The sequence below is a fragment of the Roseivivax marinus genome (assembly GCF_900109705.1).
Classification (GTDB): Bacteria; Pseudomonadota; Alphaproteobacteria; order Rhodobacterales; family Rhodobacteraceae; genus Roseivivax; species Roseivivax marinus.
In genome coordinates, this window is sequence record NZ_FOAI01000007.1 from 165,645 (window position 1) to 221,622 (window position 55,978).

At 67.7% G+C, this 55,978-nt stretch carries 52 protein-coding genes and 1 pseudogene (2 of these 53 only partly in view); 36 read left to right on the plus strand and 17 right to left on the minus strand.

What is annotated here, in order from left to right:
- Window positions 1–20, plus strand: the 3' portion of a protein-coding gene (locus BMX29_RS10835) for an NAD-dependent epimerase/dehydratase family protein (RefSeq protein WP_092812623.1). The gene continues 838 nt to the left of window position 1, outside the view; only the last 20 of its 858 coding nucleotides appear in the window; the start codon falls outside the window, past its left edge; the stop codon is at window positions 18–20.
- Entirely contained in the window at window positions 17–649 is a 633-nt protein-coding gene (locus BMX29_RS10840; RefSeq protein WP_092812626.1) for a sugar transferase, read from the plus strand. The genes BMX29_RS10835 and BMX29_RS10840 overlap by 4 nt, the downstream gene beginning before the upstream one ends.
- On the opposite strand, the gene BMX29_RS10845 is transcribed toward BMX29_RS10840, so the two are convergent.
- Window positions 631–1,308 carry a YjbF family lipoprotein gene (locus BMX29_RS10845; protein WP_175471175.1) on the minus strand — a complete coding sequence of 226 codons (678 nt, stop codon included), beginning with the start codon at window positions 1,306–1,308 and terminating at the stop codon, window positions 631–633. The two genes, BMX29_RS10840 and BMX29_RS10845, sit on opposite strands and share 19 nt — an antisense overlap.
- Before the next feature lie 2 nt (window positions 1,309–1,310).
- The gene (locus BMX29_RS10850) at window positions 1,311–3,455 is read right to left on the minus strand and encodes a YjbH domain-containing protein (protein ID WP_092812632.1); all 2,145 of its coding nucleotides are present in this window, start codon (window positions 3,453–3,455) and stop codon (window positions 1,311–1,313) included.
- 243 nt (window positions 3,456–3,698) lie between these two features.
- On the opposite strand from BMX29_RS10850, the pseudogene BMX29_RS18810 reads away from it, so the two are divergent.
- Window positions 3,699–3,791, plus strand: a pseudogene (locus tag BMX29_RS18810) (chemotaxis protein MotB); the annotation flags it as partial.
- 202 nt (window positions 3,792–3,993) lie between these two features.
- On the opposite strand, the gene flgN reads toward BMX29_RS18810, so the two are convergent.
- Both flgN and BMX29_RS19815 read right to left on the minus strand, forming a co-directional pair.
- Complete coding sequence (gene flgN, locus BMX29_RS18815; protein WP_139196979.1) at window positions 3,994–4,350, minus strand: flagellar export chaperone FlgN; 357 nt, start codon at window positions 4,348–4,350, stop codon at window positions 3,994–3,996.
- A complete protein-coding gene (locus tag BMX29_RS19815) occupies window positions 4,295–4,642 on the minus strand; it encodes a rod-binding protein (protein ID WP_342342387.1) in 348 nt (115 codons plus the stop codon). Before BMX29_RS19815 ends, flgN begins: the two co-directional genes overlap by 56 nt.
- Before the next feature lie 808 nt (window positions 4,643–5,450).
- On the opposite strand from BMX29_RS19815, the gene BMX29_RS10865 reads away from it, so the two are divergent.
- Both BMX29_RS10865 and BMX29_RS10870 read left to right on the plus strand, forming a co-directional pair.
- Window positions 5,451–7,136 carry a flagellar hook-length control protein FliK gene (locus BMX29_RS10865; protein WP_139196981.1) on the plus strand — a complete coding sequence of 562 codons (1,686 nt, stop codon included), beginning with the start codon at window positions 5,451–5,453 and terminating at the stop codon, window positions 7,134–7,136.
- Between the two features lie 10 nt (window positions 7,137–7,146).
- Window positions 7,147–7,830, plus strand: coding sequence for a flagellar hook capping FlgD N-terminal domain-containing protein (locus tag BMX29_RS10870; protein WP_092812641.1), 684 nt, complete (start codon window positions 7,147–7,149; stop codon window positions 7,828–7,830).
- Window positions 7,831–7,841: 11 nt separating this feature from the next.
- Here the strand turns inward: BMX29_RS10870 and ubiB are convergent, their stop codons facing one another.
- Window positions 7,842–9,374: a 2-polyprenylphenol 6-hydroxylase gene (gene ubiB / locus BMX29_RS10875; protein ID WP_092812644.1), complete on the minus strand. Its 1,533-nt coding sequence runs from the start codon at window positions 9,372–9,374 to the stop codon at window positions 7,842–7,844.
- A 3-nt stretch (window positions 9,375–9,377) separates the two neighbouring features.
- Entirely contained in the window at window positions 9,378–10,130 is a 753-nt protein-coding gene (gene ubiE, locus BMX29_RS10880; protein ID WP_043845058.1) for a bifunctional demethylmenaquinone methyltransferase/2-methoxy-6-polyprenyl-1,4-benzoquinol methylase UbiE, read from the minus strand.
- A 101-nt stretch (window positions 10,131–10,231) separates the two neighbouring features.
- Here ubiE and mutM point away from each other — a divergent pair, with 101 nt between their 5' ends.
- The 16 genes from mutM (at window position 10,232) to BMX29_RS10960 (ending at window position 26,839) form a co-directional block, all read left to right on the plus strand.
- Entirely contained in the window at window positions 10,232–11,083 is an 852-nt protein-coding gene (gene mutM / locus BMX29_RS10885; protein ID WP_043845056.1) for a bifunctional DNA-formamidopyrimidine glycosylase/DNA-(apurinic or apyrimidinic site) lyase, read from the plus strand.
- A 66-nt stretch (window positions 11,084–11,149) separates the two neighbouring features.
- The gene (locus BMX29_RS10890) at window positions 11,150–11,926 is read left to right on the plus strand and encodes an enoyl-CoA hydratase (RefSeq protein WP_043845054.1); all 777 of its coding nucleotides are present in this window, start codon (window positions 11,150–11,152) and stop codon (window positions 11,924–11,926) included.
- A gap of 170 nt (window positions 11,927–12,096) precedes the next feature.
- Window positions 12,097–12,363, plus strand: coding sequence for a 30S ribosomal protein S20 (gene rpsT / locus BMX29_RS10895; protein WP_092812647.1), 267 nt, complete (start codon window positions 12,097–12,099; stop codon window positions 12,361–12,363).
- A 484-nt stretch (window positions 12,364–12,847) separates the two neighbouring features.
- Complete coding sequence (gene dnaA, locus BMX29_RS10900) at window positions 12,848–14,242, plus strand: chromosomal replication initiator protein DnaA (protein WP_043845052.1); 1,395 nt, start codon at window positions 12,848–12,850, stop codon at window positions 14,240–14,242.
- Between the two features lie 186 nt (window positions 14,243–14,428).
- On the plus strand, window positions 14,429–15,547 hold the full coding sequence (gene dnaN, locus BMX29_RS10905; protein WP_092812650.1) for a DNA polymerase III subunit beta: 1,119 nt from the start codon (window positions 14,429–14,431) through the stop codon (window positions 15,545–15,547).
- A gap of 106 nt (window positions 15,548–15,653) precedes the next feature.
- Window positions 15,654–16,754, plus strand: coding sequence for a DNA replication/repair protein RecF (recF, locus tag BMX29_RS10910; RefSeq protein ID WP_092812653.1), 1,101 nt, complete (start codon window positions 15,654–15,656; stop codon window positions 16,752–16,754).
- A complete protein-coding gene (locus BMX29_RS10915) occupies window positions 16,751–17,371 on the plus strand; it encodes a LysE family translocator (protein WP_092812656.1) in 621 nt (206 codons plus the stop codon). The genes recF and BMX29_RS10915 overlap by 4 nt, the downstream gene beginning before the upstream one ends.
- Before the next feature lie 125 nt (window positions 17,372–17,496).
- Window positions 17,497–19,914 carry a DNA topoisomerase (ATP-hydrolyzing) subunit B gene (gene gyrB, locus BMX29_RS10920; protein WP_043845046.1) on the plus strand — a complete coding sequence of 806 codons (2,418 nt, stop codon included), beginning with the start codon at window positions 17,497–17,499 and terminating at the stop codon, window positions 19,912–19,914.
- Between the two features lie 77 nt (window positions 19,915–19,991).
- A complete protein-coding gene (locus BMX29_RS10925; protein ID WP_139196983.1) occupies window positions 19,992–20,930 on the plus strand; it encodes a LysR family transcriptional regulator in 939 nt (312 codons plus the stop codon).
- Window positions 20,931–21,048: 118 nt separating this feature from the next.
- On the plus strand, window positions 21,049–22,104 hold the full coding sequence (gene dctP, locus BMX29_RS10930; RefSeq protein WP_175471176.1) for a TRAP transporter substrate-binding protein DctP: 1,056 nt from the start codon (window positions 21,049–21,051) through the stop codon (window positions 22,102–22,104).
- 19 nt (window positions 22,105–22,123) lie between these two features.
- Window positions 22,124–22,651, plus strand: coding sequence for a TRAP transporter small permease subunit (locus BMX29_RS10935; protein ID WP_092812665.1), 528 nt, complete (start codon window positions 22,124–22,126; stop codon window positions 22,649–22,651).
- Window positions 22,648–23,955, plus strand: coding sequence for a TRAP transporter large permease (locus BMX29_RS10940; protein WP_092812668.1), 1,308 nt, complete (start codon window positions 22,648–22,650; stop codon window positions 23,953–23,955). Before BMX29_RS10935 ends, BMX29_RS10940 begins: the two co-directional genes overlap by 4 nt.
- 2 nt (window positions 23,956–23,957) lie before the next feature.
- Window positions 23,958–24,605, plus strand: a complete 648-nt coding sequence (locus BMX29_RS10945) for a glutathione S-transferase family protein (protein WP_092812671.1) — start codon at window positions 23,958–23,960, stop codon at window positions 24,603–24,605.
- Window positions 24,602–25,168 carry a carboxymuconolactone decarboxylase family protein gene (locus BMX29_RS10950; RefSeq protein WP_092812674.1) on the plus strand — a complete coding sequence of 189 codons (567 nt, stop codon included), beginning with the start codon at window positions 24,602–24,604 and terminating at the stop codon, window positions 25,166–25,168. The genes BMX29_RS10945 and BMX29_RS10950 overlap by 4 nt, the downstream gene beginning before the upstream one ends.
- A complete protein-coding gene (locus tag BMX29_RS10955) occupies window positions 25,161–26,039 on the plus strand; it encodes an amidohydrolase family protein (protein ID WP_092812677.1) in 879 nt (292 codons plus the stop codon). The genes BMX29_RS10950 and BMX29_RS10955 overlap by 8 nt, the downstream gene beginning before the upstream one ends.
- Window positions 26,039–26,839 (plus strand): SDR family NAD(P)-dependent oxidoreductase, encoded by an 801-nt coding sequence (locus BMX29_RS10960; protein WP_092812680.1) that lies wholly within the window; start codon window positions 26,039–26,041, stop codon window positions 26,837–26,839. Before BMX29_RS10955 ends, BMX29_RS10960 begins: the two co-directional genes overlap by 1 nt.
- Before the next feature lie 40 nt (window positions 26,840–26,879).
- Here BMX29_RS10960 and BMX29_RS10965 read toward each other — a convergent pair whose 3' ends face one another.
- Complete coding sequence (locus tag BMX29_RS10965) at window positions 26,880–27,287, minus strand: PaaI family thioesterase (protein WP_043845037.1); 408 nt, start codon at window positions 27,285–27,287, stop codon at window positions 26,880–26,882.
- Between the two features lie 170 nt (window positions 27,288–27,457).
- Between BMX29_RS10965 and BMX29_RS10970 the strand changes: the two genes are divergently transcribed.
- The 3 genes from BMX29_RS10970 (at window position 27,458) to BMX29_RS10980 (ending at window position 30,509) form a co-directional block, all read left to right on the plus strand.
- Entirely contained in the window at window positions 27,458–27,907 is a 450-nt protein-coding gene (locus BMX29_RS10970; protein ID WP_092812781.1) for a tripartite tricarboxylate transporter TctB family protein, read from the plus strand.
- Entirely contained in the window at window positions 27,907–29,433 is a 1,527-nt protein-coding gene (locus BMX29_RS10975) for a tripartite tricarboxylate transporter permease (protein ID WP_043845036.1), read from the plus strand. The genes BMX29_RS10970 and BMX29_RS10975 overlap by 1 nt, the downstream gene beginning before the upstream one ends.
- A gap of 119 nt (window positions 29,434–29,552) precedes the next feature.
- The gene (locus BMX29_RS10980) at window positions 29,553–30,509 is read left to right on the plus strand and encodes a Bug family tripartite tricarboxylate transporter substrate binding protein (protein ID WP_092812683.1); all 957 of its coding nucleotides are present in this window, start codon (window positions 29,553–29,555) and stop codon (window positions 30,507–30,509) included.
- A gap of 76 nt (window positions 30,510–30,585) precedes the next feature.
- Here BMX29_RS10980 and BMX29_RS10985 read toward each other — a convergent pair whose 3' ends face one another.
- Window positions 30,586–31,578, minus strand: a complete 993-nt coding sequence (locus BMX29_RS10985) for a D-2-hydroxyacid dehydrogenase family protein (protein ID WP_092812686.1) — start codon at window positions 31,576–31,578, stop codon at window positions 30,586–30,588.
- Entirely contained in the window at window positions 31,568–32,695 is a 1,128-nt protein-coding gene (locus tag BMX29_RS10990) for an AbrB family transcriptional regulator (protein ID WP_092812689.1), read from the minus strand. Before BMX29_RS10990 ends, BMX29_RS10985 begins: the two co-directional genes overlap by 11 nt.
- A gap of 178 nt (window positions 32,696–32,873) precedes the next feature.
- Between BMX29_RS10990 and BMX29_RS10995 the strand changes: the two genes are divergently transcribed.
- Window positions 32,874–33,821 (plus strand): LysR substrate-binding domain-containing protein, encoded by a 948-nt coding sequence (locus BMX29_RS10995; protein ID WP_092812692.1) that lies wholly within the window; start codon window positions 32,874–32,876, stop codon window positions 33,819–33,821.
- A 3-nt stretch (window positions 33,822–33,824) separates the two neighbouring features.
- Here BMX29_RS10995 and BMX29_RS11000 read toward each other — a convergent pair whose 3' ends face one another.
- The 3 genes from BMX29_RS11000 to BMX29_RS11010 all read right to left on the minus strand — a co-directional run bounded on the left by BMX29_RS11000 (window position 33,825) and on the right by BMX29_RS11010 (window position 36,950).
- Window positions 33,825–34,640: an enoyl-CoA hydratase/isomerase family protein gene (locus BMX29_RS11000; protein ID WP_092812695.1), complete on the minus strand. Its 816-nt coding sequence runs from the start codon at window positions 34,638–34,640 to the stop codon at window positions 33,825–33,827.
- Window positions 34,637–36,025 (minus strand): MmgE/PrpD family protein, encoded by a 1,389-nt coding sequence (locus tag BMX29_RS11005; protein ID WP_092812697.1) that lies wholly within the window; start codon window positions 36,023–36,025, stop codon window positions 34,637–34,639. The genes BMX29_RS11000 and BMX29_RS11005 overlap by 4 nt, the downstream gene beginning before the upstream one ends.
- Before the next feature lie 127 nt (window positions 36,026–36,152).
- Window positions 36,153–36,950 (minus strand): SDR family NAD(P)-dependent oxidoreductase, encoded by a 798-nt coding sequence (locus BMX29_RS11010; protein WP_092812700.1) that lies wholly within the window; start codon window positions 36,948–36,950, stop codon window positions 36,153–36,155.
- Window positions 36,951–37,363: 413 nt separating this feature from the next.
- Between BMX29_RS11010 and BMX29_RS11015 the strand changes: the two genes are divergently transcribed.
- The 6 genes from BMX29_RS11015 to BMX29_RS11040 all read left to right on the plus strand — a co-directional run bounded on the left by BMX29_RS11015 (window position 37,364) and on the right by BMX29_RS11040 (window position 46,159).
- Entirely contained in the window at window positions 37,364–38,527 is a 1,164-nt protein-coding gene (locus tag BMX29_RS11015; RefSeq protein ID WP_092812703.1) for a PrpF domain-containing protein, read from the plus strand.
- 45 nt (window positions 38,528–38,572) lie between these two features.
- The gene (locus BMX29_RS11020; RefSeq protein ID WP_092812706.1) at window positions 38,573–39,718 is read left to right on the plus strand and encodes an acyl-CoA dehydrogenase family protein; all 1,146 of its coding nucleotides are present in this window, start codon (window positions 38,573–38,575) and stop codon (window positions 39,716–39,718) included.
- A 13-nt stretch (window positions 39,719–39,731) separates the two neighbouring features.
- Window positions 39,732–41,864 carry an acetate--CoA ligase family protein gene (locus BMX29_RS11025; RefSeq protein ID WP_092812709.1) on the plus strand — a complete coding sequence of 711 codons (2,133 nt, stop codon included), beginning with the start codon at window positions 39,732–39,734 and terminating at the stop codon, window positions 41,862–41,864.
- The gene (locus BMX29_RS11030) at window positions 41,861–43,945 is read left to right on the plus strand and encodes an acetate--CoA ligase family protein (protein WP_092812711.1); all 2,085 of its coding nucleotides are present in this window, start codon (window positions 41,861–41,863) and stop codon (window positions 43,943–43,945) included. The genes BMX29_RS11025 and BMX29_RS11030 overlap by 4 nt, the downstream gene beginning before the upstream one ends.
- Before the next feature lie 244 nt (window positions 43,946–44,189).
- Complete coding sequence (locus tag BMX29_RS11035) at window positions 44,190–44,957, plus strand: SDR family NAD(P)-dependent oxidoreductase (RefSeq protein ID WP_092812714.1); 768 nt, start codon at window positions 44,190–44,192, stop codon at window positions 44,955–44,957.
- 17 nt (window positions 44,958–44,974) lie between these two features.
- Complete coding sequence (locus tag BMX29_RS11040; RefSeq protein ID WP_092812717.1) at window positions 44,975–46,159, plus strand: acetyl-CoA C-acyltransferase; 1,185 nt, start codon at window positions 44,975–44,977, stop codon at window positions 46,157–46,159.
- A 3-nt stretch (window positions 46,160–46,162) separates the two neighbouring features.
- Here BMX29_RS11040 and BMX29_RS11045 read toward each other — a convergent pair whose 3' ends face one another.
- The 5 genes from BMX29_RS11045 to BMX29_RS11065 form a co-directional block, all read right to left on the minus strand.
- The gene (locus tag BMX29_RS11045; protein ID WP_342342388.1) at window positions 46,163–47,410 is read right to left on the minus strand and encodes an MFS transporter; all 1,248 of its coding nucleotides are present in this window, start codon (window positions 47,408–47,410) and stop codon (window positions 46,163–46,165) included.
- Between the two features lie 153 nt (window positions 47,411–47,563).
- Window positions 47,564–48,130 (minus strand): PqiC family protein, encoded by a 567-nt coding sequence (locus BMX29_RS11050; RefSeq protein ID WP_092812719.1) that lies wholly within the window; start codon window positions 48,128–48,130, stop codon window positions 47,564–47,566.
- Window positions 48,131–48,135: 5 nt separating this feature from the next.
- Complete coding sequence (locus tag BMX29_RS11055; protein WP_175471177.1) at window positions 48,136–50,991, minus strand: MlaD family protein; 2,856 nt, start codon at window positions 50,989–50,991, stop codon at window positions 48,136–48,138.
- Window positions 50,988–51,641, minus strand: a complete 654-nt coding sequence (locus tag BMX29_RS11060; protein ID WP_092812787.1) for a paraquat-inducible protein A — start codon at window positions 51,639–51,641, stop codon at window positions 50,988–50,990. The genes BMX29_RS11055 and BMX29_RS11060 overlap by 4 nt, the downstream gene beginning before the upstream one ends.
- Entirely contained in the window at window positions 51,602–52,279 is a 678-nt protein-coding gene (locus BMX29_RS11065) for a paraquat-inducible protein A (RefSeq protein ID WP_081749780.1), read from the minus strand. Before BMX29_RS11065 ends, BMX29_RS11060 begins: the two co-directional genes overlap by 40 nt.
- Before the next feature lie 289 nt (window positions 52,280–52,568).
- On the opposite strand from BMX29_RS11065, the gene BMX29_RS11070 reads away from it, so the two are divergent.
- The 5 genes from BMX29_RS11070 to BMX29_RS11090 all read left to right on the plus strand — a co-directional run.
- Window positions 52,569–53,726, plus strand: a complete 1,158-nt coding sequence (locus BMX29_RS11070; protein WP_092812725.1) for an LLM class flavin-dependent oxidoreductase — start codon at window positions 52,569–52,571, stop codon at window positions 53,724–53,726.
- A complete protein-coding gene (locus BMX29_RS11075) occupies window positions 53,723–54,619 on the plus strand; it encodes an aldo/keto reductase (RefSeq protein WP_175471174.1) in 897 nt (298 codons plus the stop codon). The genes BMX29_RS11070 and BMX29_RS11075 overlap by 4 nt, the downstream gene beginning before the upstream one ends.
- Window positions 54,620–54,632: 13 nt before the next feature.
- On the plus strand, window positions 54,633–55,139 hold the full coding sequence (locus BMX29_RS11080; RefSeq protein ID WP_092812793.1) for a flavin reductase family protein: 507 nt from the start codon (window positions 54,633–54,635) through the stop codon (window positions 55,137–55,139).
- 76 nt (window positions 55,140–55,215) lie between these two features.
- The gene (locus tag BMX29_RS11085) at window positions 55,216–55,803 is read left to right on the plus strand and encodes a TRAP transporter small permease (RefSeq protein ID WP_092812728.1); all 588 of its coding nucleotides are present in this window, start codon (window positions 55,216–55,218) and stop codon (window positions 55,801–55,803) included.
- Window positions 55,803–55,978 carry the 5' end (the start) of a TRAP transporter large permease gene (locus tag BMX29_RS11090; RefSeq protein ID WP_092812730.1) on the plus strand. It continues 1,300 nt past the right edge of the window, so 176 of the gene's 1,476 nt are visible here — the first part of the coding sequence; it begins with the start codon at window positions 55,803–55,805; its stop codon lies beyond the right edge, outside the window. Before BMX29_RS11085 ends, BMX29_RS11090 begins: the two co-directional genes overlap by 1 nt.

Sequence of the window (55,978 nt, forward strand, 5' to 3'; positions counted from 1 at the left end):
CTACGGAGCAGACCTCATGAGTGCCGCCAAGCGGGTTTTCGACATCGCCGGTGCCCTGTTCCTCGGCCTGCTGCTGTCGCCCCTGATCGTCGGGATCGCGCTGTCCATCCTGCTGCGGGACGGTCGCCCGATCCTCTACCGCGCCGAGCGCATGAAGACGCCGGAGCAGGGCTTTCTGCTGTGGAAGTTCCGTACCATGCGGACGGACAAGGCGGATCGCGGCGTGTCCGGCGGCGACAAGGCCAGCCGGATCACCGCGACCGGGCGCGTCCTGCGGCAAACCCGGTTGGACGAGCTGCCGCAGCTCTGGAACATCCTGCGCGGCGACATCAGCTTTGTCGGTCCACGGCCGCCCCTGCGCCGCTACGTCGAGCTGTTTCCCGACCTCTATGCCGAGGTTCTGCAGGTCCGGCCGGGTGTCACGGGACTTGCCACGCTGGCCTATCACGGTACCGAAGAGCGCCTGCTTCAGGCCTGCCGCACTCCCGAGGAAACCGAGGCCGTGTATTGCCGCCGCTGCGTGCCCCGAAAGGCCCGGCTCGACGGCATCTACGCGCAGAACCGGTCGTTCTGCTACGACCTACGGCTGATGGTGGCGACGGTCTGGCGCAAGCTGCCGCTCGGGCGCCGTCAGCGCAGCGTGCGGTAGGTCAGCGTCTCGGTCAGCTGGCCGAACCACTGCTCGCCCGACAGCACGTAGCCATCCGAAGACACCACGTACCTGGACACGTGATCTGGGCCGGTCTCGCTGACGCAATGCACCTCGACGGCCGTTGCGTTGCCGTTGATCTCGCCCGCCACGTAGTCGGTGGCGCCGCGTGGAAGCACATTGCAGGTATAGTTGTAGACGATGGTGTCGTTGTCGCCCGACAGGAACCGCATGACGTAGGGTGCGGTGCCTTGCTGACGCGCGCGGATCAGCGGCAGGAGCGCGTCCTCGTCCGAGGACATCAGGTCGCCGCCGAGGCCGCGGCTCTGCACCGCGAAACCGTTGCGAAAGACGACGTTCTGCCCGCCGGCGCTGGCCCACGTCACGTAGTCGCCGTTCTGGCCGATGGGTGCGATCAGGGCCTGCCCGCCGCGATTGCCGACCTCGAGAAAGCGGATCGGGCCCGGCACCGTGGCAAGGCTCTGGCGGATCTGCGCCTCGCTCAAGGGCGGCGGGTTTGCGTTGGACAGCTTGGCCCGCAGCTCACCGAACACGTCGAGCGCGTTCACCGATTCCTTCTCGGTCGAGCAGGCGGCCAGCAGGCCAGCGGCCGCCAGCGCCGCGATGGCGCGCCGGCGGAGGGTCTTGGTCGGGCGCATTGTCATCTCCAGAACCGTCCCCAGGTCTTTGCCATCTCGGGCTGGTGGTCGCTGCGGACGCGGCCGTAGAGGCGTCCGCCCACGCCAAGCTTGGCGCCGCCGTCACGCGTGATCGGCGAGATCGTGATGTTCTCGGCGCGGCGCGAGGGCGAGCCCAGCGCCCAGTTGAGCGGGATCGAAATACGGATGCCCTTGTCGAACGAGCCCTCGCCGAACTCGTCGGCGCTGACGTCGGTCTTGGTGGCGTAGGCCCCCACGCGCCAGCCGTTGGCGAACTCGCGGTTGACCGAAAGCGTCGCGCCGACATCGCCGGCAAGGTAGCTGCCCACGTCAAGCTGCGTGTGGAAGCCGTAGCCAAGGTCGTAATAGGCCGAGACGTGGCCGTTGAACTCGGGGATCTCGCCCGAGGGCGTCATGTTCGACTGGATGCCGAAGCCCTGGTCGAAATCGCGGCGCCGGACGTAGTTCAGCTCTGCACCGAGGCCGAGACGGCTGTCCACGGGCTTCCACAGAAGCTCGCCCGAGACGCCGGCATACATGCGCTCGAGGTAGCCAGCGGTCACGCGGCTGTAGAGGTCCTTTCCGGGCCGCCCGTAATGGGCCAGTGTCAGCCGGTCGAGCGAGGTGTCCGATTCCCGCGCATAGAGCGGCGCCGCCGTGCGCACGGCCGGCAGCTGGGTGTCGGCGCTGTAGGTGGCCTCGTCGATGGTGCCACCGAGGCGCTGCGACACGGCGCCCGCAAGCTCCAGTCCCGGGGCAATCTCGAGCGAGGCCGACAGGCGCGCGCCGTAGTCGGTGCGCAGCGGGTCGTCGGGATCGAAGGCCGAGTAGCGGAAGTAGGGCGCCAGCGACCAATTGAACTTGGGATACTGGTCGGCAAAGACCGGCGGTGTGCGGCCGATCGCATCGACCACCGCAACGCGGTCATAGATCGCGTCCGCCGCGTCGAATTCCAGCCGCTCGAGATCGCCGCGGCGGATCACCACGGCCGAGGAGGGCACGCCCCCCGTGGTCGGCACGATCACGAACTCCGAGATCGAATCCGGCAGCGCCCGCGACATCAGGCGCGCCGTGCGCCCGATCGCCTGCGGCGCGGCGTTGTAGCGACGGTTGATGATCCGCGCGGTGGCCCGGTCGGCCTCCAGCGACAGACCTTCCAGCGTGATGCCCTGATCGTCGAGCGCCTCGCCGAGGGCCTCACGCACCTGCATCTGACGGGCGGGCTGGGTGGTCCAGCCCAGGTCGGCGGCCTGATCGGCGCGCCGCGGCGACACCGGCACCGGCGCGGTCTCGTTGCCGCCCGGAACCGGAGCGGTGCGCGGGTTCGTCAGGACGGTGAACTGCGCGCCGATCTCGCTGCCATAGGCATAGTAGAGCGACAGCTGGTTGCCGTTGCGGAAGACGTAGTCGCCGCCGACGCTCCACGGCGATTTCCGGTCGAAGCCGGTCGCGCGCGTGGTCTCGAGTTCGTAGTCGTCCGAGGAGTATTCGACCTTCATGCGCAAGTTGTCGGTCATGTCCCACGACAGGCCGCCGAAGGCCGCCGCGTCGCCTCGGAAGAATCGTTCGTAGTCGGCTGTGCCGCCGCGACCGACGTCGTTGGACGGGCGCGTGCCGGTGCTGCCGAAGGACTGGTAGCTGCCGAGCCGGCCCCAGCCGACGCCGCCGGTCACGCGGACGCCGGGGAAGATCTCCTTCGTGGCGACGACGTATTCCGCGCCGTAGAGACCGGTGCCGATGAAGTCCTGCAGACCCACCGAAAGGTCGGGCAGGTAGGTGCCTTCCTTCAGCAGCTGAAAGCGCAAATCGAAGCTGCGGTCGTAGTAGTCGCCGTCGCGATTGCCGGGCAGGTTCGAATTCTCGAGCAGGCTGTAACGGAAGCTGCCGATGACGCGCGGTAGGACCTGAAAGCTCAGCGTCGCGCGCGTCGTGGTGCCGAAATGCGAAACGGTCGCGCCGAAGCTCGCATCCGGCGCCATCTCGGCCGTGGGCATGTCCACGAGGCCCGGCAGGCCGTAGGCGTTGAAGCTCGGCACACGCTCCTGCGGATATTGCAGCAGTGGCGGCGACAGCTGCTCCTGCCCCTGTGCCGAGGCGGTGCCCGCCGAGATGGAACAGACCACGAGCGCCATCGCCGTCGTCTGCATGATCCCTCTTGCCCTCATCGCGTGCCCTCGTCCGCCCGTTCCGGTGTCGACTGCCCTTCTATCGGGGATTGACCGAAGCTGTCCATGCGTCCCGGAAAGACCGTGTTAACCGTGCACTCATTTTGCCGCGCGGATCCGGCGCCCGCGCCGCAGTTTGAGCCCATTTCCGCGATCAATAGGCCCCGTGAGGCCGGGGCGCGTCCCCGGCACTGGGTGAACGTGACGAGTGGGAGCTTGGGGCCAATGGCAGGCAACGCAGACGGTGCGCCGATCATCATCAAGAAGAAGAAGATCGTCGGTGGCGATGGCCATCACGGCGGCGCCTGGAAGGTCGCCATGGTTCAGACCTTTCGGTTCGGTCACATTTTGCGACGGTGTACAAGCCGCCATGCGGCGGCACTCCAAGGCCGTTCTGACCGTGGCGGACGTGGCTCTTCGCCGACCCGCTTTGTCCTTGCGGACGGGGTGCATACTGCGCGGCGCGAGTTAACACCCGGCTAATGCTCTCGTGGAAAATCTCGACGATTTTATGAGTTTGTTAGGAGCGTTTTTCCAGTCTTCCGGGGGCAATCCTGTCAAGTCGTGAGCTTTGTCCACGCACGTCATAGGTTACGGGGCCGCCTCTGAGTGCGCGAAGTGCCTCGAGACGTGCCGATACCGAGCGGATGCCAGTCAGAGCCTCGTCGAACAGGGTACGATTCGCGCTAATCTTTTTCCTAGTGATCTCGAGTTCCGCGGCCTTCACATTCTCATCGGTCCCGATCGCATGCAGCAACTCACTCTTACGGGCCAGCAGTCTTTCTATCTCGTCAAAATCTCCGTCGATGAGGGCGTCGCGTTCACGGTCGAGTAGGTCCTCGAGTTCCTTGACGCGATGCGTGCAGAGATTGGTCATGGGAGTTCTCCATAAGACTTCTCAAAATATGCTCAGTTAAACCGATGCCCCCATGCTCGGTTAGCGTGCGAGCATGCGCGTCACGAAGCATCGACGCGAACTGTTCCTCGCCCGCTCCACCCCCAAATGATGCTCTCGGTTCGCCGAATTTTGCGGCCCTGAGCATCTCGGAAAGAAAATGAGTTTCGAGGGCTTCGGCCGCTAACTTGCGAGTATTCTGAAGCTTGAGATGTGTTTCGCGGGGCGCGAGGGTGAAATTCGACTTGAGGTGGCTCATGACCAAAGGATGCATGTCTGCGGTAAAAAATCAGTAAGGAAAGAGAGCTATACCTGCCAAAGAGGTGACTTCTGAGGGAGTTCTTGATGGTTGACTACCTATCTGTAAGGGCAGGCTCGCTAAGCACAGCAATGAAGGTAAGCGATGCGGAGAACGCTCGACCTTCCGAGTTTGATAAAATCTTCCAGGGTGGAAATGCTCCAAAGGATAAGCAGTCTGGACACGCGAACGATGACGCCAATCTTTTTGGTTCCCACGAGGGAGGCCCGAAGGAACCTTCCAATCGAGATGACAATGAAACCGCAAGGCCAAACTCTCATATTTTCCGAGTTTGGTCGAACTCGAATTGTTCAATTAGGAGGGGCGGGGGGCATTTACCTATCTCAGGAAATAGAGGTCAGGAAGTACATGACGCCGACCGCGAAAATATTACCTCCGAATTAAGTGCGCTATCGCTCCATCTCGAGGGGGAAGTGGGGGGAGGAGATCACTCTATGCAATTCGCTGAGGGCGTGGGGGTGGTAATTGAGAAAGAGGGTAAATTTTATCTTGTTGCAGCTTCGCTGGAGCGAGGTGCAAGTAGGTTAAGAAGATCTGTGCCGGTCGATATTGGGGAAGGCTTCGCTTCATATCCTTCGATCAAAGGTGAGGGCCCTGATCGTGTCTCATCGCCTTTTTCGGAGTGCGATGCTTTGCATTCCAACTTGGGGGCTTGGTCCGACACCGTACCCTCCAGTCGTGATTTCCCATCCGGCGTGCCAACCTCTAAATGTGTGAACGTTCCTTCTGTCTCGAACGCTAGCGCAATTGGGGGGGAGCTTTCGTGGTATCACGTTTAGAGAATGGATTTCCTGATGAGCATCAGGAAAAAGTGTATAAGTTGCTTGGTGGTTGGGCTCCAGTTATTGGTTCAGCTTCATCGCTCCGGATCGACGGAGTCGATATGAGGGAATGCACTTTCCCCATTTCTGATGATATTTCCCTTAGTGGTCGAGATGCTCGTCCGCTCGGAGAAAAGCTGGAGAATAGATCCGGTTTAAAACCTGTTCACGGTGGATGGCATGAGAGTAGCGGTGAAGACCTTGGTCGATTGGGTCAGGAGCCGCCCGTGAACCATGCGCTTGTGCATTCTCCTCACGCCGCAGATCGTCAAAACCTTGAAATACCCGGGGTGGGGTTAAGCGAAATCGAGCGTCTTTTCCGTCTTGGAAAAATAGAGAGTGAAGGGATCAGGATAAGCTTCTACCGTGGGGGTGAGGCTAAATTAGTTAGCCAGTTGAGAGACACGAAGGTGCAGTGGAGCGAGGCAGCGGGTGCACCTAACAGTGTCACTTCAACTGGATTTATGGAGCGTTCCGAGACTGGATTGGCTCGAGCCGCCAGCGTGCTGGAAGCGGAGCGGGAAGTGTCCGATTTGGACAGACATAGCGCCGTTGTGCTCGAAGAGGGTGCGCAGAAATTTAGGGTTGGCCGAGAGACAGGTGTCTACAGTACTGAAGGTTTGCGTGGTGTCATTGTCAATTCAGTCGCTAGCAATCCTGTAAATATTGGTGATCTGAAGTTGCAGGTTTCTAAAGAGGGGGGTGCGGTTCTGCATCCTGCGCATTCGAGCGATGCTACTGCTGCAGAGTTCGGGGGGCAGGCTTCTTGGGTCAAGGTCCGTCGCCAAGTACCGGGTGATAGGTTTGAAGTTCACGCTGACAGTTCGGATGGCCACAGCGAAATAAACATCGGCGACCGTGCTGGGAAAGCTGTTCCAAATATGCAATTCCACTATGAGAGAAGCCTTCAGGGGGTAGGGGAACGCCACCCGGTCATCGTTTCACCCAAGGTCTCCTCATCCCAAGAAGGCCGGCAGAATGCATCTGCGAGCGTCTCCAGTTCAAGGAGCGACGCAGATTCCACTGAACTGCCGGACAATCAGTTCGACGGATTGGTCAACCAGAAGGCCTTGATTGTCGAAAGCAAAGGGCAAAGTGATCTCAATTCGGCGGACCTGGGCTTGGATCGGTATCCACGCGAAGATGCAATTCACAGTCATGTTTCGTCGAAGCCGGGCGACGCGCCCCACCAAGTTGTCCCCGGGGGTGCGCCGCGCGGGCATGGCATGGCTCCGTCCCAGACGGGACTTGTGATTCAGCAGCTGGTGGACGTGGCCGGGAATCTGAGGGAAGGGCCGGTCGAGGTCACTCTTCGACCGGAAGAGCTTGGACAGGTACGGCTCAAGCTTTCGGGGGGTGACGGAACCCTGGTTGTCCAGATTATTGCCGATCGGCCGGATACGCTGGATTTGCTGCGCCGGCATTCGGACGTGCTCCAACGCGAACTTCACGATGCGGGCTTCGGGGCACTCGATCTGGACTTCGGCGAGCGGGCCGAGCGCGACATGGACAGGGTCCGGTCCTCGAAAGACCACGACGCGGATGGTCAATCGCCGGAGGATGGAGACACGAGAGGCGAAGCGACCTCCGGACAGCCCATGTCGTCAGCGTTGAACCTTTATCTTTGAGGAACTTGCAATGGTTTCAGTGAACCCGAACGGGACCGCCTCGACAGTTGCACCTTCGAGTGCTGCCCCCATGCCGGACGTTGCTGGCCGCGGCAGTGCGCTGGCGTCGGATTTCGATACGTTCCTGAGAATGCTCACGGTTCAGGCCCGGAATCAGGACCCGCTGAACCCGCTGGACGCGACCGACTACGCCACCCAGCTTGCGACGTTCTCCAACGTGGAACAGCAAGTGATGACAAACGATCTGCTCGCCGACATCTCGTCTGCGGTCTCGGGATCCAGGCTCGATACATTGCGATCATGGGTTGGAGCCCAGGTCCTGTCGGAGGCGCCAGCCCGATACGACGGTGGGGACGTTGCGATAAGAACCGTACCGTCCGAGGTCGCCACAAGCGCCGACCTGGTGGTGTCTGACGCGGCGGGACAGGAAATCTTCCGCGGCTTGGTCGATCCGACTGCGGCGACCGTGACCTGGGACGGGACCAGAACCGATGGCACGGTGGCGGGAACGGGGCCGTTCTCCTTCGCTGTCGAGGGGTTTGCCGGGACCGACGCGCTCCCGTCGCAGCCGGCAGCGGTCTACGGGCGTGTTGCGGAGGCTCGATTCGACGAGGGCGGCCGTACTGTGCTGACGCTCGAAAGTGGCGCTGAGGTCAGAGAAGATGACGTAATGGGGATGCGGATCGGAAAGTGATTTCGGGCTCTTTAGAAGAGGCCGACGATGCCCGCGCCCAAGGCTCCGCCGATGCACAGGCCGAGGGTCGTCCAGCCCAGCCGCCAGCGCCACCACGATCCGGTGTCCCGGGTCTGGGTTCGCGATTGCATGATCAGCAAGTCCTCGACGATGCTTGGCAGTCGCGGGCCGAAGCGCGACAGCACCTTGGCGGTCTCGCGCAGGTCGTGCAGCACCGCCTTGGGGCCGATGGAATTGCGAATGTAGTCCTCGACCACCGGCTGCGCGACGCTCCAGATGTTCATGCGCGGATTGAGGGATCTGGCGACGCCCTCGACCACCACCATCGTGCGTTGCAACAGGATCAGCTCGGTGCGTGTCTCCATCCCGAAACGCTCGGTTACCTCGAACAGGTAGGCAAGGAGGCGGGCCATCGAGATCCGGGTGGCGTCCATGCCGAAGATCGGCTCTCCCACGGCTCGCAGCGCTCGGGCGAACTCGTCCCTGTCACGGTCGGCGGGGACATAGCCCGCTTCGAAATGCACTTCTGCCACACGCTCGTAGTCGCGACGGATGAAACCGTAGAGAATCTCGGCGTAGACCCGGCGGGTATACTCGTCGATATGGCCCATGATGCCGAAGTCGATCGCGATGATGTCTCCGTTCGCGGCGACCTTCAGGTTCCCCTGGTGCATGTCGGCGTGGAAGAATCCGTCGCGCAGGGCGTGCTTCAAGAAGAGTTGCAGCACCCTCTCGGACAGTTCGGCCCGATCATGGCCCGCGGCGTCGAGCGCGGCATTGTCGCCCATCGGAACGCCCTCGGCCCAGTCCAGGGTCATGACCCGGCGGGCCGAGCTGAACCAGCGCACCTCGGGCACGCGGAACCCCTCGTCGTCGGCGGTATTCGACGCGAACTGAGAGGCGGACGCGGCTTCGAGGCGCAGGTCCAGCTCGCCCATGACGACGCCCTCGAAGTGCTGGATGACATCCAGCGGCCGGAGGCGACGCGACGACGGGGACAACAATTCGATGGAATTCGCGGCCAGGTAAAATGCGTCGATGTCCTTGCGGAAGGCGCGTTCGACACCCGGACGCAGGACCTTCACCGCCACCGTCTCGCCGGTTTCGGCCAGCGTGGCGCGGTGCACCTGCGCGATCGACGCGGCCGCGATCGGTTCGCTGAATTCCGAGAACAGTTCGTCCGCGGGCATCTCGAGCTCTCGCGACACGGCGGCGAGGGCCTCCTCGCGCGAGAACGGCGGCAGCTTGTCCTGAAGCACCCGCAGTTGGTTGGCGAGGTCGTTGCCCACCAGGTCCGGCCGCGTGGAGAGGATCTGGCCGAACTTGATGTAGGCCGGGCCGAGCGCAGACAGCGCCCGGGTCACCGACGGCATCGACATGTCACCCTCGTGCCCCAGCGGTTTGAACGGCCAGCCGAGCACGCGGGCCGCCATGCGCAGCGGCCGCGGCGCGTCGAAAGCATCGAGCACCACGCGCATGGCGCCGGTGCGTTCGAGCGTGGCGCCGGTGCGGACAAGCCGCCAGATGTTGTGAGGTCCGCGCAAGTCTCAGATCTTCCAGGCCGAATGCAGGCAGGCGATGCCCATGGACAGGTTGCGGTAGCGGGCCTGTTCGAAGCCCACGCCCTCGATCATGCCTAGGAACGTCTCCTGATCCGGAAAGCGACGGATCGATTCGACGAGATACTGGTAGCTGTCGCGGTCGCCCGCCAGCGCCTGGCCCATCGCCGGAATCAGGTTGAACGAATAGCGGTCGTAGGCCCATGCCAGCGCCGGGTTAGGCACCTGGCTGAACTCCAGCACCATTAGCCGGCCGCCCGGCCGCAACACGCGGAACGCCTCGGCCAGTGCCACTTCGGGGCGGGTGACGTTCCGGATGCCGAAACTGATCGTGTAGACGTCGAAGCTGTTGTCGGGGAAGGGCAGCGCCATCGCGTCGCCAACCACCCAGTCGAGCATCCCCGACATCGCCTCGGCCTCGGCCCGGTGGCGTCCGGCCTCGAGCATGCCGGCGGTCAGGTCCAGCACCGTCGCGTGGCCCGAACCCGCGCGCCTGAGGAAGCGGAACGAGATGTCGCCGGTGCCGCCCGCGACGTCCAGCAGGCGCTGTCCGCGCCGCGGTGCGAGCCAGTCCATCATCGCATCCTTCCACAGCCGGTGGATGCCCAGCGACATGGCGTCGTTCATCAGGTCGTAGCGCGAGGCGACCGAGGTGAAGACACCCCGGACCCGTCCGGCCTTGTCGGCCTCGGGAATGTCCTCGAAGCCGAAATGCGTGGTTCGTTCGGTGTTGTCGGTCATGGCCCTTGTCGTCTCTGCGCGCTCTGCCTTCTTATAGGGCGCCGGGGCGCGCGCACAACGCGCCGGCCCGGCAGACCTATACCTACGGAGCCCCGCCGCCCATGCCCGAACTGCCCGAAGTCGAAACGGTCCGCCGCGGTCTCCTGCCGGTGATGGAGGGCGCGCGCATCGAAAAGGCAAGGGTCAATCGGCCGGATCTGCGCTGGCCGTTCCCGCCGCGCATGGCCGAGCGCCTGACCGGAGCGCGGATCGAGAGGCTGGAGCGGCGCTCGAAATACCTGCTTGCCGCGCTCGACACCGGCGAGACGCTGCTCATGCATCTCGGCATGTCGGGGCGCATCCTCGTCTCCGGCGATCCTCTGGGCCACTTCGTTCACGATCATCCCGCGCCGGAAAAGCACGACCACGTGGTATTCGACATGGAGGGCGGGGCGCGCGTCACCTTCAACGACCCCCGCCGCTTCGGCGCGATGGACCTGATGGAGAGCGCGGGGCGGGACGCGCATCCCCTGCTGGCCGCGCTCGGGCCCGAACCGCTGGGCAACGCGTTCTCCGAGCCGCATCTCGTCGCGGCGCTCGAGGGCCGGAACACGCCGATCAAGTCGGCGCTGCTCGACCAGAAGATCGTCGCGGGGCTGGGCAATATCTATGTGTGCGAGGCGCTGTTCCGCACGGGGATCCACCCCGCGCGCAGGGCCGGGCGGCTTTCGGCACGGCGCCGGGCGTCTCTGGTGCCGGCGATCCGCGACGTCCTGTCGGATGCAATCGCAGCGGGGGGATCGTCGTTGCGGGACTACCGCCGCGCGGACGGCGAACTGGGTTATTTCCAGCACAGTTTCGACGTGTATGGGCGCGAGGGTGCGCCGTGCCGCCGCGACGGCTGCGACGGCACCGTGCGACGCATCGTCCAGTCGGGGCGGTCGTCCTTCTACTGCGCGCGGTGCCAAAGATAGCTTGATCGGCAGGGGACAAGTGATAAGCGTTCCCAACCTGACCGTTACAATTCGGAGCCGTGTTACATGGCCTATGAGACGATCATCGTCGAAGTAGAAGACCACGTCGCCGTCATTAAGCTGAACCGCCCGGACGCGCTCAATGCGTTGAATTCGCAGCTCCTGGGCGAGCTGGCCTCGGCTCTGAAGGATGCCAGCGCCAACGAGAAGGTGCGGTGCATCGTGCTCACCGGTTCGGCCAAGGCCTTTGCCGCGGGCGCCGACATCAAGGAGATGTCCGAGAAGTCCTTCGTCGACGTGTTCACGCAGGATCTCTTCGGCAACGAGGCCACTGCGATCCTGGACGTGCGCAAGCCGGTGATCGCCGCCGTGGCGGGCTATGCCCTCGGCGGTGGCTGCGAGCTGGCGATGATGTGCGACTTCATCATCGCGGCCGACAACGCCAAGTTCGGCCAGCCCGAGATCAACCTCGGCGTCGTCGCCGGTATCGGCGGCACCCAGCGCCTGACGCGCGCGGTCGGCAAGTCCAAGAGCATGGACATGCACCTGACCGGCCGCTTCATGGATGCCAATGAGGCCGAGCGCGCGGGGATCGTAAGCCGTGTGGTCCCGGCCAAGAGCCTGATGGAAGAGGCGCTCGCCGCCGCGGGCAAGATCGCCGAGAAGTCGATGATCACATCGCGCGCGGTGAAGGAGGCGGTGAACCGGTCCTTCGAGACGCCGCTGGCCGAGGGCCTGCTGTTCGAACGCCGCCTGTTCCACGCCATGTTCGCCTGCGAGGATCAGAAGGAGGGCATGGGGGCCTTCCTCGAAAAGCGGGCACCGCAGTTCCGCGACCGCTGAGCCGCCGCGCCGCGGCAATTCCCTCTTGGCAAGTGGGGCGCGGTGATGTAAGCGCGCCCCTTACATGCGCGTGCGGCCCGCTCTGGCCAGAATCGTTCCGGACGTCCCGAGCCGGAGTGTGGTGCATTCGCGCGACGACATTCCGAACTCGAACGACGAGGACCGATCACATGGCCAACACGGCACAATCCAAGAAGCGCGCGCGCCAGAACGAGACCCGTTACGCGGTCAACAAGGCCCGCCGCTCGCGAATCCGCACCTATCTCCGCAAAGTCGAGGAAGCGATCGCTTCCGGCGACAAGGACGCCGCCCAGGCCGCTCTCCGCGCCGCTCAGCCCGAGCTGATGCGCGGCGTCACCAAAGGCGTCTTTCACAAGAACACGGCCGCGCGGAAGATGTCGCGCCTGTCGTCGCGGGTGAGAGCGCTCGGCGCGTAAGCGTCAAAATATAGCGAAATTTCTGAAGGGCCCCACGATATGTGGGGCCCTTTTTGCGTGTGTGTCTTTCTTGTCCACCGCCAGCGATTCTTTTGGGGTGGAGTCCTGAGTCAACGATCAGTTTGAGTTGAAGCACCCGGCGGTCTTGGTAGTTTGTCCCGGCGAGTCACATTCGCTCTGGGGGGACACGGTCCGCAGGCACGCTCATCCATGCGATGACTGGTCGCGCGGTGTCGGATACGGGGGTTGCGACCCAAGTCCGACAGTGCACGCTGCTGCTGCCGCCTTGTCCGTAATAGTGGTGAACCGAAGAATCGGTGGCGTCCGCATCAGTGCGGGCGGCCGGCGAGCTTTGGTCAAGCGACAGTCGGGAACACGTCCGCTTCGTGCGCGAAGCGGAGACGGTTCTTGCGTCCCCGAGCAATGTGTTTCGTGTCGCGAGCGGGTCGCGGCAAGAGCAGAACATGGCACGGACCGGGGACACATGACACAAGAACAATGGGGCGCCTTGCGCAAGACTCTGTGCGAGACGATCGGCGAGAACAACTACAAGGCCTGGATCGAGCCGCTGCGCTATGACGGGCTCGAGAACGGCGTGGCGACCTTCGGGGCGCCCACCAACTTCGTCGGCACCTACGTGTCCCAGAACTTCGGCGACGTGATGCTGTCGCAGATGAACGCGCTGTCGGGCGACTCCGTCCGCCGTCTCCACTTCCGCGTCGTTCAGGGCGCCAACGAGACCTCCGAGCCGACGCGCTCGGCCGCGGCCGTCGCCCCCGCCACCCCCGCAGCGCCGACCTCGCCCGCCGTTGCGCCGGCGCAGGCCTCCTCCGACCTGCTTCCGGGCGCGCCGCTCGATCAGCGCTTCAAGTTCGACAGCTTCGTCGTCGGCAAGCCGAACGAGCTCGCCCATGCCGCCGCGCGCCGCGTGGCCGAGGGCGGCCGGGTGACCTTTAACCCGCTCTTCCTTCATGGCGGCGTCGGCCTCGGCAAGACTCACCTGATGCATGCCATCGCCTGGGAACTGCGTGAGAGGAACCCGGAGCTGAACGTGCTCTACCTTTCGGCTGAGCAGTTCATGTATCGCTTCGTTCAGGCCCTGCGCGACCGCCGCATGATGGACTTCAAGTCGATCTTCCGCTCGGTCGACGTGCTCATGGTCGACGACGTTCAGTTCATCTCGGGCAAGGATTCCACGCAGGAAGAGTTCTTCCATACGTTCAATGCGCTGGTGGACCAGAACAAGCAGGTCGTTATCTCGGCGGACCGCGCCCCCGACGAGATCAAGGATCTCGAGAACCGCATCCGGTCGCGCCTGCAGTCGGGCCTCGTGGTCGACCTGCACCCGACCGATTACGAGCTGCGCCTGGGCATTCTCCAGACCAAGGTGGAGCAACAGATGGCCTACAATCCGGGCGTGACGCTGCAGGACGGCGTGCTCGAGTTCCTCGCGCACCGCATCTCCACCAACGTCCGCGTCCTTGAAGGTGCGCTGACCCGGCTGTTCGCCTTCGCATCGCTGATCGGCAAGCCCGTCGACCTCGGCATGACGCAGGAATGCCTGACCGACGTCCTGCGCGCCAACGAGCGCAAGGTTTCGATCGAGGAGATCCAGCGTCGCGTGGCCGAGCACTACAACATCCGGCTGTCGGACATGATCGGCCCGCGCCGGACCCGCGCTTTCGCGCGGCCGCGGCAGGTCGCGATGTACCTGTCGAAGAAGATGACCGCGAAGTCGCTGCCCGAGATCGGCCGCCGCTTCGGCAAGCGCGACCACACCACCGTCCTGCACGGGGTGAACCGGATCGAGGCGCTCGCAAAGAGCGACGCGCAGATCGCAGAAGATCTCGAGATCCTGCGCCGGGCGCTCGAGGCCTGAGGGTATCCGGGCGGGACGGGCTGCGCCCGTCTCGTCACACTCGGCACGGTGGGCGGCCCGGAGCCGCCGCGCTGGCCTTGACGCCCCGCCCAAACAAACGGACAAAACAGGGAAACACGCCACGGGGCGGTCGATGTGCGGGCAAACCGCGCGCGGGCCCCGTCGGGCCGCGGAGGGATTTGGTCGATGAAATTCAGCATGGAACGGGCGACGCTGCTCAAGGCCGTGAGCCAGGCCCAGTCAGTCGTCGAGCGGCGCAACACGATCCCGATCCTGGCCAACGTGCTGATCGAGGCCGAGAAAGAGGGCGTGCAGTTCCGCGCCACCGACCTGGACATCGAGGTCGTCGACAAGGCCGTCGCGCAGGTCGAGCGCGCTGGCGCCACCACCGTCTCGGCGGTGCTGCTGCACGAGATCGTCCGCAAACTGCCCGACGGCGCTCTGGTCACCCTGACCGAGGATACGGCGGCCGGCCGCCTGACGGTCGAGGCCGGGCGCTCGAACTTCTCGCTCGCGACCCTGCCGAAAGAGGACTTCCCGGTGATGGCGTCGGCGGAATACGCCGCGAACTTCAGCGCCAAGGCCGGCACCCTGCGCCGCCTCTTCGACAAGTCGAAGTTCGCGATCTCGACCGAAGAGACGCGCTACTACCTGAACGGGGTCTACATGCACATCGCGGAGGCCGAGGACGGCCGCGCGTTGCGCTGCGTGGCGACAGACGGCCACCGCCTCGCCCGGATCGACGCCGAGGTTCCCGCGGGCGCGGAGGACATGCCGGGCGTGATCGTGCCGCGCAAGACCGTGGGCGAGCTGCGCAAGCTGCTTGATGACGACGACACCGACATCGCGGTTTCGGTTTCCGAGACAAAGGTGCGCTTCGCGACGCCGGACCTGACGCTGACCTCGAAGGTCATCGACGGCACCTTCCCGGATTACTCGCGCGTCATTCCGCAGAACAACACCAAGCGGCTCGAGGTCGACGCGACCGAGTTCGCCAAGGCGGTGGATCGCGTGGCAACCGTCAGCTCCGAGCGCTCGCGCGCCGTGAAGCTGCAACTCGACGAGGACAGGCTGGTCCTGTCGGTCAACGCACCCGACAGCGGCAACGCCGAGGAAGAACTGGCCGTGGCCTACGGCGACGACCGGCTCGAGATCGGCTTCAATGCGAAGTATCTGCTCGAGATCGCGAGCCAGGTGGACCGCGAGAACGCGGTGTTCCTGTTCAACTCCTCGGGCGATCCGACCCTGATGCGCGAGGGCTCCGACACCTCCGCGGTCTACGTCGTCATGCCGATGCGGGTCTGAGCGAAGGCACACCGCACCGCAGCGCGGTCGATTGCCACGACAGGCCCCGCCAAAAGCGGGGCCTTTTGCTTGCACAGGGGCCGAATGCACGCGTTAAGTCGCGCCCATGCCGCTGCACCTGACCCAGCTGACCCTGTCGCATTTCCGCTCGCACAAGCGCGCCGCGCTCGATCTCGACGCGCGGCCGGTGGCGATCCACGGGCCGAACGGCGCGGGCAAGACCAACCTGCTCGAGGCAGTCTCGCTGTTTTCGCCCGGCCGTGGGATGCGCCGCGCCAGCGCGCAGGACATCGCGCGGCGACCCGAGGCGCTGGGTTGGAAAGTCACGGGCGCGCTGTCCGCGCCCGACGGTGAACATGACGTCACGTTCATGTCCGAGGGCGGCGCCCCGCGCGTGGTTCGGGTGGATGACAAGCTCGCCCCGCAGACGGCGCTCGGGCGGCTGGCGCGGGTGCTGTGGCTGGTGCCGGCGATGGACCGGCTCTGGATCGAGGGGGCCGAGGGGCGGCGGCGGTTCCTCGACAGGGTGGCGCTGTCGTTCTTTCCGGGTCACGCCGACGCCGCGCTGACCTACGAGAAGGCCATGCGTGACCGGAACCGCCTGCTCAAGGACCAGGTGCGGGACCCTGCGTGGTATCGCGCGCTCGAGGCGCAGATGGCCCGGGCCGGCACCGGCATCGATGCCAACCGGCGCGCCGCGCTCGACCGGATCGACGTGGCTCAGCAAGGCGCACGGACGGCCTTTCCGGTGGCCGCGCTGGAACTGATCTCGACCGAGGCGCCGCTGCCCGAGGGCGAGGACGCGCTCGCTGCCGCGCTGGCCGACGGGCGGGGCCGTGACATGGCGGCGGGTCGCACGCTTATCGGGCCGCACCGCGCCGATCTGCGCGGCACCTTCGCGGCGAAGGGCGTCGATGCGGCCGACAGCTCGACCGGAGAGCAGAAGGCACTTCTGATCTCGCTGATCCTCGCCAATGCCCGCGCGCTCCGGGACGAGATCGGCGCCGCGCCGATCCTGCTCCTGGACGAGGTCGCCGCGCATCTCGACGCGAACCGGCGCGCAGCCCTCTATGACGAGATCGCCGCGCTCGGCGCGCAGGCATGGATGACCGGCACCGGCCCGGAGCTCTTCGCCGAGTGGGGAGATCGCGCCCGCCACGTCGAGGTCACGGAAAGCGACGGCATATCGGAGGTGCGGGACGCATGAGCGTGACCGTCGGACAACTGTCGCTTTACGCCGGTGCGCTCCTGATCCTGTTCCTCACGCCGGGACCGGTCTGGGTGGCGATGACGGCGCGCACGCTTTCGGGCGGCTTCCGCGCAGCGTGGCCCCTGGCCCTGGGCGTGGTGGTGGGCGACGTGGTCTGGCCGTTCCTCGCGATCCTCGGGGTGACGTGGATCGTGGATACCTATGCCGGCGTGATGACGGCGCTGCGCTGGGTCGCCTGTGTGACGTTCCTCGTCATGGGCGTCCTCATCCTGCGCAACGCCGACAAGACGTTGGCCGCCGACAGCCGCCTGACCCGGCCCGGCCTGTGGGCGGGGTTCGTCGCGGGCCTCGCGGCGATCCTTGGGAACCCCAAGGCGATCCTGTTCTACATGGGGATGCTGCCGGGCTTCTTCGATCTGGCCGGTCTCGGCTGGCGCGACATGGCGGCGATTGCGTCGCTCTCGGCGGTGATCCCGCTGCTTGGAAACCTGACGCTCGCGCTCTTCATCGACCGGGCGCGGCGGCTGCTGTCCTCGCCCGGTGCGGTGCGGCGGATGAACCGAGGCGCAGGGCTGGCCCTGATCGCGGTGGGTCTCGCCATCCCGTTTCTCTGACGGGGCCGGCAACTCCGCTCCTACCTGCGTGAGCATCGGCCGCGCGCCACAAAATCTTGTGTCGCTTGCGTGACATTGGTGCGCGTGACGGGTATGTTTCGGGCAATCGCAAACGAAGGAATGTCATGTCCGAGAACGCTCAGAACGCCGAGGAATACGGCGCGGGATCCATCAAGGTTCTCAAGGGGTTGGAGGCTGTTCGCAAACGGCCCGGCATGTATATCGGCGACACCGACGACGGCTCGGGCCTGCACCACATGGTGTACGAGGTTGTCGATAACGGCATCGACGAGGCTCTGGCCGGCCATGCGACCCGCGTGACGGTCACGATCCACGCGGATTCCAGCGTGTCGGTGACCGACAACGGCCGCGGCATTCCGGTCGACATCCACGAGGAAGAGGGCGTTTCCGCGGCCGAGGTCATCATGACCCAGCTCCACGCCGGCGGTAAGTTCGACCAGAACTCCTACAAGGTCTCCGGCGGTCTGCACGGCGTGGGCGTGTCGGTGGTCAACGCACTGTCCGACTGGCTCGAGCTTCGCATCTGGCGCAACGGCCGCGAGCACGTCGCCCGGTTCGAGCGCGGCGAGACCGCCGAGCATCTCAAGGACGTCGGTGATGCCGAGGGACAGCAGGGCACGCAGGTCCGCTTCCTCGCCTCCACGGACACGTTCTCGAACCTCGACTACGACTTCCACGTTCTTGAAAAGCGCCTGCGCGAGCTCGCCTTCCTGAACTCCGGGGTGCGCATCCTGCTGAAGGACGAACGCCCCGCCGAGCCACTGAGCTCCGAGCTGTTCTACGAGGGCGGCGTGAAAGAGTTCGTGAAGTATCTCGACCGCTCCAAGACCTCGGTGATGCCCGAGCCGATCTACATGACCGGCGAGCGCGACGGCATCGGCGTCGAGGTCGCGATGTGGTGGAACGACAGCTACAACGAGATGGTGCTGCCGTTCACCAACAACATCCCGCAGCGCGACGGCGGCACGCACATGGCGGGCTTCCGCGGTGCTCTGACCCGCACCATCACTCGCTACGCCACCGACAGCGGCATTGCCAAGAAGGAGAAGGTCTCGTTCAGTGGCGACGACGCGCGCGAGGGCCTGACCTGCGTTTTGTCGGTGAAGGTGCCGGACCCCAAGTTCTCGTCCCAGACCAAGGACAAGCTGGTGTCGTCCGAGGTGCGCCCGGCGGTCGAGGGCCTGATGAACGAGAAGCTGTCCGAGTGGTTCGAGGAGAACCCCGCGGAGGCCAAGATCATCGTCGGCAAGATCGTCGAGGCGGCGCTGGCCCGCGAGGCCGCGCGCAAGGCGCGCGAGCTGACCCGCCGGAAAACCGCGATGGACGTCAATTACCTCGCCGGAAAGCTCAAGGACTGCTCCGAGAAGGACCCGTCCAAGACCGAGCTCTTCATCGTCGAGGGTGATTCCGCCGGCGGCTCGGCCCAGACCGGCCGCGACCGTGGCACCCAGGCGATCCTGCCGCTGAAGGGCAAGATCCTCAACGTCGAGCGCGCGCGCTTCGACCGGATGCTGTCGAGCCAGGAAATCGGGAACCTGGTGATGGCGCTCGGCACCGGGATCGGTCGCGACGAGTTCAACATCGACAAGCTGCGCTATCACAAGATCGTCCTGATGACGGACGCTGACGTGGACGGCGCGCACATCCGGACGCTGCTGCTCACGTTCTTCTACCGCCAGATGCCGAAGTTGATCGAGGAAGGCTATCTCTACATCGCGCAGCCGCCGCTCTACAAAGTCACGCGCGGCAAGTCCGAGGTCTACCTCAAGGACCAGACAGCGCTGGACGATTACCTGATCCAGCAGGGCGTCGACGGAGCCCTGCTCGTGCAGGGTAACGGAGAAGAGATCACCGGCCAGGACCTCGTGCGCGTGGTCGACGAGGCGCGACAGCTCAAGCGCGTTCTGGATGCCTTCCCGACGCACTATCCCCGCCACATCCTCGAACAGGCGGCGATCGCGGGCGCCTTCGTACCGGGGGCCGTCGACAGCGACCTGCAGGGCGTGGCCGACCGCGTGGCCGAGCGTCTCGACCTGATCGCGCTGGAATACGAAAAGGGCTGGCAGGGGCGCATCACCCAGGATCGCGGCATCCGCCTCGCGCGGATCCTGCGCGGCGTGGAAGAGGTGCGCACCCTTGACGGCACCATGCTCCGCTCGGGCGAGGCACGCCGCACCGGTTCGTTCACCGACGCACTCAGGGCGGTCTACGAACGTCCGGCCTTCCTGCAGCGCAAGGAGCGCCGCCAGCATATCTACGGCCCGCTGTCGCTGCTTGACGCGATCCTCGAAGAGGGCGTGAAGGGCAACCAGCTCCAGCGCTATAAGGGCCTGGGCGAGATGAACCCCGACCAGCTGTGGGAGACCACGCTGGATCCGGACGCCCGCACGCTCCTGCGCGTGACCGTGGACGACGTGGCCGAGGCCGACGATCTCTTCACCAAGCTCATGGGCGACGTGGTCGAACCGCGCCGCGAGTTCATCCAGCAGAACGCGCTGTCGGTCGAGAACCTCGACTTCTGATCCAGCGGCGGGGCCCCCGGGGCCCCGCGCGCCGTCTGCCGCGGGCGGTCCGTCCGTGATGCGAGGGGAGGGGGCGCGTGTCAAAGAAATTCAGTGATCAGGACTGGCACCCGCCGATGCGCTCGCTGCGCTACTTCGTGTGCGTGGCCGAGGAAAAGAGCTTAACCCGTGCTGCGGGACGCCTGCGGGTCGCGCAGCCGGCGCTCAGTCGCCAGATCGCGGCGCTCGAGGACGATCTCGGCGTGCCGGTCTTCACCCGGATGCCGCGCGGGGTCGAGTTGACCGAGGCAGGGGAAATCCTGCTCGAACGCACCACGGCCATCTTCGGCCAGCTCGCGCAGACCTATCGCGACGTGACGACCCACGCGGCGGTGCCTCGCGGGCTGGTGGTCGTGGGAATGCCGCCCACGCCGGGCGAGTTCATCCTGCCTCCGCTTCTGGCCCGCGTTCGCCGAGACTATCCCGAGCTGGAGCTGCGCTTCGTCGAAGGCTTCAGCCGGGAGCTGGAGCGCGCGATCCTTGCCGGCGAAATCGGCGTCGCGGTGATGCACGAGCCACCCGACCGCAGCGACATCCATCGCCGCGAACTGCTTCGTGAGAGCCTGCACCTGATCGGGCCGCCCGAGGCGCTGGCGGCCACGTCCTATACCCTTGCCGAAGCGGCACAATTTCCGCTCATCATGCCGCCGCGGCCGAATTACCTGCGGGTGCTGGTGGACCGGGAAGCGGATGCCCGCGGCATCGACCTCAACGTGGTTCAGCGCGTGGACGGGGTCTGGCATCTCAAGGCGCTCCTGCGCGGCGGGCACGGCTACTCGCTGCTGACGCAAGGGGCGGTGATGACCGAGATTCACCAGGGCACGCTGTCGGCGCGTCCTGTCCGCGACCCGGTAATCGAGTGGGAGCTGTGCGTCGCGACGCGTGAGGATCAGCGCCGCAAGATGGCGATCTCGGTGGTCGAGGATGCGATCTACGATGTGGTCACCGATCTCGCGGAGCGCGGCGTCTGGCGTTGACGCCATGCCCGCGCGGCATCGCAATGATACAAAATCAATATTTGTGGCATGGGTGCCGGCGCGTCATCCTTCCCCGAGACGCCCGGATGGGAGCCGGGCGCTTCGAGGAGGAGACATCATGACCCGACAGATTCTGCTCGGCGCGGTGGCCGTGCTTGGCCTCACCGCCGCGAGCGCATCCGCCGAGACGTTCACTTGGATCACGTTCAAGCCGCAGGGTGCGGGGGACGCGCAGGCGCGCACGACCCAGTGGCTGGTGGACGAGTTCGAGGCCCGCACCGACGGCGAGCACCAGATCGAGGTGTTCTGGGGCGGCTCGGTCGCCGCGACGGGCGAGATCCCCGAGGCGCTGGCCAACGGCGTCGGCGACTTCGGCGACATCATCACCCCCTATTTCCCAGACGCCATGCCGCTCAACAACGCGGTGGGCTTCTTCATCCCCCAACCGATGGGCACGCTCGAGGTGGGCGAGGCGATGGAGCGCTGGCACGAGGAGTACCCGCAGTTCTCGGAAGAGCTCGAGAGTCAGAACCTGCACGCGATGGGTTTCCGCCCGCTCGAGACCTACGGCATGCTCTGCCGTGAGCCGGTGGAGGGGATCGAAGATCTCGAGGGCAAGCGCATCCGTTCCTACGGGTTCGCCTATCCGGCACTGATCGAGGCGATGGGCGCGACGCCGGTGTCGATCACCACCGCCGAAACCTACGAGGCGCTCGAGCGCTCGGTCGTCGACTGCACGCCGATCGGACCGGCCCTGGCACGCGGCTGGAAGTACGACGAAATCGCCAAGTACTACATCGACATGCCGCTTGGTGCGTCGTTCGGGCACCTGCTGGCGATGAACCTCGACACCTACCAGGGCATGGACGAGGAAACCCGCGCCGTGGTCGACCAGCTGGGCGCCGACTACCTGCAGGAATACGCCCGCGTCCTGGAAGAGGACCGCGCCCGCGTGCTCGAGCTGTGGCAGGGCGAGATGGGGGTCGAGGTGATCGACTTCCCCGAAGAGGACCTGACGGCACTGTGGACGACCCGCAGGTGCAGGCGGTCCGGGACGAGTGGATCGCGAAGGCCGAAGAGGCCGGCCTGCCCGTGGATGAGATCGTTTCCGAACTTCAGTTCTGAGCTCCGACCGTCTTGCGACGGGCCGCGTGCGGCGCGGCCCGTCCCCTGAATTCCACCGGAGCCGATCCATGTCCACGCTCATGCGGGTGCGGTCCCTCTACGGCCGTTTTCTTAAATTGTGCGGCCTGTTCGCCGGCCTGATGACCTTTGCGGTCATGTGCCTGGTCGTGACGAACGTCGTCCTGCGCTACCTGTTCAACTCGACCGTCCCCGGCACGTTCGAGCTGACCGAAGGCGCTCTGCCGCTCATCATCTTCCTGTCGCTGGCGCTGACGCAGTTCCACGGCGGCCATATCCGGGTCGTTGTCCTGACGCAGTCGCTGCCCGAGCCGGTCCAGCGCGTCCTTGGCATCATCGCGATGCTGGCGGGGGCCGTGCTGTTCGCCTGGGCCCCCAAGGCCGGCTGGACCGCCTTTGCCAAGTCCGTCGCGATCAACGAGATCGAGCGCGGCTCGATCCGGTATCCTCTCGCCCCGGTGCGCTTCGCCATCTTCTTCGGGATGGTGCTGCTGACCGTGCAGTTCCTGCTGGATGCGCTGACCCTCGCGCTGGGCGGGCGGTTGGCCGACGCGCATGGTGACGAGGTGGAGCCATGAGCAACCTCGTGATCGGCGCCATCGGCACCGCCTGCCTTTTCGCGGGCATCCTGATGGGCGTGAACGTCATGGTGGTCCTCGGCCTTGTGGGGGCCTTCGGCCTCGCCGCACTGGTGGGGTTCGGGGCGGCCACGTCGCTTCTGTCCACGGTGTTCTTCGAGACCACCCATTCCTTCCATTTCTCGGTGATCCCGCTGTTCCTGCTCATGGGCTTCTTCGCCATGCGCGCGGGCCTCGGCGAGGACCTGTTCGAGGCCACCACCAAGTGGCTCGGCGGTCTGCGCGGCGGGCTGGCGATCTCGACCACGATGGGCACGGCGGCATTCGGCGCGGCGTCGGGGTCGTCGGTGGGCACGGCGACCGTCTTCACCAAGCTTGCGCTGCCCGAGATGCTGGCGCGCGGTTACGACAAGAGCCTTGCCTCCGCCTCCATCGCCATAGCCGGAACCCTCGCCGTGATGATCCCGCCCTCGGCGCTGGTCGTGGTCTACGGCATCCTCACCGACAGCTCGATCGGCGCGCTGCTGGTCGCAGGCTTCATTCCCGGTATCGTCTTCGCCTTCGTCCTGTGCGTCACCATCTGGCTCGTGGTGTTGCGCCGGCCCGACCTCGCGCCGGTGGACACGACACAGTATTCGCTGCGCGAAAAGCTGTCGTCGCTGCGGCTTGCGGGGCCGCTGGTTCTGGTCATCGTCTGCATCGTCACGGGGCTCTATGCCGGGGTGTTCACCCCGACCGAGGCCGGGGCCGTGGGCGCGGCGCTGACCTTCGTGCTCGCGCTGATCCGGCACAAGGGCGTGCGCGGCATCGACCTGCCCGCGACCCTGCTCGAGACCATCCGCACCTCGGCCATGATCTTTGCGATCCTGATCTCGGCGCTGCTGTTCTCGAAGTTCCTCGCGCTGTCCGGCGTGGCCAACGTAGTCGGCGGCTTCCTGACCGGTCTCGACGTGGCGCCCTGGGTGATCGTGGTGCTCGTGTCGCTGATCTACCTGTCGCTCGGCATGATGATGGACGCGCCGGCTCTGCTGGCGATCACCCTGCCGATCACCCACCCGGTGATGATGGATCTCGGTTTCGACCCGATCTGGTTCGGCATCTTCGTGGTGCTTCTGGTCGAGATCGGGGCGGTCACGCCTCCCGTGGGGATCAACTGTTTCGTGGTGCAGGCGGCTTCGGACGGCCGGGTGCGGCTCGAGGACGTCTTCAAGGGGCTCGTGCCCTTCGTCCTCGCGGGCTTTGCCATGCTGATCCTGCTGTATCTCGTGCCGCAGATCGCGCTCTTCCTGCCCGAGAGGATGTGACCATGACCGACCTGCAGGACCTCTGGCACGATCCCGGCACGCGCGTCGTTCTTCGCTCGACCGAGACCTCGCCGTTCGGCCGGAAGGTGCGGATGGCGGCCGAAATCCTCGGTCTCGCCGGCCGGATCGAACGTCAGGCCGCCGACACGCTCGATACCTCCGACACGCTTCGGGCGCAGAACCCGCTGGGCAAGATGCCCTGCCTCCTGATCGGGGAGGAAGCGGTTTTCGACAGCGCCGTGATTCTCGAACTCCTGGATGCCGTGGCGGGGGGCGGACGACTGGCGCCTCGCGCGGGGCTGGCGCGCTTCCGTGTGCTGACCCGCGCGCGGCTTGCCGACGGCATCGCCGACGCTGCACTCCTGATGGTCTACGAGGGCCGCTTCCGTCAGGAAGGCGCCCCCGTGGGTGAGCGCTGGCTCGCGCATCAGCGCGGCAAGGTCGAGCGCGGGCTGTCGGTCTTCGACACGTCGCCGCCCCCCGCGGATCGGGCCGACCTCGTCTCGATCACGCTGTCCGCGGCGCTCGGCTACCTCGACTGGCGCGAACCGGTCGCGTGGCGCCCGGGGCACCCAAGGCTGGCGCGCTGGCTCGACGATTTCGCAGCAGCCACCCCCGCCTTCGAACACACAGCAAGGAGTGTTGCATGACCTGGCCACCGCAGCGCCTCGGCCCGCCCGATCCCTCCGGCTATTCGCCCCGTCAGCAGGAGATCCACGACGCCATCGCCTCGGGTCCCCGGGGCGGCGTGCGTGGGCCGCTGGCGGTCTGGCTGCACCGCCCCGAACTGGCCTCCGCGGCGCAGGCCCTCGGACGCTACTGCCGCTACGACACGTCGCTCGATCCGCGCCTGTCGGAATTGGCGATCCTCGTGACCGCGCGCGCCTTCGACGCCGAATACGAATGGTTCGCCCACAAACCACCCGCGCTGAAAGCCGGTCTCGATCCGGACATCGTCGAAGCGATCCGGACGATGCAGCAACCCTATTTCCACGATCTGGAAGAGGCCGTCGTCTACGAAGTTGCCTGGGCGGCGCACACGGAAAAGCGCGTGGACGACGCGCTGTACGACCGCGCCGCGCAGGTGCTGGGCAAGGCGCGCCTCGTCGATCTGGTCGGCCTGCTGGGATACTACACGCTGATTTCGCTGACGATCAACATCTTCCGGGTCTCGCCGCCGGAAGGCACAGAACCGGAGCTGACAGATGACTGAGCGCCCGCTGACCTGGAAACCGAATCCGCGGCAGACGCGCGTCGACCTGCCTGACGGGGCGACCGACTGCCACTGTCACGTCTTCGGCCCGGCCGAGAAGTTTCCCTTCGCGCCGGAAAGCAAGCTCGCGCCTGCCGACGCTCCGAAGGAGGAGCTTTTCGCGCTGCACGACCGCATGGGGATCGACCGATGCGTGATCGTGCAGTCGGGCACCCACGGCTTCGACAACCGCGCGATGCTCGATGCCATGGCGGCGCGGCCCGGGAGCTATCTCGGGGTGGCGCTGGCACCGCCTGATATCCCGGACGCGGACCTTGCCGAGTTCGCCGAGGCCGGCGTCCGGGCCATTCGATACAATTACATGGCTCACCTCGCACCAGGCGCGTCGGATGACGACCTGCGCGCGCTGGCGCCGCGTCTCGACGCCCACGGGATGCACCTTCAGATCCACATGGAATCCGCGATGATCGAGGAGATGGCCCCGGTCCTGTCGGAGATGCCGATCCCCGTGGTGATCGATCACATCGGGCGAGTGGACGCCTCGAAAGGACGCGAGCACGCGCATTTCCAGGCGCTGCTGCGCCTCATCGACCGGCCGCATGTCTGGTGCAAGGTGTCGGGCACCGAACGCGCCTCGCGCACCGAGCCGCCCTACGCCGACGCGGTGCCGCTGACCCGCGAGGTCGCCGAGCGCATCCCGGACAAAATCGTTTGGGGCACCGACTGGCCGCATCCGAACTACCGCACCGATCCGCCGGACGATGGAGACCTCTTCGACCTGATCCCCGAGATCGCGCCGACGCGCGAGCTGCGGCAGGCAATGCTGGTGGACAACCCGACGCGCCTCTACCGGTTCGGGGAGGGGGCCTGATGGCGGGGCGTCTGGAGGGCAAGATCGCCATCGTCACCGGCGCCGGCTGCGTCGGTCCGGGCTGGGGCAATGGCCGCGCCACCTGTGTACGCTTCGCGCAGGAGGGCGCCCGCATTTTCGCCGTGGACCTCAAGGCCGACACTATGGACGAGACGCTGCACCGAGTGCGAGAGGCCGGCTGCGAGGTCGAGCCGCATCTTTGCGATGTCACCGACCGCGCGTCCGTAGAGGCGATGGTGGACGCCTGCCGCGCGCACTTTGGCGGCGTGGATATCCTCGTGAACAATGTCGGCGGGTCGGCGAAGGGCGGCCCCGTGGACATGGACGAGGAAACCTGGGACCGGCAGCTCGACTTCAATCTCAAGAGCGTCTACCTGACCTGCCGCTCGGTGCTGCCGCACATGGCCGAAGCAGGGGCCGGCGCGATCGTCAACACGTCGTCGACCTCGGGGATGCGCTGGACCGGCGCCGCGCAGGCGGCTTATGCCTCGTCCAAGGCGGCGATCATCCAGTTCTCTCGCGTAACGGCGGTGGAGTTCGCGCCGAAGGGCGTCAGGGTGAACACTGTGGTGCCGGGGCAGTTGCACACGCCGATGGTCGAGACCCGGCTCGCCGGCCAGCGCATGGACGGGGACGTGGACGCGCTTCTGGCCTCGCGGGTGCGGCGCATTCCGCTGGGCTGGATGGGGGACGGGCGCGACACCGCCAACGCCGCGCTATTCCTGGCCTCGGACGAAGCGCGCTTCGTTACCGGCACCGAGATCGTGGTGGACGGCGGCATGAGCGTACGCTGCGACTAGAAAGGCCCGCAGTCGGCGCCGGCGTCGCTTTGGGACGCGGTCAGCCGCGCCAGATTTTCCAGACGCCGTGCGCCTCGAGCACCGGCACCCCGTCGGCCATGACCGTCCCGGACAGGAACGCCATCTGCCCGGTCAGCCGGGTGATCCTGGGCTCGATCGTCGCAACGGCCCCGATCGGCATCGGCGCGGCGAACTGGTGCGACAGGCTGACGGTGGCCGAGCGTAACGCGTCCGCGGCCTCTCGCGCGGTGAAGCCGAAGGCGCGGTCGGCGAAGGTCATGAGCATCCCGCCATGCACCACGCCGTTGCGGTTCATGTGGCAGTCGACGCCGATGAAGGCGAACTGGCGCGCGCCCTCGACTTCGCGCCGCCAGAGGCCGCCCACGTGTTCGATGAAGCCCTCGCAGGGCTCGAAGCGCCAGCCGTCGGCGGAAAGATCGTTCTGCATGAGCCTGTTGTGGCGCCTGACACGGCGCGGGGCAAGCCGCTTCCGGCGGCGCCCGAGACAAACGGTTGGTTAGGCTGACATGCGGGATTGAAAGTTGAACCGGCCCGGACATGCCGGGACTATCGTCGGTGTGGTTCCGCCCTGACGGAGCCCGCTGGGAGGAGGACATCGTGCTTGATCGGGACTACCGCGACATAGCGGGAGGGCTGCTCGTCGCTGCCTTCGGAGCGGCTTCCGGGCTCTACTCGCTGGCGCATTACCGGCTCGGAACGGTCACCAGCATGGGGCCGGGCATGTTCCCCACCGCGCTGGGCGTACTGCTGGCACTGGGCGGCCTGGGGATCGCCCTCGGCGGCGCCACCCGCAGGGGCTACCCGGTCGACGCCCGCATCCTGACGCCGGTCATCATCCTCGTCAGCATCTCCGTCTTCGCCCTTATGATCGAACCGTTCGGGCTGATCCCGTCGGTGTTCAGCGCCAGCGTCATCGCTTGCCTCGCCGAGCTGCGGGTGCGTCCGGTGACGAAGCTGGTGCTCGGCACCGTCCTGAGCGCGCTGACCTGGCTCATCTTCATCGCCGGTCTGCGCCTGACCATTCCAGCCTTCGACTGGCCGTTCTGATGGACATGCTCGCAAACCTCGCGCTCGGGCTCGAGACCGCCGTCTCGCCGGTCAACCTGCTCTACTGCTTTCTCGGCGTGTTCCTCGGCACCTTCGTCGGCGTGATCCCCGGCGTCGGACCGCTGGCGGCGATCTCGATGCTGTTCCCGGTGACGTTCCATCTCGATCCGACCTCGGCGCTCATCATGCTGGCGGGGATCTGGTACGGGACCACCTATGGCGGCAGCACCGCCGCGATCCTGCTGAACATCCCCGGCGCGACGTCGGCGGCGGTGACCTGTCTCGACGGCTATCCGATGTCACGGCAGGGCCGGGCGGGCGTCGCGCTGTTGATGACGACCGTGGCATCGTTCCTCGGTGGCTCGTTCGGAATCATCATCCTGACGATGTTCTCGCCGATCATCGCCAAGTACGCCCTGGCTTTCGGCCCGGCCGAGTATTTCTCGCTCATGGTGCTTGGCCTCGTGGCGGCATCGACGATCTCGAACGCCTCGGCGATCAAGGGCCTGTCGATGGTGGTCCTCGGGATGCTCGTCGCGACCACCGGGATGGACTCGCAAAGCGGCGTGCCGCGCTTCACCTTCGGGAATCTCGACCTGCTCGACGGCCTCGGCATCAGCGCGATGGCCATGGGCCTTTTCGGCATCGGCGAGATCATCGCCTCGGTGCGGAACGTGGACACCGGCAGCGTCGACGCCAAGAACGTCACCTTCCGCTCGATGATCCCGACCCGAGACGACTGGGGACGGTCGTGGATGCCGATGTTCCGCTCGGCCTGGGTCGGCTCGTTCTTCGGGGCGCTGCCGGGCACCGGACCGTCCATCGCCTCGGTCATGGCCTACGCCGTCGAAAAGCGTATCTCCAGGACGCCCGAACGCTTCGGCGAGGGCGCGATCGAGGGTGTCGTCGCGCCCGAGACGGCCAACAACGCCGCCGACCAGACCGCCTTCATCCCGACGCTCACGCTGGGCATTCCCGGCAGCGCCACCATGGCGCTGATGCTCGGGGCCCTGATGGTGCACGGCATCAATCCGGGCCCGAACCTGATCGTCCAGCAACCGTCGCTGTTCTGGGGCCTGATCATGAGCTTCTGGATCGGCAACCTGCTGCTGGTGATCCTGAACCTGCCGTTGATCGGGCTTTGGATCCGGCTCCTGCTGATCCCCTACAACTGGATGTATCCCGCGATAATCATATTCGTCTGCATCGGCGCCTACAGCGTCCGCTACGTCGCCTTCGACGTGGTCGTGGTGATGGCGTTCGGCGCGCTCGGCTATATCCTGAGGGTCTTCGCGCTGCCCGCGGCGCCGCTCCTGCTGGGCTTCGTGCTGGGCCCGCTGGTCGAACAGAACTTCCGTCGCGCGATGGTTCTGGCCCGCGGCGACTTCACCGAGATCCTCGCGCGACCCGTCAGCGGTGTCGTGCTCGGCCTCGTGGCCCTGATGCTGGTGTGGAGCGCGGTTTCGGCTTGGCGCCGCCGCTCGGCAGACCTGGCACCGGAGGAGATGAACAGCCGCACGGGCTGATCGCCCGGCCGCGGCCGACGAATTGCGACCTCCGGGCCGAACCGGGGGCCAATGGGGCACCGGGCCCCAAACCGGCCCGCACGAGGAGGTGCGGCGCAAACCCAAGTGGAGGAGAGAAGATGAGACATGTACTGAGCCTCGCGACAGCCCTGGCCGTCATCGCAGGCGCCGCCGCGGCGCAGGACGACTATCCCAGCGGTCCCGTGACGTTGCTCGTGCCCTACAGCCCCGGCGGCTCGACCGACCGGACCGCGCGGGCGCTGGCCACCGTTCTGGAAGAGAAGTGGGGACAGCCGCTGGTGGTCGAGAACCGCCCCGGCGCGGGTTCCATGATCGGCACCGCGGCGCTGGCGCAGGCCGAGCCCGACGGGCAGACGCTGCTTCTGAACACCGCGACCTTTGCCACGGCCCCCGCGATCCAGACCGACTTGCCCTTCGACCCGCGCGAGGACATCACTCCGATCACCATGGTCGCCACCAGCCCCTACGTCGTGGTGGGCGGCGCCGAGGTCGAGGCCGAGAACTTCGCCGACTTCCTCGCGGAGGCCAGGGAGGACCCGATGTTCTTCGCCACCGCGGGCGTCGGCAGTTCGAGCCACTTCACCGCCGAGCTTCTGGCCCAGCAGGCCGAGCTTCCGGGCGATGTCGTGCACTTCTCGGGTGGCGGCGATGCCAACACCCAGCTCATGGGCGGCCACGCCGACATCTACATCAGCACCACGGCAAGCGTGATGCCCTACGTCAACAACGGGCAGGTCAAGGCGCTCGGGGTTCTCGGAGCGGAACGCTTCGAGCTTCTGCCGGATGTGCAGTCCAGCGGCGAGAACGACGTCGAGGGCATCGACATCAACGGCTGGGTCGGCATGTTCGCGCCCGGTGGCATGGACGCCGAGCTGGTCGAGACGATCAACGCGGACGTCAACGAGGCCATCCGGTCGGATTCGTTCATGCAGCTTCTGGAAGAGAACTTCGTGCTGCCTGGCGACACCACCGCTGACGAGTTCTCGCAGATCGTCTACGACGAGATGGACACGTGGGCCGGCCTTGCCGAAAGCCGCGGCATCTCGGCCCAGTAACGCGACAGCCACTCACGGAATGCAAAGGCCCGGTCGCGCGACCGGGCCTTTTTGGTGGTGACGGGGCAAACCGGCGTCAGCCCTCCAGAACCCGCTTCGGCGCCCCGTCGAGCCAGCCGTCGAGATTGTCGACGCAGTCGCCGTAGAAGGCGCGGAAGGTCTCCTGCGTGGCGTATCCCAGGTGCGGCGTCAGGAGCGCGTTGTCCATGTCGCGGATCGGGTGGTCGGCGGGGAGCGGTTCCTGGTCGTAGACGTCGATGCCCGCGCCACGGATACTGCGTGTTCGCAGGGCGTCCAGCAGCGCGTCCTGGTCCACGAGCGGCCCGCGCGACGTGTTGACCAGAATCGCATCGGACTTCATTCGACCGAGGTCTTCGGCACCCACGATGCCAAGGGTCGAGGGGCCCAGGACCAAATGCAGCGAGATCACGTCGGCCTCGGCGAAGAGCGTCGCCTTGTCGGCGTACTCGGCACCGCCCTCGGCCGCGCGTTCGGTCGTGAGGTTGGGGCTCCAGGCGACGACGTTCATGCCGAAGGCCCGCGCGACGCCCGCCATGCGGCTGCCGAGCTTGCCTAGGCCCACCAGTCCGAGCGTGCGGCCATAGAGCGCCGAGCCCAGCCGGGACTGCCACGCCCCCGCGTGCATCGCCGCGTTTTCCTCGGGGATGCACCGCATAAGCGCGATGATGTGCCCCCAGGCCAGCTCGACCGTGGCATAGATGCCGTTGCCGCTGCCCTCGGTGGTCATGACGGTGATACCGAGGTCGCGGGCGGTCTCGTCGTCCAGCGTGCGGTTGCGCCGCCCGGTCATCGCGATGGCCTTGAGGTCGGGCAGTGCGCGGAGCACGTCACCCGGCATGGGCGTGCGCTCGCGCAGAAGGCAGATCGCGTCGTAGGGCGCCAGCGCTTCGGCCACGCCGCCCGCGGGCAGGGGATCGGTCAGGAAGGTCAACTCGGCGCGGTCCTCCAGCCGGGACCAGTCGGCCATCCGGTGGGCCACGCCCATGTAGTCGTCGAGAACGGCGATCCGGGCCTTGCGGTCGCGGGGCAGGGGGCGGTCATCTGGCATCGGTTTTCTCCGTCTTCGGGGTGCGGGCCTCGTAGCGGCTGATGAGCCGCACGAGCCAGGGAATGCTCGGCATCAGGATGAAGATGCGGGTCAGGTGAAAGCTGGTGATGAGCGCGACGTTCTGACCGAGGAACTTGGCGGTCAGGGCCATTTCAACCACTCCGCCGGGCGCCGCGCCAAGAACCATCGTGCGCCAGTCGAGCCCGGCGGCACGCCCGATCAGGATGGCCCCGCCAGAGCACAGAATCAGCACCAGCAAAGTTGCGCCGAGAAAGGCCGCCGCCATGCGCCCCGCCGCACCCATCAATTCGCGCCGGAAGGTGGAGCCGAGCCACGTGCCCAGCACAACCTGAGCTAGCGCCAGCACCATGCCGGGGAACGGCGCCGGGGCGTGGTCGGTGACCGCGAGCAGCGCGCAGACCGACAACGGCCCGAGAAAGTTCGGGTTGGGGACCCGCAGCCTGCGGAACGTCGTGGCGGCGGCCACGCCGATGGCCGCAAGCAGGGCGAGGTTCATGGGATCGACCGGCTCGATCCGGACGAAGGCGCGGCGGGCATCGGGCCAGCCGTCCAGGGCGTAGAGCGCGAAGGGCAGGGCGACCACCACTGCCGACAAGCGCAGGGTCTGGGACAGGACCACCGGCATCGGATCGATGCCGGCGCGGATCGCCATGCCTGCGGCCTCGACAGGGCTCGTAGGCACGCCGCAGAGAAACGCCTGGGCGAGGCTGATCCCCGCCAGCCGCGACAGGATCAGCGCGACCACGAAGATGCAGAGCCCGGTCATGAGCGCTGTGCCGACGATGGCCGGCGCCAGCTGGACAAGCATCGCGAAGGCCTCGGGCGAGAAGGCCAGCCCGACCTGGCAGGCGACGACCACCTGCCCGAAAGGCCGGATGCCGGTGGGCACTCCGACCCGGATCGCGCCGGAGACGAAGATCGCGGCCGAGATCACCAGGGGGCCGATCATCCACGGCAGGGGCGCGCCGAGCCGTTCGAAGGCGAGGCCGCCCAGGGCGGAGAGCGTGAACAGCAGGGCCAGCCGCGCGAGGCGCGCGGCGCCGTTACCGTCCGACCGGCGGCCGTCCGGTGCGCGCTCCTCGCTCTCGCTCGTCATGGCTGGACCGCCGTTCTGGTTCCGATCCCGGAACCGCTCCTCCGGGCCGGGACCGATCCCGGCCGCGCCGCGCGGCGCGGGCCTCCTCCAGCCCGCACCCACTTGGCGCAGCTTCGGGTTTAGCCTAACCTGTGCGAAAGTTGACTGGCTAATAGTCGCCCAAGGGAAACCTCAGATCATGCAAGAGCGCCGCCTGAACCTTCCGCTCAATCCGCTCCGGGCGTTCGCCGTGGCGTCGCGGCACAAGACATTCACCGCCGCCGCGCGCGAACTGGGCGTGAGCCAGGTGGCGATCAGCCGGCAGATCACGATCCTCGAGGACTACCTGAATGTCAGCCTGTTCGAACGGGGGGCGCGCTCGGCCAAGCTGACCGACGTGGGCCGCGCCTTCGGGCTCGAGATCGCGGGCCTTTTCGACGATCTCGAACGGGCGACGCAGCGCATGATCACGCGCGAGACCGAGAGCACGGTGAACCTGCGCGTCCACCCGACGATGGCGCATCACTGGCTGATGCCCAAGCTCAACGACTTCACCCGCGCGCATCCGGACATCCGGGTGCGCTTCGACACGAGGGTCGAGCCGCTGGACTTCCGCGGCACGCATCTCGATGTGGCGGTGCAGCTCGGCACCGGCGCCTGGCGCGACGCGCGCTGCCGCAAGCTTTTCGACGAGGATGTCGACGTCGTCTGCAGCGAGGATTACCTCGCCACGATGCCGAAGCTCGACGCGCCCGACGACGTGACCGAGGGCGAGCTTCTGCATTCGCGCTACCGCCGCCGGGCCTGGGAATTCTGGGCGGACGCGGTGGGCGTGTCGGTGGACTACAACCGCGGGACCGAGTTCGACACCTCGCTCCTGACCTTCTCGGCCGCGCAGCAGGGCTTCGGCCTCGCCATCGGCCAGCTTGGCCTGCTCGACGACCTGATCGCCGAGGGCAAGCTGGTGCGTCCTCTCGAAATGCGGATCCCCACCGGCGCGGCGTTCTACGTCGTCTGGCCGACCACGGTGTCGGTCAACGTGAAGACCAAGAAGTTCATAGACTGGCTTCTGGACGTGGTGGGTCAGCCGCGGGAGTTCTTCACGTCCACGCCGGCGTCCGCGACCGCCGCCGCCCGTCCGGCCTGAGTCCTACTTGCCGGATTTCTTGAGGAAGTCCTCGACCGACGCGCGGTGTTCGGCCGTGGTGTAGCAGATCGCCTGCGCCTCGCGGCCAAGCGCGAAGATCTCGTCGTCCGAGCTCTCGAACGTCCTGTCGAGAATCGACTTGGTCAGCGCGATGGCCGCCGGGGCGCCGTGGCTGAGCTCCTCTGCCCAGGCCTGGGCGGCGGCCTGCAACGCGTCCGGCTCGGCCAGGCGGTCCACAAGTCCGAGCCCGAGCGCCTCCTCGGCCTCGACCACGCGGCCGGTCAGGATCAACTCCTTCGCCTTCGGCAGCCCCACCCGACGCGGCAGGAAATACATGCCGCCTCCGTCCGAGACGAGGCCGCGCTTGATGAAGCTCATGCAGAGTTTGGCGCCCGAGGCCGCGATGATGAAATCGCCCGCAAGCGCCATATCGAGGCCCAGTCCGAAGGCCGCGCCGTTGACCGCCGAGATCACCGGCTTCGACATGCCGTGGATGACGGCGATGCCGCGATGGGTGCGCTTCTGCCGCTGCCAGCCATTGAAGGCGACCTTGCCTGCGGGTGCCTCCAGCCGGTCGCGCATCCCCCCTATGTCGCCGCCCGAACAGAAGCCCTTGCCGGCCCCCGTCAGGATAACCCCCCGAACCTCCGGGTCGGCGTCGGCCCACTCGAAGGCCGCGATCAGTTCGGCGCGCATCTGGTCGTTGATGGCGTTGCGCACCTCGGGCCGGTCGAGCGTGATCGTTGCGATGCCGTTCGTGAGGCTCACGGTGACAAAGTCCGCGGACGGGGTGCCGGAAGGCGGGCTCTGGTCGTTCATGGGGCAGTCCTTTCTGCGGTCTTCTCGTGGGCGGCGTGGCTCTGGCGAAGGGGAATCGGGCCGGGAAGGGCGTTCTCCTCGAGGATCCTGCGCCGCAGCGCGTCCCGCGCCGGGGCCTCCAGCGCGCTCGCGGCCAGCTCGTCGAACTTGGCGATCAGCTCGACATCGGAAAGCGGATCGTCGGGATCGCCCTTGCGCGTCTGCTGGTGATGCTCGAGCATGCGGCCGTCGCGCAGCGTGATGCGCAGCCGGGCCTGCCGGCGGCGCGGGTAGAGCGCGGCGATTTCCGGGTCCTCGTGAACGCGCACGCGGGTCATGGTCTCGCGAATGTCGGGCCGGGCCAGCGCGTCGTCGGCGAAGGCGGCCAGTCGGACCTCGTCCAGGTGCAGGAGCGCGCCGACGCAATACTGGACGCTGAAGCGCGCGTCGCGGGCGCTCTCCACCCGAAGCCGGTCGCAGATCGAGGCGGTGGGCCCGTAGCCGTGGACCTCGATCGTCTCGACGTCTTCCGGGGCAAAGGGTGTCTCCGCCCGCATTGCCCGCAGGCCGTCCAGTGTGGGAAAGATGTGGCCGCAGCAGCCGTGGTTCTTGAACGTCATCGCCGAGATGGGCGTCCACTCTCCGAGGCCCGCCAGCGCGGTGTTCCAATCGCCGGTGCTGTCGCTGGTGGCCGCGGCATAGCCGTGGGGCGCGTGCAGACTGTCGAGTGATCCGGTCAGGCCGGCGCGGGCGGCTTGGCCCGCGAGGACGCCGGCCTCGGCCGCATGGCCGCAATGGAGTGCCTTGGTCAGACCGTCGCCCTGCACGTTCTCCTGGTGACCGCCGGCAAAGCTCGTGGCAATGGCGATGGCGTGGGCGATCCCCTCGGCGTCGCAGTCGAGGAGCATCGCGGTCGCGGTGGCCGCGCCCATCGTTCCGACCGTGCCGGTGATATGCCAGTTTCGGTAGTGGCTCGGCTGCAGCGCCATGGCCATACGGCAGCCGACCTCGTAGCCGCCGATCACCGCCCGCTGGAAGGCATCGAACGACTTGCCTTCGGCCTGCGCCACGGCCAGCGCCGCCGAGATCGTCGGGCTGCCGGGATGGTAGCCGCCGTCGCGGAAGATGTCGTCGAACTCGGCGGTGTGGCTCGCCGTTCCGTTCAGGAGCGCCGCGTCCCGTGCGCTGCCGGCGCGTCCGTCGACATAGCTGATCGCACCACCGGGGCCCCGCGCGGAAGCAAGCGTCGCGGAGAGCGCGACCGCCGGTCCCTCGACGCAGCCGGGCAGCATCGACGCAGCCCAGTCGAGCACCGCGCGCCGGGTGTCCCACGCGGTCGCATCGTCGATCGGCGCGGCGCGCCAGTTCGCGGCAGCTCCGGCCAGTGTGGTCAACGGGTTGGTCATCGGGTTCCTCTGCGTGGTTCGGCCCCTCGGTGGCGCGGTGTCCCCATCCTCGGACACCGGCCGCCCGTTTCAACTGACGCTTTGTTCTGCTCAGCCTGCGCAACCGTTAGTCTGCCGCCGCGCACGGTCAGCCCCTCTTGAGCAGCAGGCCGCCGTCCACGGGCAGAAGGACGCCGGTGATGTAGCGGGCTTCGTCCGAGGCGAGAAACACCGCCGCGTCGGCCACGTCCCAGGCCGATCCCATGAACCCCATGGGCACCAGCGCGTCCCGCTCGGCCCGGATCTCGTCGCGGCTGCGGCCGCTTTCCTGCGCCCGGCGCTCGATCGCCATGGGCGTGTCGATCAGCCCCGGCACGAGGACGTTGGCGCGCACCCCCGCGGCGGCGTTTTCGGCCGCGACGTGCTGGGTGAAGGTGTTTATCGCGCCCTTCGAGGTCTTGTAGGCCACGGTTGGACGTGCGGAAAGCGACGAGGTCGACGAGATGTTGATGATCGCCCCCGCACCCTGCGCCCGCATCACCGGCAAGGCGTGCTTGCACATCATGAACATCGACTTGAGGTTCAGCGTCATGATCCCGTCCCAAACCTCGGCATCCAGATCGCTGGTGGGCCGGTCTCCCTTGGACATGCCGACGTTGTTGTGAAGGATGTCGAGGCGGCCGTATCGGTCGCAGGTGGTCTCGATCACGCGGCGGCAGGCGTCCTCGTCGGTCACGTCGGCCGCGCAGACCGTGGAAGCGCCGGCATCGTCGCCCATCTGCTCCAGCGTGTCGCGGGCCCAGTCGCCGTTGCGGTCCACGAGAAGGCAGGTCGCGCCCTCCTGTGCGAAGCGCAGCGCGGTGGCCCGGCCGTTGCCCGGCGTCGTGCCGGGCTGTTGTCCCGCCCCGGTGATGATGGCGATCTTGTCGGCCAGCCTGCGTGCCATGACGGTCCCCCGGAGCGAATTGCGTTTCCCTCTGCGTAGCGCGACGGGGCGGCGGGCGAACCTGACCAGAACTCAGGTTTGACCAAGCGCCGATCCGGTGCCGGCCGCGCGGGCCGCCCGCACGCGCATGGCGCCACCGTCCCGGCAGACGCTCCGAACGCATGGAAAACAATGGTCAAAGGGTGGGCGGCGGAGCCTGACGTCCATGCGCGCCGGCCGCGGCGACACCTGATCTCTGGTTATGGCTCCGTCACAACCTGTCACTTTCCGGGGGCGGTCTTTCCCGGTCTACCTGAGTGCGGAGGAGAGGTGCGCGGATCGCGGTGCGGCACCAGAGGACGCGGGAGGACACCCATGAGACCCATATCCCGAGCATTCGCGGCCCGGCGGGCTTGCGCCAAGGTGGCGATGCGATGACGACAGCCCTCAACATGCGCGGCATCGACACGCGGATCATCCGGGGCGGATCGTCCAAGGGCGTCTATCTTGACGTCCGCGACCTGCCGCCGCCGGGACCGGAGCGCGACGCGATCGTGCTGCGGGTCTTCGGTTCGCCCGACCGGCGCCAGATCGACGGCCTCGGCGGCGCCGACAAGCTGACCAGCAAGGTCGCGGTGATGGGGCCGCCCACCCGCGACGACTGCCATATCGACTACTTCTTCGGGCAGGTGAACACCGAACTGCCGCGCGTGGACTGGTCGTCGAACTGCGGCAACCTCTCGGCGGGCGCGGCGCTTTACGGCGCGCTCACCGGCGCGGGCCGGGTCGTGGGCGACACGGCCTACGTCAACGTGCACCAGGTGAACACCGGGCGGCGCCTCGTGACCACGGTTCCGATGAAGGACGGCGCACCCGCGGTCGAGGGCGATTTCGAGATCGGCGGCGTGCCGGGAAGCGGTCCGCGCATCGACGTGGACTTCGCAGATTTCGCTGGCTGCGCGCTGGGCGGCGGTCTCCTGCCCACCGGTCAGCCGCGCGACCGGTTCGACGTGCCGGGCATCGGCCCGCTGGATGTGAGCGTGGTCGACATGGCCAATCTGCTGTTCTTCGTGCGGGCCGAGGACATCGGCATGGATCCGACAGCGTCCATCTGGGACATGCAGGCCGACACGGCGCTCGTTGCAAGTCTCGAGGCGGTGCGGAAGGCAGTTTCGGCCGAGATCGGCTTCATTACCGGGCCCGAGGCCGACGAGACCCTGCGCGTCAGCACGAACCCGTTGATCTTTGCCGTGGCGCCGCCCACCGCCTACGCCGCGAACGACGGCCGGCCCGTGGCACCGGGCGACCACGACATATTCGCCCGCTCGCTGGCACGGTTCGAGTTCTCCAAGGCCTATCCCGGCTCGGGCGCGGCCGGAACGTCGGTGGCCGTGGGTGTGCCCGGCACCCTGCCGCACGAGGCGGCGGCCGGCCTCGATACCGACTCCGGCGCCTACACCTTGCGCGTCGGCCACCCCGGCGGCGTGCTGGAGGTCGCGGCCGAGGTCCGGCCCGGCGACGGCGGCCATGACGTGCGCCGCGCCCTGATCGGTCGCACCGCGCGCCTGCTCATGCACGGCACCGCCTATTATCCCTAACCGCACGCCGCCACCCGGCACGACATCTCCGAGGAACACGACCCCATGCATTTCGGCCTGACCGACGACCAGACCGCCCTGTCCGAAGCCGTGCGCAGTTTCGCCCGGAAAGAGCTTGCCGACGGCGCGCTCGACCGGGCCCATGCCTCCGAGTTTCCCTGGGACGTGGCCCGTCAGCTGTCCGAAATGGGCCTCATGGGTATCACCGTGCCGGAGGCGGATGGCGGCGTCGGCGGGTCGCTGATGGACGCGGTGCTGGCGATCCAGGAACTGGCGCTGGTCTGTCCCAAGAGCGCCGACATCGTGCAGGCTGGCAACTTCGGCCCGATCCGGACCTTCGCGGAATACGCCAGTGACGCGCAGAAGGACCGTTGGCTGCCGAAGCTCCTGTCGGGCCAGATGCTGATCTCGCTGGGGATGAGCGAGCCCGACGCGGGCTCTGCGGTCACCGAACTCAAGACCTCCGTGCGCGAGGAGGGTGAGCACGTGGTCGTCAACGGCTCCAAGGTATTCTCGACCCACTCGCCCACAGCCGAACTGTTCCTGATCTACGTCCGCTTCGGTCCCGGCACCGGCAATATCGGCTCGGTCCTGGTCGAGCGCGGCACGCCGGGGTTCACTGTCGGCCAGCCGTCGCGCTTTCTCAGCGGCGAGGAATGGTCGCCCCTCTACTTCGAGGATTGCCGCATCCCGAGGGAGAACGTCCTGCTCGGCCCCGGCGGCTTCAAGAAGCAGATCGCCGGCTTCAACGTCGAACGCATCGGCAACGCGGCGCGGGCGCTGGCACTCGGGCGGCATGCCTACGAGGTCGCGAGGCAGCATGTCACCGACCGCACCCAGTTCGGCAAGCCGCTCTGCGAGTTCCAGGGCCTGCAATGGAAATTCGCCGAGATGGCCGTGCGCCTCGATGCCGCGCAGCTCCTGCTCTACAGGGCCGCGAGCGGGGCGGATGACGGCCTGCCGTCGGCCTACGACACGACGGTGGCCAAGCTTGCCTGCAACGAGGCCGGCTTCCACGTGGCGAACGAGGCGATGCAGGCCATGGGCGCCTACGGCTACAGCACCGAGAGCCTCGTGGAATACTGCGTCAAGCGCACCCGCGGTTGGATGATCGCGGGTGGGTCGATCGAGATTCTCAAGAACCGTATCGCCGAGCACGTGTTCGAGCGCCGCTTCGATCAGCGGGCCTGAGGTGGGATACGACATGACCACCCCGGACTGGCGCACGGCGCTTCTGCGACCGGACAGCGTTGCGCTTGTCGGCGTGTCGGACGACCCGGGCAAGACCTCGGGCCGGCCGCTTCGGTTCCTGCGCGCGGCAGGCTTCGCGGGGCGCGTCCACTTGGTGAACCCCGGTCGCGACACCGTGCAGGGAGAGCCCGCGGCGAAGTCGCTGTCGGACCTGCCCGAGGTGCCCGACCATGTGTTCATCCTTACCGGCGCCGACCGCGCACTCGATACCCTCGAAGATTGCGTGGCCCTCGGCGTGCCGGTGGCGACCATCTTGGCATCGGGGTTCTCCGAGGCCGGAGCGGCGGGCGTCGCGCACCAGCGGCGCCTCGACGCCATCGTCGCGAAGGGCCACACACGCGTGCTCGGCCCGTCAAGCATCGGCATCGCGAACCTTCATGCCGGCCTGACGCTGACCGCGAACGCTGCTTTTGCCGAGCCCGACCTGCCGGTGGGCGGTGTCTTCGTCGGCTCGCACAGCGGCAGCCTTATCGGGGCGCTGCTTTCGCGCGGAGCGCGTAAGGGGCTCGGCTTCGCGGGACTTGCCTCGGTGGGTGGCGAAAGCGACCTGTCCATGGGCGAGATCTGTTCCGCCACGCTCGATGACCCCGACGTCACCGGCTACCTGCTGTTCCTCGAAACCATGCGGCACGCGGATGATCTTCGTGATTTCGCCCTTGCTGCCGCGCGGCGGGGCAAGCCGGTCGCCGCCTACAAGCTGGGTCGGTCCGAGGCCGCCGCGGAACTGGCCGTGTCGCACACCGGCGCGCTCGCCGGGGCGGACGAGATGGCGGACATGTTCCTCGACGCCTGCGGCATCGCGCGCGTGGATACGTTCGAGGGGCTGCTCGAGATTGCCCCGCTGCTGACCCGCGTTCCGCCCCGCGGGGATGCCCGCCCGCGCCAGGTCGGCGTGGTCACGACCACGGGCGGCGGAGCGGCGATGGCGGTGGACCAGGTGTCCCTGCGCGGGATCGACGTCGTGCCCCCGTCCCAGGCGACCCGCGCGCGGCTCGCAGAGGCAGGGGTCGACGGCGGTGCCGGCCGGATCGTGGACCTCACGCTGGCCGGCACGCGCTACGACGTGATGAGCACGGCGCTCGACGTCCTGCGCCGCGCGCCCGAGTTCGACTGTGTGCTGGTGACCGTGGGCTCGTCCGCGCGGTTCAATCCCGAACTGGCGGTGCAGCCGGCGGTGGACGCCATCGACACGCCCGGCCATCCGTTCGCCGTGTTCCTCGTGCCGGACGCGCCCGACGCGGCGCGGCGTCTCGCGGCGGCGGGTGTTCCCTCCTTCCAGTCGCCCGAGACCTGCGCCGACGCGCTGGCGGCGGCGCTGCATCGCCGGGCGCCCCGCAGTGCTGCCGCTCCTGCACCGCCCGAGGGCGGCAAACTCCGCGCGCTGGACGAGGCCGAGGGCTACGCTCTGCTCGCCGGCGCGGGCTTGCCCGTCGCGCCTTACGTCGCCCTCGATGCCGGTGCGCCGGTGCCGTCTTTGCCCTTCGACTACCCGGTGGTCGCCAAGGTGCTGGATGCCGGGATCGCGCACAAGAGCGACGCGGGCGGTGTGGTTGTGGGCCTGCCCGATGCGCCGTCCCTTTCGGCCGCCATGCAGCGGATCGGCACCGATGTGCGATCCGCCCTGCCGGGCTTGCGCGCCGACCGTATCCTTGTGCAGCAGATGTGCCGCGGCGTGGTTGAGGTCCTGGTCGGCATCCGGCGCGATCCGGACGTGGGACCCGCCGTGGTGCTCGCCGCAGGCGGGATCGACGCGGAACTCTACCGCGACGTCGTGATCCGCCCGGCGCCGGTCGGCCTCGAGGAGGCCCGCGAGATGATTGCCGCCCTTACCGCAGCGCGGCGGCTCAACGGCTGGCGGGGCAGGCCGCGCGGCGATCTCGATGCGCTCGCCTCAGCCATCGCGGCAATGTCGCGGTTGGCGCTATCGACCGCGCCGGTGGTCGAGGAGGCCGAGATCAATCCGCTTCTCGTGCGGGCCGAGGGCGAAGGGGTGGTCGCTCTCGACGCCGTGGTGCGCCTGCGCGATCCCGATCAGCCGGACAGGGCTGCCCGCGAACTGAACCGACAGACCGGAGACACGACATGACCGCCGAGATCCCGTTTCCCGACGATATCTGCGCCACCCTTTTCGCGCCGAAGAGCGTTGCGGTGGTCGGCGCCTCGGCCGACCCGACCAAGACCGGGGGCCGCCCGGTCCACTACCTGCAGAAGCACGGCTTCACCGGTGCGATCTACCCGGTCAATCCGAAGGTCGAGAAGATCGCCGGGCTTGCCTGTTATGCTTCCGTTTCCGATCTGCCGGAGGCGCCGGACGTGGCCATTGTGCTTCTTGGTGCGGCGCGCGCCGCCGACGCGGTGCGTGACCTCGCCGCCAGGGGCACGCGAGTCGCGATCGTTCTTGCCAGCGGCTTCGCCGAGGCCGGAGCGTCCGGTGCCGCGCGGCAGGATGGCCTACGCGCGGCCGCCGGCGACATGCGTATCCTCGGACCGAACACGATCGGCGCGATCAATCTTGCCGACGCCATCGTGCTGTCGGCCAGCGGCGCGCTCGAAGGCGAAGACCTGCCCGTGGGCGCCATCTCGGTCGCTTCGCAGAGCGGCGGCATCCTCGGTGCGCTCCTGTCGCGGGGAGCGGCGCGGGGGATCGGCTTCCGCCGTCTGGCGTCCACGGGCAACGAACTCGATCTCGATATCGCCGACCTGATCGACCATTACGTCCGCGACCCCGATACCCGCGTCATCGCCGCCTATGTTGAGGGCATCCGCTCGGTCGATCGCTTCCGCGCGGCGGCCGAGCGGGCGCGCGCCGCGGGCAAGCCGCTGGTGGTCTACAAGGTCGGCCGCTCGGAGTCCGGGGCGCGCGCCGCCGTGTCCCATACCGGGGCGATGGCGGGCGAGGACCGGGTCTATGACGCGCTCTTCCGGCAGGTCGGTGCGATCCGCGCGCAGACCTTCTCGGACCTTCTCGACGTGCCGGCGATGCTCGCAACGGGCCGCCGTATGGCCGGCCCGCGCGTGGCGGTGCTGACCTCGACCGGCGGGGCGGGCAGTCTGATCGCGGATTCGTGTGGTGTGGCGGGGCTCGATGTCCCGGAACTCGACGCCGCGACCGCCGTGCGTCTGCAGGAGATCCTCGGGGAAGAGGCGCCGATGACCGGAAACCCGGTCGACGTGACGCTGGCCGGTGTGAAGCCCGACATCATGACCGCCGCGACCGAGGCGTTGCTGACCTCCGACAGCGTGGACGGCGTGGCGGTGGTCGTGGGGTCGTCGGCGCTGGCGCAGCCCGAGATCGCGGTGGGCGCGATCCGAGCGGGGGCCGCGCGCAGCAACAAGCCGCTGATCGCCTATGTCAGTCCCCACGCGCCGCACATCGCGCTTGACCTGAACCGTCAGGGCATCCCGGCGTTCACCGCGCCCGAGACCTGCGCAACGGCGTTCCTGGCCGCGTCGGCGCGGTCCGGAGGCGCCGCCGCTGCGGTGGCTTCGGCGGCGCCGATTGCCTCCGACCTGCCTGCCGGGCCGATGGACGAGATGGCGGCGCTCGGACTCTTTGCCGACCACGGCATCCCCAACCCCGGCCTGCGCCGGGTGACCGACGCCGCCGGCGCGCGCGCGGTGGCTGCCGAGCTGGGCGGGCGCGTGGTGCTCAAGGTCCTGTCGTCGAAGATCGCCCACAAGTCCGACGTGGGCGGCGTTAAGGTGGGGCTCACCCCCGACACGGTGGGCCCCGCGCTGGAGGACATGGCCCGAGGGCTCGCCGCGCAGGGGCTGCCGCACGACGCCTTTCTCGTCGCGGGCATGGTCGGCGGCGGCGTCGAGCTGATCGCCGGCGTGCGGCGCGACCCGCAACTGGGGCCGATGCTGCTGCTCGGGGCGGGCGGCGTGCTGGCCGAACTGACCGACGACACCGCGATCCGCCTTTTGCCGATCACCCGCGCCGATGCCGAGGAGATGGTCGCGGAACTGGCGATCTCGAAGCTGCTGGCGGGCTATCGTGGCGCCGCGCCTCACGACGTCCCGGCGCTGGTGGACGCGGTCATGGCGCTCGGACAACTGGCCGCGTCTCTCGGAGACCGGCTCTCGGAGGCCGAGATCAACCCGCTCTTCGTCATGCCGGAAGACGAGGGCGTCGTTGCGGCGGACGGGCTGGTGATACTGACCTAGCCCGGCGTGGGGCGCAGGGGCCGCGCCGGTTGGCAAGGCGAGGTTCCAGTCCGCGCGACCTCGGGCGTCCGGCACGGGGTCATGTCCTGCAACCCTGCAACCCTGCCCGCCTTCGGGGGCCGCCGCCAGCGCGTCGACGGCACCGGGGCTGGAATCCGCCGCGCCCCTGCGCCAAGCTGAAGCGCGGAGGAGGACCGCGACCGGGGTGCGCGATGTGCGCGGCCGTCGCGGAGCAGGAGGTAGAATGCAGATTTCCGACAGGACGGTGCTGGTCACCGGGGGCGGCTCGGGCCTCGGTGCCGCGGTGTGCGCGATGGTCGTCGCGCAAGGCGGCCGGGCGGTGATCCTCGACGTGAACGAGGAGGGCGGTGCCGCCACCGCCGAGTCCCTCGGCCCCAATGCGATGTTCCAGCGCACCGACGTCACCGACGAGGCGCAGGGGCAGGCCGCCATCGCCGCCGCCCTCAAGGCGTTCGGCCGGATCGACGGTCTCGTCACCTGCGCGGGCATCGCTCCGGGCGAGCGTATTCTCGGGCGGAACGGGCCTCACGGCCTCGACAGTTTCGCACGGGCGGTGACCGTCAACCTCGTCGGCACGTTCAACATGCTGCGCCTCGCGGCCGAGGCCATGGCCGAGAACGCGCCCGGCGCGGACGGAGAGCGCGGGGTGATCGTCACCACTGCCTCGATTGCCGCGTATGACGGGCAGATCGGGCAGGCGGCCTATGCCGCGTCCAAGGGCGGCGTGGCCGCGCTGACCCTGCCCGCCGCCCGCGACCTCGCCCGCCACGGTATCCGGGTGGCCTGCATCGCGCCGGGCATCTTCGAGACGCCGATGATGGCGGGCCTGCCGCAGGAGGTGCAGGACAGCCTCGGTGCGTCGGTGCCGTTCCCCTCGCGCCTTGGCAAGCCCGAAGAATACGCCGCCACCGTGCGCCACGTCTTCGAGACTGCGATGCTGAACGGCGAGGTGATCCGCCTCGACGGAGCGCTTCGGATGCCGCCCAAATGACCGAGAGGAGAGAGACCATGTCGGACCCCATCGTCATCGCAGGCTCTGCCCGGACGCCCATGGGCGGCTTTCAGGGGGCGTTGTCACCGATGCGCGCGGCAGAGCTGGGCGCGGCTGCCATCGGCGCGGCGCTCGACCGCGCGGGTGTTCCGCGCGCAGACGTGGACGAGGTGCTGATGGGCTGCGTGCTGCCCGCAGGGCAGGGGCAGGCCCCGGCGCGACAGGCAGCGCTGGGTGCCGGGCTGCCGGTTTCGGCGGGCGCCTCCACGGTCAACAAGATGTGCGGCTCGGGCATGAAGGCCGCGATGCTGGGTCACGACCTGCTCCGCGCGGGGTCGGCCCGGGTGGTGGTCGCGGGCGGCATGGAGAGCATGTCGAACGCCCCTTACCTTCTGCCGAAGGCGCGGGGCGGGATGCGGATGGGCCACGGCGCGGTCATCGACCACATGTTCCTCGACGGTTTGGAAGACGCCTATCGCCGCGAGACGCTCATGGGCGTCTTCGCGGAGGATTGCGCGCAGGAATACCAGTTCACCCGCCAGGCGCAGGACGCCTACGCCATCGAATCGCTGACCCGCGCGCAGGCGGCGATCTCGGGCGGCAGCTTTGCCGACGAGATCGTGCCGGTCACCGTGTCGCGGCGCGGGCAGGACACCGACGTCGGCATCGATGAACAGCCGGGAAACGCGAAGATCGACCGCATTCCCGACCTGCGCCCGGCCTTCCGCGAGGGCGGAACGGTGACCGCGGCCAATGCCTCTTCGATCTCGGACGGGGCGGCGGCGCTGGTGCTGATGCCGGAAGGCGAGGCCGAGGCACGGGGCGTGACGCCGCGCGCGCGCATCGTCGGCCACGCGACCCATGCCGACGCGCCGGAGCGCTTCCCGACCGCCCCGGTCGGCGCGATCCGCAAACTGCTGGACCGCGTGGGATGGAGCGTGGCGGACGTGGACCTCTTCGAGATCAACGAGGCGTTCGCGGTGGTCACGATGGCGGCCATGCGCGACCTCGACATCCCGCACGACAAGGTCAACGTCCACGGCGGCGCCTGCGCGCTTGGTCACCCCATCGGCGCCTCCGGCGCCCGCGTGCTGGTGACCCTGCTCAACGCGATGGACAAGACCGGTGCGCGGCGTGGCGTCGCGTCGCTCTGCATCGGCGGGGGCGAGGCGACGGCCATGGCGGTGGAGCGCTCCGGCTGACCCTCAGGCCGTCGCGCGGCGGCCGCGACGGGCCAGCGCCGACGTCTCGGGCGTGGCCGAGCGCGGGAGCGGGATCGGGGTGAAATCGGTCTTGTCCGCGCGCGCGACACCGGCCCGCGCCCGCAGCCGGACGATGGCGAAGAGGATCAGCGCGAGGTGTCCGGCCCCGGTGGTCCAGAACAGGCTTTCCGGGCCGATCCCGGTCATCGCGAAGCCCGCCGCCGTGGGACCGATGATGGAGCCGATGCCGAACACGAACAGAAGACCGCCGCTGACCTGAAGGCCCGAGCCCTCGGGGGCGTGATCGTTCGCGTGGGCGACGATGGTCGGGTACATTGAGAACACGGCCGCGCCGAACACGGCGGCCACGATCAGCACGGTGGTGGGATCGCTGACCGCCCCGGTGATGAAGACCGCGTCGGCGCCGAGGCCGATCAGCGCCACGCCGATCAGCACCAGACGGCGGTCGAAGCGGTCCGACAGCTCGCCCACGGGAACCTGCGCCACGGCGCCGGCGAGAAGGGGCACGGACGCGAACAGCGCCACCTGTTTCAGATCAAGGCCCAGCCGGGCCGCGTAGACCGCCGACAGCGCGCCGAACGCGCCGTTCGACATGCCCACCATCAGCACCGAGAACACCGCGATGGGCGAATTGCGCCAAAGCCCCGGCAGGTCCAGCGACACGCTCGTCAGCGCCGTGGGAGAGGCGGTGGCCGAGACCGCCGTGGGCAGGAGCGCCAGGCAGTAGAAGATCGCGGCGACCACGAAGAACGCGAATCCCGACGGATCGCCGAAGGCGAGCGAGAACTGCCCGGCCGTTGTCGCGGCGAGGTTCACCATCGTGTAGATTCCGAAGATGCGCCCGCGCGCCTGCCGTCCGGCGCGCTCGCTCAGCCAGCTTTCCACGATCATCGCCGCCCCGGCGAAGCAGAAGCCCGAGAGCCCGCGCATGGGTGTCCAGACCCACGGACTGACCAGCAGCAGAGACACCAGCACCGTGATCGCGGCCAGTGCGCACATGGCGCCGAACGCGCGGATATGGCCCACGCGCGCCACCAGTCGCGGCGTCGCCACGCAGCCTGCGACGTAGCCCAGCGCCCAGCCGGTGCCCAGCAGGCCGAGAGACGCGGCGGTGAAGCCCTCGATCTCGCCGCGGATGGGCAGCAGGAGGCCATGCATCCCCCCGGCGAACAGAAGGAAGGCCGACCCCAGCAGGAGGGCCGCGACGGAGGCGAGGCTGCGCAGTATCATGACGGACCGAATGGGTAACGTGGCGCCCGGCGGGCGCCTGCGGCGGCAGCCAAACACCGGAACGCGGGCAGCGCGCAAGCCCGGAAATGCGCGCGATCCGAGCGATCGGCGGTGCGTCGCGCGCGGGCCGCACGGGGCGGCCCGCCAAAGGTCTCAGAGGCCCCGGCGTGCCACGGTCTCGGCCAGCTGGCTGACCGCGGCGCTGCGCGCGGCGGCAATGGTCGCGGCGCTGTCCGGGGTGGCCATCGGCACCTCGATCGAGAAGCTGCCCGAGCGATTCCGGCCGCCCTCGTCGGGGGCGACGAAGTATTGCCCGGCAAGCCGGAACGTGCCCGCGTCGGTGGCCAGCATGTCCTCGATCCGCACGTCCACCTTGGCGGCAGCGTAATCGCGGTAGGGCCACGGCTCCGGCGCGACGGTCGCGCCGGTGATCTGGCCAAGGTCGCGCGACAGCTGCAACGTCATCGCGCGGGCCGGATCGTCCGCCCAGAGCGGGCCGAGGGGGGTGATCGCACCGCCGGCATCGGCGGCGTAGATCTCCTCCGACGCGGCGTAGAGCGGCAGCGTCACCTCGACCACCTCGAGCGTCGGGTAGGCCGAGGCCACGCGCACCGTCGGCGTCGAGGCAGGGGTGGCAAAGCGCTGGTCGGGCCCGCCGCAGGCCGCGAGCGTGCCGGCGGCGAGCGCGATGAACAGGAAGCCGGTCGTGCGGTGGGTCATGTGTCTTACCGTCCCAGGATGAGCGAGTTCGGGTTGCGTTCGATGGTTCGGGCTAGCCGCTCGATGGCGTCGGCCGCCTCGGTCACCTGCCGGATCGCGGCGCGGGTGTCGCGCGAGAACTGCGCGTCCTCGTCGTAGGCCCCGAGCGTCGTGCCGGCCTGGTTGGCGAGCTGCTGCAGCTGCGCCGACAGCGCCGGAAGCGTCTGCGCCGCGCTCTGGATCGACTGCGCCGCACCGCGTGCCGAGGCCAGCGTGGCGTTCGCGTTCTCGACCACGCCGCCGTCGCGAAGCTCGTCCAGCGTTGCCTGCACCGAGGCCAGCGCCTCGTTCAGCTCCTGCGGCAAGGCGCGTGTGCTCTCCTGTGAGATCAGCGCGTCGGCTGATGTCACGAGCTCCTGAACCTGTGCCACAAGCTGATCGATCTGCACCTCGCCGGCGCCCTCGACGATGCCGCGGGCCTCCTCGACGATGGCGGGCAGACCATCGGCGGCGGCCTCCACGTCCTCGACGGCGCGGATCACCTTGCCGACGGCGTCCTCGGCCTCGACCTGCGCGAGCAGCCGCGACAGCGTCTGTGCGGTGGTGTCGAGTTCGGTGAGGATGTCGCCGACCTGGGTGGGCAGGGTCCGCACGGCCTCGCTGTCCACGACACCGCGGGCGGAGGTCAGGATGCCGCGCAGCTCGGCCGGAACCGCCTGCACGTCTTCGTCCGCGACAAGGCCCTCGACCTGAGTGATCAGCGTTTGCGACGCACGCAGAAGGTCGGAAACCTGCGTCGCGATGGCGTCGAAGGGCAGGTCGCCAGCCTGGCCGATGACGCCCTGTGCCTCATCCAGCAGAGCGGGCAGACGGTCGGCGGCCTGACCGATCGAGGCGACGGCCTGAGTCAGCGTCTCGGCGGTGCCCTGAGCCTCGACCTCGGCCACGACCGAGTTGATCGAGGCCGACGTGGCCTGCAGCTCGTTCAGGAGCGCGGTGACCTCGGCGGGCAGACCCTGCACGCCCTCGCTGTCGACGACGCCACGCGCCGAGGACAGAAGGCCGCGCAGTTCGGTCGGCACGCCCTGGACGTCCTCGCTGCGGATCAGCTCCTCGACCGTGGTGACGGCGGTCTGCGTCGATTGCAGCAGCGCGGTGATCTCGGACGACAGATCCTGCAACGGCACCTCGTTGGCGCCGGCCAGCAAGGTCTCGGCTTGCTGAAGAAGGCCGGGCAGTTCCTCGGCGGCGGTGCCGATGCGCGCGACAGTTTCGGTGAGGGTCGTCGCGGTCTCGGCTTCCTCGATCTCGGCGAGGACCGTGTTCAGACGGTCGGCCGAGGTCTGCACCTGCTCCAGAAGATCGGACACCTGCATCGGTATGTTCTGGACCGTATCGCTCTGGGTCAGGCCGCGGATCGCCGTGAGGATGCCGCGCACCTCGCCCGGGGTTTCCTGCAGGTCGTCATTGCCGATGAAGGAGGTTGCCTGGTTCATCAGGTCGATGGCCGACTGCATGACTTCCTCGATGGGCAGGTCGGCGACGCGCTGCAGCGCACCCTGGGCCGAGGCCTGCACGTCCGTCACCTCGGCGGGTGCGGTCGGGATCAGCGGGAACGGCTCCGCGTCGAGCTGAAGCTCAGCCTCGCTCGCCTCCGGGAACTCGTCGAGCACGATCTTGAGGCCGCCGGTGATGATCGAGGCGTTGGTCAGCTGCGCGCGCAGGCCCTCGGCGATACGGTCCTCGAGATAATCGAAGAAGGCATCCTCTCCGGCATCGTCGTTCAGGCCCAGCCGCGACGGGTTGATCCGCGCGCTGACCAGCAGCCGCACCTCGTTGTCCCCGAAGCGATCCGAGTCCACGAGGCCGGTCAGGCTCGAGACCTCGCCGACGCGAAGACCGCCCAGTTCGACCGCGGCGCCGGCCGAGAGGCCCGACAGGTTCTCGTCGAAGACGAACGAGACGTCGACCGCCTCGCCCTCGCCCTCCACGAGGAAATCGTCACGGGCGGCTTCCTCGTCGGAGAACAGCTCGTATTCGACGCCCTCGGTGATCGGCTCGCCGCCCGATCCGAGCGTCGCGAACGTGACGCCGCCGGTGATGAGCGAGGCGAAGCTGTCGAAGTTCAGGCGCGCGCCGCCGGTGCCCAGCGAGAAGCTGAAGCCCGAGACGTCCCAGAACCGCGTCGAGGTGGACACGAGGTCGGTATAGTCGGCGTAGATGACCGCGTCGGCCGACACCGTTGCGCCGCCCGGATCGATCTGGCCGGCGTCCACCATGCCGACCTCGACGCCCTTGAACACGATGGGGGTCTTGGCGGTGGGCAGGCTTTGCGTCGACGTCAGCGTGAACTGCACGCCCTCCTGAGCGGCGCCGAGAAGCGGCTCGGACGACAGCCCTTCGAAATCGTAGGCCTGCTGGCCGGCCTCGCTGTCCCAGGCACCCTGGATGTAGACGCCGGACAGAACGGTATCGAGGCCCGACACACCGCGTGCCGACACTTCGGGACGCACGACCCAGAACCGGGCATCCTCGTCGATATATTCGGCCATCGACTTCTCGACCCGCACCGAGACGACCACGTGCTCGAGACCCGCGTCGAAGCTGACCTCCTCGACCACGCCGACACCGATGTCGCGGTAGCGCAGCTCGGTCTCGTCGGCGGTGATGCCGGCGGCGTTCTCGAAGGCGATCTCGATCACCGGACCCTGGTCGTTGTAGTTGCGCCACGCCGCACCGAGCGCGATGGCCAGCGCCACGATGGGGATCAGCCAGACGATCGAGACGCGCTCCCAGATGGAGCGGCGCTCGTGCTCGACCGGCACGGGGCCGGGCTGGCCGCGATCCTCGGGACGGTCGGTGTCGGTGGGGGTATCGTTCACTGGGTGTCGTCCCGTCTGTTCTTGCGTGCCCGGTCCCAGATGAGCCGGGAGTCGAAGCTCTGCGCCGAGAGCATTGTGAAGACCACCGACAGCGCGAAGGTCAACGCCGCGGGGCCCGGAGTGATGGAGGCGACCGAAGACAGTTGCACCAGTGCCGACAGGATCGCGACGACGAAGACGTCGATCATCGACCAGCGGCCGATGAACTCGACGATCTCGTAGACATGCTGGCGCCGCGTCGGCGGCACGTGCGATCCGCGCCGCGCCGAGATGGCGAGAAAGGCGATGGCCATGAACTTGCCGACCGGGATCAGCACGCTCGCGATGAGGATGATCGCGGCGATGCCGTAGGCGCCGTGGTGGGCGATCTCGACCGCGCCGCCGACGATGGTGTTCGACGAGCTCTGCACCAGCGTCTCGGTCACCAGCATCGGGTAGAGGTTGGCGGGGATGTAGCAGACGAGGCCCGCGATCCACCATGCCCAGACCTTCTGCAGGCTGGCGGTGTCGCGCGACACAAGCCGCGCGCCGCAGCGGCCGCACCGCTCGGTCTCGGCGGGCCAGACCCGCGCGCAGGCGCGGCAGGCCACGAGGCCTGCCTCGCGGGCGGTCACTCGCGCGGACGTTCCAGAGACTTCCATACCGACCATGTGCAGAGATAGTTGTCGTTGAAGAGGACGATCACGACCAGGACCGAGAACATCCAGAAGGCGGGGCCGAAGCCGATCTGCGCGAGGTCGGCCACCTTGACCAGGGCTACGGCGCAGCCGATCGCGAAGATCTCGGCCATCGACCACGGCTTGAGTTCCTGGCTCCAGCGGAAGGCCCGGCGGGCGTGTCGCGCGGGAGGACGGTCGAAGACGACGGGCGTCAGGACGTAAAGGATCAGCAGCATCCGGACCAGCGGCACCACCACGATCACCGCCGCGGTGGCCAGCCCGAGAAGCGCCATCGGCCCGGTCTCGAACGCCGTCGCCGCATCGAGGATCGAAGCCGAATTGCCAAGGCCCAGCCGGTGGATGTCGAGGAACGGAAAGAACATCGCCGAGACCACGAGGATCAGGACCGCGACGGTCAGCGCGATGATCCGCATTCCCGCCTTGCGCTTGGGCGAGATCAGCACCGTGTGGCAGCGGTCGCAGACAGCGCGGCCCCCGACGGGAGGCATCTGCGCGACGTAGAGCGCGTCGCAGGACGGACACGCTATCAGCTCTTCGAGCGGGTGCCCGAGAGCGGTGCGTCCGGCGCGCGGATCGTCGGTGTCGAGAGAGGCGGCAGCGTCTGTCATTGTCGCGCGAGTCTTGTGTTTCGGGGGCGTGAAGTCCAGCCCGGCAGGCGCACGGTGCTGCGACCTGTCGCATAGTTGATGCACGCAGGATGCATGTTTCGCGACATGCGGTCGCGGTTCTCGGTTCTTGCCCGTCGGGCGGGCAGGTCGCGGGGCGTTCGGGCCGCCGAACGGCCCGCGCGACCGTGGCGCCGGTCACCGGGGCGAGAGACCCCGAGATTGATGCCCCCCCGCCCCGGTGCTACGCAGACCCATCCCGCGCCGAAGGGCCGCCGCCGAGAGACCCGACATGACGATCGTGCCCGTCACCTCCGCCGACCTCGACGCCGCCGAGGTCTCGTGGTTCGCTGCCCTCTGCTCGGACGACTACCGCTTTCTCGGAGTGCCGGACGGCGATCTCCGCTCAAGCTGGGACCACTGCGCGGGCATCCTGCAGGAGGCCGAGCGGCAAGGCTTCCGCAACATCCTCTGCCCGTCGAGCTATCAGGTCGGACAAGACACGCTGTCCTTCGTCGCGGCCGGGTCGCAGGTCACGTCGGACATCAACATGCTGGCCGCGATCCGCTGCGGAGAAATGCAGCCGATCATGCTGGCGCGCACGGTGGCGACGCTCGACCACATGCTCGAGGGGCGGCTGACGCTCAACGTCATCTCGTCGGACTTCCCCGGAGAGACCGCCGACAGCGCCTTCCGCTACCAGCGCTCGCGCGAGGTCGTGGAGATCCTCAAGCAGGCGTGGACGCGCGACCGGATCGACCACGTCGGCGAGGTCTATGCCTTCGAGGGCGTGCCGACAGAGCCCGCGAAGCCCTACCAGCAGAATGGCGGGCCGCTCCTCTATTTCGGCGGCTACAGCCCGCACGCGCTGGAGCTGTGCGGCCAGCATTGCGACGTCTACCTGATGTGGCCCGAGCCCGAAGAGCAGCTTGCCCAGCGGATGCGCGACGTGAACGCGGTGGCCGAACGGTACGGCCGCACGCTCGATTACGGGCTGCGGGTCCACGTCATCGTGCGCGATACCGAGGCGGAGGCGCGCGAATATGCCGATCACCTCGTCTCGAAGCTCGACGACGAGCTTGGCCAGCTGATCCGCGACCGGGCGCATGACAGCACGTCGCTCGGCGTGTCCCACCAGGCGCGGGCGCGCGAGTTGGCGGACCGGTTCGGCTACGTCGAGCCGCACCTCTGGACCGGGATCGGACGGGCCCGCTCGGGCTGCGGCGCGGCCCTTGTCGGATCGGTGGATCAGGTCATGTCCAAGCTCGAACGATACCGGGAGATGGGCATCCGGTCCTTCATCTTCTCGGGCTATCCGCATCTCGACGAATGCCGCATCTTCGGCCAAATGGTGCTGCCGCACCTGACCACCTGCTCGCTGCCGCATGTCTACGGCCGCGTGCCCGACACCACCCCGGCCACCCCGCTGGGCAAAGGAGAGCGCCGGTGACAGTCAGCCGCGTCAAACTCGCCGACGACCTCGAGTTCAGCCGCATCGTCTACGGCATGTGGCGGCTGTCGGACGTTGCCGACACTTCGCCGGCCCATGTCCGCATCAAGATCGAGGCCTGCCTCGAGCAGGGCATCACCACGATGGACCAGGCCGACATCTACGGCGGATACGCCGCCGAGGAGGTTATGGGCCGGGCGCTTGCGGGGACCGACCTGCGCGAGGGCATCGAGATCGTCACCAAATGCGACATCGTCGCGCCTGTCGGCCGCCACGCGGATGCGAAGGTCAAGCACTACGACACCTCGGCCGCGCATATCGAGGCGTCGGTGGACCACTCGCTGCGCCTGATGGGGATCGAGCGTATCGACCTGCTTTTGATCCACCGGCCCGATCCGCTGATGGACCACCACGAAACCGGCGCCGCACTCGACGGGCTGATCGCTGCCGGAAAGGTCGGGCATGTGGGCGTGTCGAATTTCCGTCCGTGGGACTGGTCGCTTCTTCAGTCGGCGATGAATGCGACGCTCGCGACCAACCAGATCGAGCTGTCCTTGCTGGCGCACGCGGGCTTCAGCAACGGCGACGTGGCCTTTTTGCAGGAGCGGGGCGTGCCGCCGATGGCATGGTCGCCACTGGCCGGGGGCTCTCTCTTCGCCGAAAGCTCGGCCCGGATGCGGACGGCGCTGGACGAGGTCGGACACGCCCACGGGGTCGATGCGTCCGCCGTCGCGATCGCGTGGCTCCTGCGGCATCCGGCCAATATCCTGCCGGTGATGGGCACCAACAACCTCGACCGTATCCGCACGCTGGCAGATGCCGAAAAGGTGGACCTCGACCGCCAGACGTGGTTCCACCTCTACGAACTTGCGCTGGGGCACGAGGTGCCGTGAGATGGACGGGTCGATGAGCATGGAAGAACAGACCTTCGAGCCCGGGCCCGAGACGCAGCGCGCGTTCCGGGATGCCTTGGGCCGCTTTGCCACCGGGGTCACCATCGTGACCACGCAGACGACGGACGGCCCCATCGCGATCACCGCCAACAGCTTCGCCTCGCTGTCGCTGGACCCGCCGCTGGTGCTTTGGTCGCCCGCCAAGGCGTCGAGCCGGTTCGGGCCGTTCACCGAGGCGCGGCACTTCGCGATCCACGTGCTGGCCGCCGACCAGGCGGCCTTGTGCAGCGAGGTGGCCAAGGACGCCCGCCGGTTTAGGCCGGGTGACCTGACCGAGAATGACAAGGGTGTGCCGCTGATCGACGGCGCGCTCGCGCATTTCGAATGCGCGCGAGAGGCGATCCATGACGGCGGCGACCATGTCATCGTCGTCGGACGGGTCGAGCGGGTGCGTCGCCGAGACGGAGAGCCGCTGCTGTTCCTGAATGGGCAATACGGCGAGTTCGCCGCCCGCGGCTGAGCGTCGCTTAGGCCCCCCGCATCAGAGACGGGCCGGAACATCGGCCGCGCGGAGACGGGGCGGAAGGGAGGAGAGGATGGGCGTCGTGCGCGGACTGCTGGTTCCGTTCGGGCTCTGGAACGACTGGGCGCTCGCCGCCGCGCGGGTGATCGCGCTGGCTGCGCTTGGCGCCATGGTCGTGGTGATCCTCACACAGGTCTTTTTCCGTTACGTGCTGAACGACGCGCTTCCCTGGCCGGACGAGGCGGCGCGCTTTCTCATGCTGTGGATGACCGGGCTGGCCGCGCCGACGGCGTTCCGGCACGGCGGCTTCGTCGCCATCGACATGGTTCGGACGCTGCTGCCCGCCACCGTCGCGGGCGTGCTGAACCTGATCCTTCTGGCGATGTCGCTCACGGTGCTTCTGGTCGGCGCGCAGCTTGGCTGGACGCATGTGAACTCGGGCTGGCTCTTCAACTCTTCGTCGCTGCGACTGCCGCTCGACATGGTGGGCGGAGAGCCGGTGCGGATCAAGCTGGCCTGGATGTACCTGTCGCTCTTCACCGGGATGGTCCTGCTGACCGTGGTCAACGTCGAGCTGATCCTGCGCGAGGTCCTGTGTCTTGCCGGTGAGGCCGCCCGCCTGCCGAGCTACGCCCGCTCCGACGTGCCGGAGGCCGAGTGATGCTGCTCTGGTTCCTGCCGGTGTTCCTGTCGCTCCTGCTGATCGGCCTGCCGGTCTTCTTCGCGCTGCTGTTCGCGCCCGGTGCGCTCTTGTGGCTCAACGGGCAGGAGCGCGATCTCGCCCTGCTTTACCGCAACCTTTACAACGGTATGGACAGCTTCCCGCTGATGGCGCT

What these genes read in the sequence shown, in the direction of transcription:
- BMX29_RS11010 (WP_092812700.1), bottom strand. Translation starts at nt 36,950, where the DNA reads ATGGCACGCAGGCTGGCCGACAAGATCGCCATCATCACCGGGGCGGGA.
- BMX29_RS11035 (WP_092812714.1), top strand. Translation starts at nt 44,190, where the DNA reads ATGCAGATTTCCGACAGGACGGTGCTGGTCACCGGGGGCGGCTCGGGC.
- BMX29_RS10990 (WP_092812689.1), bottom strand. Translation starts at nt 32,695, where the DNA reads ATGACGAGCGAGAGCGAGGAGCGCGCACCGGACGGCCGCCGGTCGGAC.
- BMX29_RS10940 (WP_092812668.1), top strand. Translation starts at nt 22,648, where the DNA reads ATGAGCAACCTCGTGATCGGCGCCATCGGCACCGCCTGCCTTTTCGCG.
- BMX29_RS11080 (WP_092812793.1), top strand. Translation starts at nt 54,633, where the DNA reads ATGAGCATGGAAGAACAGACCTTCGAGCCCGGGCCCGAGACGCAGCGC.
- BMX29_RS11065 (WP_081749780.1), bottom strand. Translation starts at nt 52,279, where the DNA reads ATGACAGACGCTGCCGCCTCTCTCGACACCGACGATCCGCGCGCCGGA.
- BMX29_RS11050 (WP_092812719.1), bottom strand. Translation starts at nt 48,130, where the DNA reads ATGACCCACCGCACGACCGGCTTCCTGTTCATCGCGCTCGCCGCCGGC.
- BMX29_RS11025 (WP_092812709.1), top strand. Translation starts at nt 39,732, where the DNA reads ATGACCACCCCGGACTGGCGCACGGCGCTTCTGCGACCGGACAGCGTT.
- BMX29_RS10995 (WP_092812692.1), top strand. Translation starts at nt 32,874, where the DNA reads ATGCAAGAGCGCCGCCTGAACCTTCCGCTCAATCCGCTCCGGGCGTTC.
- dnaA (WP_043845052.1), top strand. Translation starts at nt 12,848, where the DNA reads ATGACACAAGAACAATGGGGCGCCTTGCGCAAGACTCTGTGCGAGACG.
- rpsT (WP_092812647.1), top strand. Translation starts at nt 12,097, where the DNA reads ATGGCCAACACGGCACAATCCAAGAAGCGCGCGCGCCAGAACGAGACC.
- BMX29_RS10915 (WP_092812656.1), top strand. Translation starts at nt 16,751, where the DNA reads ATGAGCGTGACCGTCGGACAACTGTCGCTTTACGCCGGTGCGCTCCTG.
- BMX29_RS11040 (WP_092812717.1), top strand. Translation starts at nt 44,975, where the DNA reads ATGTCGGACCCCATCGTCATCGCAGGCTCTGCCCGGACGCCCATGGGC.
- BMX29_RS11085 (WP_092812728.1), top strand. Translation starts at nt 55,216, where the DNA reads ATGGGCGTCGTGCGCGGACTGCTGGTTCCGTTCGGGCTCTGGAACGAC.
- BMX29_RS10960 (WP_092812680.1), top strand. Translation starts at nt 26,039, where the DNA reads ATGGCGGGGCGTCTGGAGGGCAAGATCGCCATCGTCACCGGCGCCGGC.
- BMX29_RS10980 (WP_092812683.1), top strand. Translation starts at nt 29,553, where the DNA reads ATGAGACATGTACTGAGCCTCGCGACAGCCCTGGCCGTCATCGCAGGC.
- BMX29_RS10955 (WP_092812677.1), top strand. Translation starts at nt 25,161, where the DNA reads ATGACTGAGCGCCCGCTGACCTGGAAACCGAATCCGCGGCAGACGCGC.
- BMX29_RS10950 (WP_092812674.1), top strand. Translation starts at nt 24,602, where the DNA reads ATGACCTGGCCACCGCAGCGCCTCGGCCCGCCCGATCCCTCCGGCTAT.
- BMX29_RS10890 (WP_043845054.1), top strand. Translation starts at nt 11,150, where the DNA reads ATGGCCTATGAGACGATCATCGTCGAAGTAGAAGACCACGTCGCCGTC.
- flgN (WP_139196979.1), bottom strand. Translation starts at nt 4,350, where the DNA reads ATGACCAATCTCTGCACGCATCGCGTCAAGGAACTCGAGGACCTACTC.
- BMX29_RS11005 (WP_092812697.1), bottom strand. Translation starts at nt 36,025, where the DNA reads ATGACCAACCCGTTGACCACACTGGCCGGAGCTGCCGCGAACTGGCGC.
- BMX29_RS10985 (WP_092812686.1), bottom strand. Translation starts at nt 31,578, where the DNA reads ATGCCAGATGACCGCCCCCTGCCCCGCGACCGCAAGGCCCGGATCGCC.
- BMX29_RS11060 (WP_092812787.1), bottom strand. Translation starts at nt 51,641, where the DNA reads ATGGTCGGTATGGAAGTCTCTGGAACGTCCGCGCGAGTGACCGCCCGC.
- BMX29_RS11030 (WP_092812711.1), top strand. Translation starts at nt 41,861, where the DNA reads ATGACCGCCGAGATCCCGTTTCCCGACGATATCTGCGCCACCCTTTTC.
- recF (WP_092812653.1), top strand. Translation starts at nt 15,654, where the DNA reads ATGCCGCTGCACCTGACCCAGCTGACCCTGTCGCATTTCCGCTCGCAC.
- BMX29_RS10845 (WP_175471175.1), bottom strand. Translation starts at nt 1,308, where the DNA reads ATGCGCCCGACCAAGACCCTCCGCCGGCGCGCCATCGCGGCGCTGGCG.
- BMX29_RS11015 (WP_092812703.1), top strand. Translation starts at nt 37,364, where the DNA reads ATGACGACAGCCCTCAACATGCGCGGCATCGACACGCGGATCATCCGG.
- BMX29_RS11000 (WP_092812695.1), bottom strand. Translation starts at nt 34,640, where the DNA reads ATGAACGACCAGAGCCCGCCTTCCGGCACCCCGTCCGCGGACTTTGTC.
- dctP (WP_175471176.1), top strand. Translation starts at nt 21,049, where the DNA reads ATGACCCGACAGATTCTGCTCGGCGCGGTGGCCGTGCTTGGCCTCACC.
- mutM (WP_043845056.1), top strand. Translation starts at nt 10,232, where the DNA reads ATGCCCGAACTGCCCGAAGTCGAAACGGTCCGCCGCGGTCTCCTGCCG.
- BMX29_RS10935 (WP_092812665.1), top strand. Translation starts at nt 22,124, where the DNA reads ATGTCCACGCTCATGCGGGTGCGGTCCCTCTACGGCCGTTTTCTTAAA.
- ubiE (WP_043845058.1), bottom strand. Translation starts at nt 10,130, where the DNA reads ATGACCGACAACACCGAACGAACCACGCATTTCGGCTTCGAGGACATT.
- BMX29_RS10840 (WP_092812626.1), top strand. Translation starts at nt 17, where the DNA reads ATGAGTGCCGCCAAGCGGGTTTTCGACATCGCCGGTGCCCTGTTCCTC.
- BMX29_RS11045 (WP_342342388.1), bottom strand. Translation starts at nt 47,410, where the DNA reads ATGATACTGCGCAGCCTCGCCTCCGTCGCGGCCCTCCTGCTGGGGTCG.
- BMX29_RS10870 (WP_092812641.1), top strand. Translation starts at nt 7,147, where the DNA reads ATGGTTTCAGTGAACCCGAACGGGACCGCCTCGACAGTTGCACCTTCG.
- BMX29_RS10945 (WP_092812671.1), top strand. Translation starts at nt 23,958, where the DNA reads ATGACCGACCTGCAGGACCTCTGGCACGATCCCGGCACGCGCGTCGTT.
- BMX29_RS10965 (WP_043845037.1), bottom strand. Translation starts at nt 27,287, where the DNA reads ATGCAGAACGATCTTTCCGCCGACGGCTGGCGCTTCGAGCCCTGCGAG.
- BMX29_RS11070 (WP_092812725.1), top strand. Translation starts at nt 52,569, where the DNA reads ATGACGATCGTGCCCGTCACCTCCGCCGACCTCGACGCCGCCGAGGTC.
- BMX29_RS10975 (WP_043845036.1), top strand. Translation starts at nt 27,907, where the DNA reads ATGGACATGCTCGCAAACCTCGCGCTCGGGCTCGAGACCGCCGTCTCG.
- BMX29_RS19815 (WP_342342387.1), bottom strand. Translation starts at nt 4,642, where the DNA reads ATGCATCCTTTGGTCATGAGCCACCTCAAGTCGAATTTCACCCTCGCG.
- gyrB (WP_043845046.1), top strand. Translation starts at nt 17,497, where the DNA reads ATGTCCGAGAACGCTCAGAACGCCGAGGAATACGGCGCGGGATCCATC.
- BMX29_RS10850 (WP_092812632.1), bottom strand. Translation starts at nt 3,455, where the DNA reads ATGCAGACGACGGCGATGGCGCTCGTGGTCTGTTCCATCTCGGCGGGC.
- dnaN (WP_092812650.1), top strand. Translation starts at nt 14,429, where the DNA reads ATGAAATTCAGCATGGAACGGGCGACGCTGCTCAAGGCCGTGAGCCAG.
- BMX29_RS11020 (WP_092812706.1), top strand. Translation starts at nt 38,573, where the DNA reads ATGCATTTCGGCCTGACCGACGACCAGACCGCCCTGTCCGAAGCCGTG.